The following is a 55,660-nucleotide window of genomic DNA, read 5'->3' as shown; positions in this document are numbered from 1 at the left end:
CGGTCACCTACGCCGGTGTCGGCGTGCGGCCCATGCTGCACCGCAACCGGGTCGAGCAGCGCAAGACGCTCGTCATCCTCGACGAGATCCACCACGCCGGTGACTCCAAGTCCTGGGGTGAGGCCTGCCTGGAGGCGTTCGAGCCCGCCACGCGCCGGCTCGCGCTGACCGGTACGCCGTTCCGCTCCGACACCAACCCCATCCCCTTCGTGACGTACGAGGAGGACAACGCCGGGATCCGGAGGTCCGCCGCCGACTACACGTACGGCTACGGCAACGCCCTCGCCGACCACGTGGTCCGGCCCGTCATCTTCCTCTCCTACAGCGGCAACATGCGCTGGCGCACCAAGGCCGGTGACGAGATCGCCGCCCGGCTCGGCGAGCCGATGACCAAGGACGCGGTCAGCCAGGCCTGGCGTACGGCGCTGGACCCGCGCGGCGAGTGGATGCCGAGCGTGCTGCGTGCCGCCGACCAGCGGCTGACCGAGGTCCGCAAGGCCATCCCGGACGCGGGGGCGCTGGTCATCGCCTCCGACCAGGACTCCGCCCGCGCCTACGCCAAGCTCATCCGTGAGATCACGGGGACGAAGGCGACGCTCGTGCTGTCCGACGACGCCGGCGCCTCGAAGAAGATCGACGAGTTCAGCGAGAGCAACGACCGGTGGATGGTCGCGGTCCGGATGGTGTCCGAGGGCGTGGACGTCCCCCGGCTCGCGGTGGGCGTGTACGCGACGACGATCTCGACCCCTCTCTTCTTCGCGCAGGCCGTCGGGCGTTTCGTGCGGTCCCGGCGGCGCGGCGAGACCGCGTCCGTGTTCCTGCCGACCGTGCCCGACCTGCTGACCTTCGCCAACGAAATGGAGAAGGAACGGGACCACGCCCTCGACAAGCCCAAGAAGGAGGGCGAGGAGGACCCGTACGCCGAATCCGAGAAGGAGATGGAGGAGGCGAACAAGCAGCAGGACGAGGACACCGGCGAGCAGGACATGCTGCCCTTCGAGGCGCTGGAGTCCGACGCCGTCTTCGACCGGGTGCTGTACGACGGCGCCGAGTTCGGCATGCAGGCGCACCCGGGGAGCGAGGAGGAGCAGGACTACCTCGGTATCCCGGGGCTGCTCGAACCCGAGCAGGTACAGCTGCTCCTGCAGAAGCGGCAGGCCCGCCAGATCGCGCACAGCCGTAAAAAACCGGACACCGAGGCCGACCTGCTGGAGCTGCCCGCCGAGCGGCGGCCGGTGGTCACGCACAAGGAGATGATGGAGCTGCGCAAGCAGCTGAACACCATGGTCAGCGCGTATGTGCACCAGAGTGGGAAGCCGCACGGCGTGATCCATACCGAGCTGCGCAGGGTGTGCGGGGGACCGCCCAGCGCGGAGGCCACGGCGGGGCAGCTGCGGCAGCGGATCGCCAAGATGCAGGAGTGGGCTACGCGCATGCGCTGACGCCCCGCTGGGACTGACGGCCGGCGTCGCCCCGGACCCCCCAGGGATTGGCGTGTGTCAGTTCCTGGGGCCCGTGCGTTTCCGGACGAATTGCGGCAGGCCGGAACTGGTCTTGCCCGGATTCTGGACTGAGACTTCCGCTGAGCGAACCTGCTTCGCTACTGTCCCGCTACGCACACGCCCCGTGGCAGCGCCGCCGCGGAGCGCAGCCGTGAAGCGACATGGCCCGGAGCCGCCGGGCCGTTCTGCCGATCGGCGGCCTCTGAGGCGCGTCGCCGACGGGACTCGGTGACGCATCCGCCGCTCAGGGGACCGCCGGCCTCACCACCAAAGGAGTGGGCGTCGTGACCGCGGAGACCTCTCAGACGCTCGACCGGGGACTGCGCGTCCTCAAACTGCTGGCCGACACCGACCACGGGCTGACCGTCACCGAGCTGTCCACGAAACTGGGCGTGAACCGTACCGTGGTGTACCGGTTGCTCGCCACGCTGGAACAACACGCGCTCGTACGGCGCGACTTGGGCGGTCGAGCCCGGGTGGGCCTCGGGGTGCTGCGGCTCGGCCGGCAGGTGCATCCGCTGGTGCGGGAGGCCGCGCTGCCCGCGCTGCGGGCGCTGGCGGAGGACATAGGCGCGACGGCGCACCTGACGCTGGTGGACGGGACCGAGGCGCTGGCCGTCGCCGTGGTCGAACCGACGTGGACCGACTATCACGTGGCGTACCGCGCCGGGTTCCGGCATCCGCTGGACCGGGGGGCGGCGGGCCGGGCGATCCTGGCGGCTCGGCAGTCGCCGTCCGTGGATCCCGGGTACACCCTCACCCATGGTGAGCTGGAGGCCGGGGCGAGCGGGGCCGCGGCGCCGCTGGTCGGGGTCACCGGGGTCGAGGGCAGTGTGGGCGTCGTGATGCTGGCGGACTCCGTGCCGGAGCGGGTGGGGCCGAGGGTGGTGGAAGCGGCGCGGGAGGTCGCCGAGGCGTTGCGCTGACGCGGGGGCCGGTGCCGGGTGCACCGCGCTGCAGGTGCCCGTGGGCCGGGTCGCTCGCCGAGCGCCGAAGGGGTGCGGGGAACTGCGCGAGCAGCCCCCACCCAGCCGCACAGGCAAACGACCCCGCCACCAGCCCCACCCAGCCGCACAGGCAAACGACCCGCCGGCCCTTTGCTCATCCGGCCAATCGCCACCCCCCCACCTTTGGCCGATCCGCCCACCCCACCGCCCCACCCCCTCCGCATCATCAAGGCTCATACAGCCCCGAGGCGGAGGGAACAGCGCGGTGGACACAGTGGACACCCGGCCGGAGGCCACAGCAGCAAGAACCAGGACACACAGCCTCACCCGGCGTCGGCCGGTGCAACGCCTCCTCGGCGATGCCGCCGGCAGCCGGCTCAAGCGGACGATGGGCGTGGCCCAGCTGACGCTGCTCAGCGTGGGTGCCACCCTCGGCACGGGGATCTTCGTGGTGCTGGGCCAGGCCGTCCCCGAGGCCGGGCCCGCCGTCGTCATCTCCTTCGTGCTGGCCGGCGTCACCGCCCTGTTCTCCGCGCTGTCGTACGCCGAGCTGGCCGGCATGATCCCCGGCTCGGGATCCTCCTACAGCTACGCCTACGCCACCCTCGGCGAGCTGGTCGCCTGGGTGTGCGGCTGGTGTCTGATCCTGGAGTACGGGGTCTCCGTGGCGGCCGTCGCCGTGGGGTGGGGGCAGTACGTCAACGAACTGCTGGAGCTCACCTTCGGCGTCTCGCTCCCCGACTCCCTCAGCGCGCCGCCCGGAGCCGGGGGCACCCTCAACGTCCCCGCCGCCCTCATCGTCGTACTCGCCATGGTCGTCCTGCTGCGCGGCGCCAAGGAGAGCGCCGTCGCCAACACCGTCATGGTCGGCGTCAAGATCGCGGCCCTCGTGCTGTTCTGCGCCGTCGCCTTCACCGCCTTCCGCGCCGGGAACTTCCACCCCCTCTTCCCGCTCGGCGCCGCCGGCATGAGCGCCGGAGCGGCCTCCCTCTTCTTCTCCTACATCGGCTTCGACGCCGCCTCCACCGCAGGTGAGGAGGCACGCAACCCGCAGAGGGACCTGCCGCGGGCCATCATCCTGTCCCTCGTCCTGGTCACCGTCCTGTACGTGCTCGTCGCGGTCGCCGCGCTCGGCGCCATGCCGTGGAAGCAGTTCGCCGGGACCGAGGCCACGCTCAGCGAGGTGCTCGTGCGAGCCGTCGGCGGCGGGAACCTGTGGCCGGTCCTGCTGTCCGTCGGCGCGGTCGTCGCCACCACCAGTGTGGTGCTCACCGTGCAGTACGGGCAGATCCGCATTCTGTTCGCCATGGCCCGGGACGGGCTGCTGCCGCCCCTGTTCGCCAAGGTGCACCCCCGTACCGGAGTGCCCCGCGCCAACACCGTCATCGTCTCGGGGTTCATCGCCGTCCTCGCCGCCCTCGTCCCGCTCGGCAGCCTCGCCGACGCCACCAGCATCGGCACGCTCTTCGCGTTCATGCTGGTCAACCTGGCGGTCGTGCTGCTGCGCCGGCGCAGCCCCGACATCCCGCGCTCCTTCCGGGTGCCCCTGTCGCCCCTCACGCCCCTGCTCGGCGTCGGCTTCTGCGTCTACATGCTGGGCAGCCTGGGCGCCGACACCTGGATCGCGTTCGGCGCCTGGATGGCGGCCGGACTCGTCGTCTACGGCCTCTACGGCATCCGCCACTCCCAGCTGAACCAGTCCCGGGACCTCGTATGAGCATGCTCGACCTCACCGCCGACGTCGTCACCCTCACCCGTGCCCTCGTCGACCTGCCCTCCGAGAGCGGACGGGAGAAGGCCATCGCCGACGCCGTCCACGCCGCCCTGCGCGGCCTGCCCCACCTCACCGTCGACCGGGTCGGCAACTCCGTCGTCGCCCGCACCGGCCTCGGCCGTCCCGAACGCGTCGTGATCGCCGGGCACCTGGACACCGTCCCGGCCGCGCGGAACCTGCCCTCCCGGCTCGCCGACGGCCGGGTGCACGGGCTCGGCGCCTGCGACATGAAGGGCGGGGTCGCGGTCGCGCTGCGGCTGGCCGCCACCCTGTCCGCGCCCGTCCGCGATCTCACCTTCGTCCTCTACGAGTGCGAGGAGGTCGAAGGCGAGCGCAACGGGCTCGCCCGCATCGGCGCCGAGCGGCCCGAGCTGCTCGCCGACGCCGGCCTGGCGATCCTCATGGAGCCCTCCGACGCGGGCGTCGAGGCCGGCTGTCAGGGAATCCTCACCGCCGACATCGTGGTCAAGGGCGCCCGCGCCCACACCGCCCGCGCCTGGCAGGGCGTCAACGCCGCGCACAAGGCCGGCGAGGTCCTCCGGCGCCTCGACGCGCACCGGCCGCAGCGGGTCGTGATCGACGGGCTGGAGTACCGGGAGGGGCTCGGCGCCGTCGCCGTACGGGCCGGGGTCGCCGGGAACGTCGTACCCGACGAGTGTGTCGTCACCGTCAACTGCCGTTTTGCGCCCAGCCGTTCGCCGCAGGACGCCGAGGCGTACGTGCGCTCGCTCTTCCCGGAGTACGAGGTGCGTGTCACCGAGGTCGTCGCGGGTGCCCTGCCGCATCTGGACCGGGTCGGCGCTCTCGTCGCCGCGCTCGGTGCCTCCCCGAGGCCCAAGCTCGGCTGGACGGACGTCGCCCGGTTCGCCGCGCTGGGCGTGCCCGCGCTCAACTACGGTCCCGGGGACCCGTCCCTCGCCCACACGGCGGGGGAGTACGTCCCCGTCGAGCACCTGCACAGCTGCGAGGACCGGCTCAGGGCGTGGCTGAGCGGAGCCCGGCCAGCGTCCGCAACTGGAGCCACAGCACCAGCCGTTCGTCGGGGTCGTCCAGATCGACCCCGGCGTGCTGCTGGAGCTGCCTGAGGCGGTAGCGGCAGGTGTTGGGGTGCACGGCGAGGCGCTTCGCCGCGCCCGCCATGTCACAGCCCGCGTCGAACCAGCACACCAGCGTGCGCGCGTACTCGGTGCCGTGCGCGGCGTCGTACGCCAGCACCCGCCGCCACGCGCCCGCGCTCAACTCCCGCCGCCCGGCCATCACTTCGGCCAGCCGCAGCAGCGTCACCCGGGCCCGTACCTCGTCCACCGTGGCCACCGGCAGCTGTGCGTCCAGCACCCGCAGCACCAGATCCGCGTCCGCCCGCGAGTGGGTGAGCCCCTCCGCGTCCGGTACCACCTCGCCGAGCGCCGCCCGCACCGGCACCCGCAGCGCCTGCCCGGCCCGCGCCACGATGTCCTCGGCGAGCCGCTTGTGCCGTTCTCCCGGACCGGGCAGCACCGCGTACACCACCCCGTCCACCAGCACACCCGCGTGCCGCCCGTAGCGCGCCTCGCACTGCAGCCGTACGACGTCCAGCAGGCGCGACGCCGTGCGCTCGGTGTCGGGGACGCTCCCGGCGAAGTCCAGCGCCAGGACGAAGGCCGCCACCCTGGCCGGGCCGGCGATGCCCAGCCGTTCGGCGGCCGTCGTCGCCTCCGCCGCCGTGCCGTCCAGCAACCGGCGCAGCAGCTCGCCGCCCCGGTGCCGGGCCAGCTCCCGGGCCGCGCGGGCCCGCAGCAGGAGCAGGGCGGCCGTCGAGGCGCCCTGGGCGAGGGTGTCCTCGGCATCCGGGGCGAGGGCGCCGTCGTCGACCACCCACACCGAGCCGAGCGTCTCCCCGCCGGCCCGCACCGGCATCGCCAGCCGGGGCAGGTCGCCGTCGGTCAGCGCGGGCAGCCGCAGCGGGCGGTCGGCGGCGAACAGCCGGCGGTACTGCTCGGTGTTCTCCGTGCTGGTCGTCGGCACCTGACGGCCGAGGATGCCCTGCCGGCGGTCCTCGTCGATCGGCTGGCCGGGGACGGTGGAGTAGGCGAGGATCCGCTGCCGGGGGTCCTCGACGGCGGTGGCCCCGCCGGTCGCCGTCGCGATCGCGTCGGCCAGCGCGAACAGGTCGCCGAGCCCGCTGTCCGGGGCGACGGCGGTGGGCCGGGCGGCGATGGCCGAGGCCAGCAGCAGATGCACGTGGTGCCAGGCGGCGTCCTCGGCGACGGACAGCAGCGCCACGCCGTGCGCGTCCGCCTCCGCGACCGGCCCGTCCGCGCCGCGCACCACCACGCCGGTCAGCCCGGCCTCCGCCGCCGCCCGCAGCAGCGGTCCCGCCCGGTCCGCCGGCACGCCGACCGCAAGCAGCAGCGCGCCGGGCAGCCGGGGGAGCGGGGTGCGGCCGTCGTGGAGCACCGCCTCCGTGACCGGCACGGCCCGGCCGGCGGGCGCGGTGTGCAGACGCAGGGCGGGGCCGCCGACGACGTCCAGGAGATCGCCGAGGGTGCAGACGTCCATGAGGGTCCCAGCAGGCTGTTGGCGGATGGTGAAACGAACGTACGCATCCCTTGGCCGCTCGCACAACACATACGCCGCACGCTCCTTCGAGACTCGTGCCATGACAGCAGGAGTCACCATCCGCACCGTCCACGACGTCGCGCGCCTGACGGCCGTGGCCGACTACTTCAGCGACGTCTGGCAGACACCCCGCACCGCCCCGCCCTACCCGGCCGAGGTCCTGCACAGCCTGGTGCACGCGGGCGGCGCGGTGCACGCCGCCTACGACGGGCAGCGGCTCGCCGGGGCGTCCGTCGCCGTCCTCGGCCCCGAGCACAGCACGTACTCGCTGGTGGCCGCCGCCGACCGGGGGCTCGGGCACGCCGTCAAGCTGGCCCAGCGCGACTGGGCGGCCGGGCTCGGCGCGCGCACCATGCGCTGGACCTTCGACCCGCTGGTCGGCCGCAACGCCCGCTTCAACCTGGTCAAGCTGGGCGCCGTCGGCACCGAGTACCTGGTCGACTTCTACGGCCCCATGAGCGACGGCGTGAACGACGGCGACGAGAGCGACCGGCTGACGGTGACCTGGGATCTGACGGCGTCCGGGGCCCCGCCCGAGGTCGAGGCCCGCGGGCAGGTCGTCCGAAGGGCCCCCGACGGCGACCCCCTCGCCCGCCGCGACCCCGCCGGCCGGTACGTCTGGTGCCGGGTGCCGGAGGACATCGTGAAACTGCGCGCCGCCGACCCGGCGCTGGCGCTGCGCTGGCGGCACGCGGTGCGTGACGTGTTCCTGGACGCCTTCACGGAGGGATTCCGGGCCACCGGCATGTCCCGCGACGGCTGGTACACCCTCACCCGGGAGGCGGCGGGCGCATGAAGCTGGAACGCATAGAGATCGTGCATGTGGCGATCCCGCTGGTCACGCCCTTCCGTACGTCCTTCGGGACGATGACGACGAAGGACACCTTCCTCCTGCGGGCCGTCACGGACACCGCCGAGGGCTGGTCCGAGTTCGCCGCCGACCCCGAACCGCTGTACTGCCCGGAGTTCGTCGCCGGCGCCGAGATCGTGCTGCGCGACTTCCTGATCCCGCGCGTGGCCGCCCTCCCACACCTCACCACGGCCGCGCTCGCCCCCGCCCTGGCGAGGATCAAGGGCCACGAGCTGGCGAAGGCCGCCCTGGAGACGGCGCTCCTGGACGCCGAGCTGCGGTCGTACGGCATGCCGCTCGCGACCTACCTCGGCGCGGTACGGGACCGGGTGCCCGCCGGGGTGTCCGTCGGCATCAAGAACTCGGTCCCCGAGCTGCTGGACGACGTCGAGCGCTACCTCGCCGAGGGGTACGTCCGCATCAAGCTGAAGATAGAGCCCGGCTGGGACGTGGAGCCGGTCCGTGCGGTCCGCGACCGCTTCGGCGCCGCTCTTCCCCTCCAGGTGGACGCCAACACGGCGTACACCCTCGCGGACGCCGAGCATCTGCGGCGGCTGGACGAGTTCGGGCTGCTGCTGATCGAGGAGCCGCTGGAGGAGAACAACCTGCACGCCCACGCCCGGCTGCAGCAGCGCCTGCGGACGCCGGTCTGCCTGGACGAGTCCCTGCACGGCGCCCGCGACACCGCCTCCGCGATCGCGCTGGACGCCTGCCGGGTGGTGAACGTCAAGCCCGCCCGGGTCGGCGGCTACCTGGAGGCCCGCCGGGTCCACGACGTGGCGCACGCGCACGGCGTCCCGGTGTGGTGCGGCGGCATGCTGGAGACGGGCATCGGCCGTGCCCCCAACCTGGCCCTGGCCGCCCTGCCGGGCTTCACCCTCCCCGGGGACACCTCCGCCTCCTCCCGCTACTTCGCCGAGGACATCACCGAGCCGTTCGTCCTGGAGGACGGCCACCTCCCGGTGCCGACCACGCCCGGCATCGGCACCGCGCCCCTCCCGGACGCCCTGCGCCGGTTCACCGTGCAGCGTCGGGACCTGTACGCGGCATAAGGCACAGGCGGTGGTCGCGTTAGATTGATCCCGTGCTCTCTCGTCTCACGCGTCCCCAGGCCGTAGCCGTCTGCGCGCTGCCCGTCGTGGCCCTGCTGGCCACGGCGGCGTTCGCGCCGCTGCCGTTCTCGGTGGCGCAGCCCGGGATGACGGCGAACGTGCTCGGCGAGAACAAGGGCACCCCGGTGATCACCGTCTCCGGCGTGCCGGTCCGCAGGACCGGCGGGCAGCTGCGGATGGTCACGATCGTGGCGACCGGCCCCGACACCACGGTGACCCTCGGTGACGTGGTCGGCAACTGGTTCCGCAGCGACCGGGCCGTCATGCCGCACGACGCCGTCTACCCGAGCGGTGACACGGTCAAGGAGATCGAGAAGCACAACGAGGCGCAGATGCGGCAGTCCCAGGACGCGGCGACCGCGGCGGCGCTGAAGTACCTGGGGCTGAGCGCCGACAAGGTCAAGGTCACGCTGAAGCTCGCCGACGTGGGCGGGCCGAGCGCGGGTCTGCTGTTCACCCTGGGGATCATCGACAAGCTGGACGGCGACGGCAGCGGCGGCGACCTCACCGGCGGCCGCACCATCGCCGGTACGGGCACGATCGATCCCGCCGGCAAGGTCGGCGCGGTCGGCGGGGTGGCCCTGAAGATGCAGGCCGCCCGGCGGGACGGGGCGAGTGTCTTCCTGGTGCCGGAGGACGAGTGCGCGGACGCCAAGGCGGAACTGCCCCGGGGCCTGCGGCTGGTCCCGGTCACCACGCTGAAGAGCGCGGTGAACTCCCTGGTGGCCCTGGAGAAGGGCAAGGACTCGGTCCCGAGCTGCTAGGGGGTGTCCCGCCCCTCCGCCGCCGCCTGTTCCACCAGCGGGATGATCCGCAGCGGAACGGGGTTCTCCATGACGATCGCCGTGGAGGCGCGGACGATGCCGTCGAAGCCGACGACCCGGTCGATCACCCGTTGCAGATCGGCGTTCGAGCGGGCCACCAGCCGGCACAGCATGTCCCCGCTGCCGGTGGTCGTGAGCAGCTCCAGCACCTCCGGCACGGTCGACAGGTGTGCCCGGACGTCGGTCCCCTGGCCCTGCCGGATCTGCAGCGTCGCGAACGCGGTGACCGGGTAGCCGAGGGCCGCCGGATCCACCTGGGGGCCGAATCCGCGGACGACTCCGTTCGACTGGAGCCGGTCCAGCCGTGCCTGCACCGTGCCCCGCGCGACCCCGAGCCGCCGGGACATCTCCAGCACACCGATGCGCGGCTCCTGGGCCAGCAGCACGATGATGCGCCCGTCCAGATGATCGATCGCCACAGCACCCCCAGGAATGGTCATCCTGCACAGAAAGTCCGCCGATGCGGCCGTACCGCTGAGCAGATTGCCCAGCGAATACGCCAACTATTGCGCACCTTGCAGAGCGGGGCCACCCTTCCCGCATGGCTGCGATTTCTGCGAACACACACCCCGCTCCCGACACCGCACGGCAGGCCGACCCCTTCCCGGTCAAGGGAATGGACGCGGTCGTCTTCGCCGTGGGCAACGCCAAGCAGGCGGCGCACTACTACTCCACCGCCTTCGGCATGAAGCTGGTCGCGTACTCCGGACCGGAGAACGGCAGCCGCGAGACCGCCAGTTACGTCCTGGAGAACGGCTCCGCCCGCTTCGTGCTGACCTCCGTGATCAAGCCGGACACCGACTGGGGGCGCTTCCTCGCCCGGCACGTGGCCGAGCACGGCGACGGCGTCGTCGACCTGGCCATCGAGGTCCCGGACGCCCGCGCCGCGTACGCCTACGCGATCGAGCACGGCGCGACGAGCGTCGCCGAGCCGTACGAGGTGAAGGACGAGCACGGCACCGTCGTCCTCGCCGCCATCGCCACCTACGGCGAGACCCGCCACACCCTGGTCGACCGCAGCGGCTACGACGGCCCCTACCTGCCCGGTTACGTCGCCGCCAAGCCGATGGTCGAACCGCCCGCCCAGCGCACCTTCCAGGCCATCGACCACTGCGTCGGCAACGTCGAACTCGGCCGGATGAACGAGTGGGTCGGGTTCTACAACAAGGTCATGGGCTTCACGAACATGAAGGAGTTCGTGGGCGACGACATCGCCACCGAGTACAGCGCGCTGATGTCGAAGGTCGTCGCGGACGGCACCCTCAAGGTCAAGTTCCCGATCAACGAGCCCGCGATCGCCAAGAAGAAGTCCCAGATCGACGAGTACCTGGAGTTCTACGGCGGCGCCGGCGTCCAGCACATCGCGCTGAACACCAACGACATCGTGCAGACGGTCCGCACCATGCGCGCGGCCGGCGTCGAGTTCCTCGACACCCCCGACTCCTACTACGACACCCTCGGCGAGTGGGTCGGCGACACCCGGGTGCCGATCGAGACCCTGCGCGAGCTGAAGATCCTCGCCGACCGCGACGAGGACGGGTACCTGCTGCAGATCTTCACCAAGCCGGTCCAGGACCGGCCGACCGTCTTCTTCGAGATCATCGAACGGCACGGCTCGATGGGCTTCGGCAAGGGCAACTTCAAGGCCCTGTTCGAGGCGATCGAACGCGAGCAGGCCAAGCGGGGCAACCTGTAACGGCGGTGCTAGGCGCTGGGCGCCGGCTCGTCCGGTACGTCGCCCAGCGCCCGCAGCGCCTCCTCGGCCACCGGAACCTGCAGCGGTGAGAAGTACGGGTTGAACCGCAGCGCCTGCTGCAGGTGCCGGCGCGCGGAAGCCTGCTCGTCCAGCTCCAGCTCGATCAGACCCCGGTGGAAGGCGTACAGCGCGCTGCGCACCCCGCCGCCCTTCGTCGTGTCCGTCGCGGTGGTGGCGTAGGTCAGCGCCTCCTCGTCGTCGCCGGCCCGGTGCAGCGCCCAGCCGAGCGCGTCGGCCACCTCGATCCCCGGCTGGCGCTCCCACTCCGCCTGCAACCGCTCCACGGCCTCCTCCGGATCCCCGTGGTCCGCCTCGAACTGCCCGATCAGCAGCTCCTCGTCGACCCCGGCCGCCATCCGGCGCCGTACCAGCTCCTTCACCCGGTCGTACTGCTCCCGGGCCTGCGCCGCCATACCGTGCGCCTCGTACAGCTCGCCCAGCTCACAGGCGTCCTGCGGACTCGGATGCCCGGCGAGCGCCGCCCGGTACGCCGCGTACGCCTCCGTGGTGCGGCCCAGCGCCGCCAGCACCCGGCCCCGCCCGGTCAGCGCCGCCCCCTGGTCGGCATCGAGGCGCGCGGCCGCCTCGAAGTGCCGCAGCGCGTCCTGCAGGTCCCCGCGCTCCCAGGCCAGCTGCCCGAGCCCGGTCAGATAGGCGGCCTGCTCGGCCGGGGTGCCGGCGGCGGACGCGGCGTCGGTCAGCTGGGCCACCGCGTCCTCGCGCCAGCCCCGGTCCCGGTACACCGCCGACGCCCGCGCCATCACCGCCGGCCGGGCCGCCGCGCCGGTGCGCAGCCCCAGCAGCTTGTCCAGCGTCGCGCGGGCGTTCTTGTAGTCGCCGAGCCCGGTGTAGGCGTCGATCAGCGGCGGATACGCCGTCCACCGCTTCGGCGCCGCCTTCAGCGCCTGCTCGCCGTACCGTTTCGCCGCCGGGAAGTCCCGGCGCGCCAGGGCCAGCGCCGTCAGCCCGTCCAGCGCCTCGGTGTTCTGCGCCGCCCGCACCCGCAGGGACGTCTGCAGCGCCTGCTCGGCCCGCGGGTAGTCCGCCGGGTCGGCCGTCCGGCGGGCCCGCGCCACATACGCGGCCCCCAGCACGGCCCACGCCCGTGCGTCCTTGGGCTGCGCCCGCACCCGCTGCTCCTGCTGCCCGATGAGCGCCCCCAGCTGCGGCAGCGCGGCCGGCAGGCCCCACGTCACCGCCTTCAGTGCCTGCGCCGCCTGCGCCTGCGCCTGGGCCGGCGGTCCGGCGGCGGGCGGCCGGCCCGCCCCGTGCGGCTGCTCCTCGGTGAGCAGCGTCAGCACGGCGCCCGCGGCGACCCCGCCCGCCAGCGCGGTGGCCAGCACCCGGCGCGGCCAGCGCCGGGAGCGGCGCGGCGGCGGCTCGACCGGCAGGGACGTACCCGGTACGCACACTCGGTTGTCCATGGCGCTCACTGTGCGTCAATACGACGATCACATCCGAGTGGACCAACCGGAGGGCGTCCGGGGTTCACACCGATGGCCGTGAGTGCGACCCTTTGATCATGAGCCGTATCGAAGCGCCCCGCTCCGAAGACGCTGCGGACACCGGCAACGCTGCGGGCAGCAGCGACCTCACCGACCGGCTCCTGGCCGGCCTGCCCGTCGAGGCCGTCCTGACCGACCCCGACGTCACCGCCTCCTACGCCAACGACATGGCGAGCTTCTGCCCGGCCGGCGCCCCGGCCGTCGTCGTTCTGCCGCGCACCGTCGAACAGGTCCAGCACGTCATGCGCACCGCCACCGAGCTGCGCGTCCCCGTCGTACCGCAGGGCGCCCGCTCCGGCCTGTCCGGCGCCGCCAACGCCACCGACGGCTGCATCGTGCTGTCCCTCACCCGGATGGACCGCATCCTGGAGATCAGCCCCGTCGACCGGATCGCCGTCGTCGAACCGGGCGTGATCAACGCGACCCTGTCCCGCGCCGTCGAGGAACTCGGCCTGTACTACCCGCCGGACCCCTCCAGCTGGGAGATGTGCACCATCGGCGGCAACATCGGCACGGGCTCGGGCGGCCTGTGCTGCGTCAAGTACGGCGTGACCGCCGAGTACGTCCTCGGTCTGGACGTCGTCCTCGCCGACGGCCGCCTGATGTCCACCGGCCGCCGTACGGCGAAGGGGGTGGCGGGCTACGACCTGACCCGTCTCTTCGTCGGCTCCGAGGGCTCGCTCGGCATCGTCGTCCGCGCCGTCCTCGCCCTGCGGCCCAAGCCGCCGCAGCAGCTGGTGCTGGCCGCCGAGTTCCCCTCGGCGGCCGCCGCCTGCGGTGCCGTCTGCCGGATCATGGAGGGCGGTCACGTGCCCTCCCTCCTCGAACTGATGGACCGTACGACCGTCAAGGCCGTCAACGACCTCGCCCACATGGGCCTCCCCGAGACCACCGAGGCGCTGCTGCTGGCCGCCTTCGACACCCCGCACCCCGCCGCCGACCTGGCCGCCCTCGGTGCGCTGTGCGAGGCCGCGGGAGCGACCCAGGTGGTGCCCGCCGAGGACGCGGCCGAGTCCGAGCTGCTGTTGCAGGCGCGGCGGCTCTCGCTGACCGCGCTGGAGGCGGTCAAGGGCACGACGATGATCGACGACGTGTGCGTGCCCCGCTCGCAGCTCGGCGCGATGCTGGAGGGCGTCGAGCGGATCGCCGCCAAGTACGACCTGACCATCGGCGTCTGCGCGCACGCCGGCGACGGCAACACCCATCCCACCGTCTGCTTCGACGCCCAGGACGCCGACGAGTCCCGGCGGGCCCGCGAGTCCTTCGACGAGATCATGGCCCTCGGCCTGGAGCTGGGCGGCACCATCACCGGCGAACACGGCGTCGGCGTGCTGAAGAAGGAGTGGCTGGCCCGGGAGATCGGCCCGGTCGGGGTCGAGATGCAGCGGGCCGTGAAGCAGGCCTTCGACCCGCTGGGCATCCTCAATCCGGGCAAGGTCTTCTGACCGTGCCTCACTGGGCGAGCAGCTGGTCGAGCGCGTCGTCGATGCCCAGCTGTCCGCCCTCCGTCCCCGGCGGTACCGCCCGCAGCGTCCGCTCCAGCCAGGCCGACACCTGCGGGACGGGCGCCTCCAGCAGCGCCTCCCCGTCCGGCGAGCTGAGCGCCATCAGGACGACCCTGCGTCCGTCGGCCTTCGTCGGCCACACCCGTACGTCGCCCTGCCCGCACGGCCGGAACACCCCCTCCACCAGGAGATCGCGGGCGAACGTCCAGCTGACGGGGGAGTCGGAGTTGATGTGGAAGGCGATGTGGACGGCGTACGGATCCGCGGAGCGGTAGCCCAGCCGGGCTGGCACCGGGATGCTGCGCTCCGGCGACAGGATCAGCCTCAGCTCCAGCTCCCGCTCCACCACGATGTGCCCCATGACCTGCGTTCCTTTCCTCGTCTGCGCTTTTCGGGACCGCTCGGAACGGGCCCGTACCAGGGGAGAGAGGAGTGGGGCCGGGCCATTACGCGGGTAGGGGGAAAATTTTTTCGCGGACCTGTGGGAGTCCGGTGCGGCGTTGCCCGGAAAGGAGTGGGTCCGGCGGGACTGGCGCTGCGGGCTGCCCCGGTCTGATAGATGTGGAGGCCCCCATCCCACCCCCGAGCAGATACGGGACGACGGACATGAGCGCCCCAACCCCGGCCCCAGGTGACGACAGGCCCCGCGAGGGCTACTACCCGGATCCGTCCATCCCCGGATACGTCCGGTACTGGAACGGCGCCTCCTGGGTGCCCGGCACCAGCCGGCCGGCGCCGAAGGACGGCGAACCGCTCGTCCCGCCGCCCGGCGTCCGCGCCGCCCCCGCGGCGGTGGAGGAAACGGGCCCGCACTTCTTCGACGAGGACCCCGAGCCGGCCGCCTCCGGGCAGGAGGGGGCCGGTGGGTGGGCGGCCGACGGCCGGAGCGGGGCCGGTGCCTGGGGCGCCGACGGCCCCGGCACCACGGGCCCTGCCGGGTACGGCGACCAGGGCCCGGCGGGGGAAGCCGCGGGCGGCTACGGCGTGGGCGGCCGGGCGGGGGACGGTGACGGGCGGGCCGCCTGGGGTGCCGACCCGCGGGTGCCCGCGGAGGGTCCGGCCCGGCCGGCCGGCCGCACCGACGGGACGGCCTCGGTCACGCCGGGGGAGGGTGAGGACCAGGACCCCGGCGGCACCTTCATCTTCCGGCGGCCGGTCCCGGGTCCCGCGGCCGTCAAGGACGACGGCACGATGACGTTCCGCCCCGTACCCGGCCAGGGCCGGCGGGGCGCGCAGCCCGGGTCCGGCCCGCAGGCCCCGGGCACGGAAGCCGGCGCGGGCTCCGGCTTCGGACCGCACGGCGCGGCCCAGGGCCCCGGCGCGCCCGGGTCCGGCTCGGCAGCGGCAGCCGCCGGCGGGTCCGGTACCGACGCGGGTGCCGCCGGTGCGTCCGCAGCGCCCGGTGGCTTCGGCCCGCACGTTCCCGCGCAGGGCGCGGGCTTCGGTACCTCCGCCGCGGCCCCCGCCTCCGGTGCCGAGGCCGGGCCTGGTTCCGGCTTCGGCGGGCAGGTCTCGGGCTCGGGCGCGGCACCGGGTGCCGTTCCGGCCGGACCCGGTGCGGCCGGACCCGGTGCGGCCGGGGCTTCGGGCGGCTTCGGCCCTCAGGGTCCCGTCGGCGCGCCCGCCCCGCCGTCCGCCGCGTCCGGCCCGGCCGCAGGCCCCGGCTTCGGGGCCGGCAAGGCCGCCGCCGCGCGCGCTGCCGCCGCGCAGCCCGCGCCCTCCTCCGTGGCGCCGTCGGTGCCGGCGCAGGGCGCTGCCCCGGCCACCCCGCTGACCAGCGGGCCCGGTGGCGGTCAGGCGTCCTGGGCGCAGCAGGTGCACCAGCTGGCCGGTGGCGGTGACGAGCAGCCGGTGGCGCCGTGGAAGCCGCCGGTGGAGGACCCCTTCCAGGCGGCCGCGCGCCGCCAGGCCGCCGCCCGCCCCGCCGGACTGGGCAAGCGGTTCGCCGCCCGCCTGATCGACAGTCTGGTGCTGGGCGCGGTGACGGCCGCCGCTGCCGTGCCGCTCGGCATCCGGGCCGCCGACCACGTCCAGGAGAAGATCGACGCGGCCAAGCTGTCCGGCCGCGAGGTCACCGTCTGGCTGCTCGACGGCACGACCGCCACCAGCCTCGGCATCGTCCTCGCCGTCCTGCTGCTCTCCGGTGTGGTGTACGAGGTGCTGCCGACCGCCAAGTGGGGCCGCACCCTCGGCAAGAAGCTGCTGGGCATCGAGGTGCGGGACATCGAGGCGCACGAGCCCCCGGCCTTCGGACCGGCCCTGCGCCGCTGGCTGGTCTACAGCGTGCCCGGGCTGCTCGGCATCGGGATCGTGGGCGTGCTGTGGTGCCTGTTCGACCGGCCCTGGCACCAGTGCTGGCACGACAAGGCGGCCCACACCTTCGTCGCCGGCTGACCGAACGGCGCCGGCAGCCGCTGCCCGCTCCCCCGTACGGCCGCCCACCGGATGCGGAACCGCCGCTTTCGCGGTCCACTCGGGCCATGAGCAGCGCACCGCCCCCCGGATCCGGAGAGCAGCCACCCGAGGACGACCCGTTCAGGAAGCGGCCCCCGTCGGACCAGGGGCAGGGGCCGGGCTCGCCGTACGACGCCCCGTACGGCGGTGCCCAGCCGCCCCCGCCACCGGGCGGTGGCGGGCAGCCCCCGGGTGGCGGCCAGCCACCCCCGTACGGAAGCGGCGAGCCCCCGCCGCCGTACGGCGACCAGCCGCCGCCTCCGTACGGGGGCAGCCGGCCCCCTCCCTACGGTGCCGGCCCCTACGACCCCCATGGCGCCGGCGCCGGCGGTTACCCCGCCGACCCGCTGGCCGGTATGCCCCCGCTCGCCGACAGCGGCAGGCGGACGCTCGCGCGGATCATCGACATGGTCCTCGTCGGCATCGTCGTCTGGCTGCTCACCTGGGCGTTCGGTGTGCGCGAGTACGAGATCAACGGTGACCAGGTCGAGGTCGGCCGGTCGGTGGCACAGTCGGTCATCGCGGCCGTCCTGTACATCGCCTACGACACCTTCATGACGGCCAAGTACGGCCAGACCCTCGGCAAACAGTGGCTGGGCATGCGGGTGGCGAACCTGGACGACGGCGCCACCCCCTCGGTGCAGACCAACCTGATCCGCGCCCTGGTGCTGTGGCTGCCGTTCGCCTTCTGCTGCGCCTGCATCTGGACGGCGATCTCCGGCGGCTGGAGCTTCTTCGACAAACCGTACAAACAAGGCCTGCACGACAAGGCGGCCAAGACGGTGGTGGTCAGCACCCGTTGAGCGACGTGCCGGGGTGGCCGGAGATGTTATGGGCGGCCATACGAGAGCGGCGGGCCCGTGGGGAACACGGGTCCGCCGCTGTCGTGTGCGCCGCCGTTCACAGGGCTGTGGACACCGGCTGCTCCTGGGGTGCGGGCTCGGCGGATCCGGCCGCCGCCTCGGTCGTGCGGACGGTCGGCAGCGGCACCGTCATCGCCACGAGCAGCCCGAGGGCCAGCGCCGCGAGGGCGATGACGGTGATCCCGAGGCCCGAACCCGTCTGGGACAGCAGCAGCATGGCGAGCGTCGAGAAGACCACGGTGCAGGAACCGTAAACGAGCTGTGCGGCAGTCGGACGAGGCATGGCAATCGTGTCCTAGGAAGACTTCGGGGGCTGAGACGTGCCGTTCGACTCTCTTCGCGTGCATGCCCGAACGGAGCGCCTGGTAAGCGTGACCTAACCCACGGTACGGGGTGCATGGGGGGCGCACGGAGTCATGGGGTGGAGGCATAGGCCGCCAGCAGGTTCGTAAAGCGGACACCGCATCCGCATAGTGCACTTGGCCTGCACAAGTCAAGGACTGTCTTTTCTTCTAAACCTCTAGTCAAATTACGGCACTTGATTACACGCGTTGATCTTGCGCGCACGGATTCCTCCATGACCCGGAACCCCCTGTCCGTGTGCGCGGCGCGGGGGAGGAACTCAAGTGACCAGCAGATCCTGGACGTTCAGAGCTGCCGCGATCGGGGTGACGCTCGCGGCGGCCTCCGCCACGTTCGCCACCTTCGCCGTCGCGGAGGCGGGCACCCAGCCCCGGTCCGCTGCCGCCAACCGGCACGACCCGGCCCCGGTGCAGCAGCGGGCGCACGACCTGGACGGTCCGCTGAGCAAGACCCAGAGGGCCCAGCGCCAGGAGGCGCTGAACCAGCTCGTATCGGGCAAGGCCAAGGCGCAGGAGCGCAACGGCTCCAAGGTCGTGGCGCTCAAGGGCCGCAAGGGCAAGAGCAAGTACGTCGAGCTCAGCCGCGAGAAGACCGACAAGATCTTCACGATCCTGGTGGAGTTCGGGGACAGGACCGACCCCAAGTTCGGCGGCACGCCCGGCCCGCTGCACAACACCATCGCCGCGCCGGACCGCAAGCAGGACAACTCGACGGCCTGGCAGAAGGACTACAACCGCAAGCACTACCAGGACCTCTACTTCGGCACCGGCAAGAAGACCGAGTCGCTGAAGAAGTACTACGAGAAGCAGTCCTCGGGCCGCTACTCGGTCAACGGCGAGGTCTCGGACTGGGTCAAGGTCCCCTACAACGAGGCCCGCTACGGCAACAACGCCTGCGGCCAGACCAACTGCCCGAGTGTGTGGAACGTCGTCAGCGACGGCCTGAACGCCTGGGTGGCCCAGCAGAAGGCGGCCGGCAAGTCCGACGCCGACATCAAGAAGGACCTCGCCCAGTACGACCAGTGGGACCGCTACGACTACGACCACGACGGCAACTTCAACGAGCCCGACGGTTACGTCGACCACTTCCAGATCGTGCACGCCGGTGAGGACGAGTCCGCGGGTGGCGGCGCCCAGGGCAAGGACGCGATCTGGGCCCACCGCTGGTACGCCTTCGGCACCGACAAGGGCGCCACCGGCCCCGAGTACAACAAGCTCGGCGGCGCGCAGGTCGGCACCACCGGTGTCTGGGTCGGCGACTACACCATCCAGCCGGAGAACGGCGGCCTCGGCGTCTTCGCCCACGAGTACGGCCACGACCTCGGCCTGCCGGACGAGTACGACACCGACGGCGGCGACAACTCCACCGGCTTCTGGACCCTGATGTCCTCCGGCTCCTGGCTCGGCACCGGCAAGGAGTCCATCGGCAACCTGCCGGGCGACATGAACGCCTGGGACAAGCTGCAGCTGGGCTGGCTGAACTACGACACCGCCAAGGCCGGCACGCAGTCCACCCACAAGCTGGGCGTCGCCGAGTACAACACCTGGAACAAGCAGGCCCTCGTGGTCAACCTGCCCGACAAGGCGGTCACCACCACGATCACCGAGCCCGCCGAGGGCAAGAACCAGTGGTGGAGCGGCAGCGGCAACGACCTGAACAACACGCTGACCCGGTCCGTGGACCTCACCGGCAAGTCGTCGGCGAAGCTGGACCTGGACGGCTGGTGGGCCACCGAGGACGGCTTCGACTACGTCTACACCGAGGTGTCGACCGACGGCGGCGCCAACTGGACCGCCCTGGACGGCACGGCGGACGGCCAGGCCATTCCGCGTGACGCCGGAGGCAAGCCGGCGCTGACCGGCTTCTCGCAGACGCACAAGAAGCTGTCGTTCCCGCTCGACGCCTACGCGGGCAAGAAGATCGACCTGCGCTTCCGCTACGCCACCGACGGCGGTGTCGCGGAGAACGGCTTCGCGGCCGACCTGATCAGCGTGACCGCCGACGGCACGGCGCTCTTCTCGGACAACGCCGAGACGCAGGACGCCGCTTGGACGTCGAACGGCTTCTCCCGCATCGGCGCGTCCTTCACCAAGGACTACAAGCAGTACTACATCGCCGAGAACCGGCAGTACGTCTCGTACGACAAGACCCTCAAGGTCGGCCCGTACAACTTCGGTTCGGCCAAGCGCCCCGGCTGGGTGGAGCACTACCCGTACCAGAACGGCCTGTTGATCTGGAAGTGGGACACCTCGCAGGCGGACAACAACACCAACGCCAAGGACCACCCGGGCACCGGTCTGATCCTGCCGATCGACTCGCACCCGACGGCGATGAAGTGGGCCGACGGCACGCTGATGCGCAACCGCATGCAGGCCTACGACTCCCCGTTCAGCCTGTACGGCACCGACGGCATCACGCTGCACAAGGCGGACGTCGCGACGGTGATCAAGGCGTCGAAGGGTGTTCCGGTCTTCAACGACCACACCAGCACGTACTACGACCCCACGAACCCGACCGGGGGCGTGAAGGTCACTGACACCAACACCAAGATCACGATCGTCAAGGAGGCCAAGGACGGCTCGACGATCTTCCTCAAGGTGGGTCCCGCGGTGAAGTAGTCCGCGTTCTTGCAGGTCAGACAGGTATCGGCGGCAACCCCTTGGCGGGTTGCCGCCGATCGTGTTTAGGTGCGTCCTGTGGACCGCTTATTGACACCGACCGAAACGGGGATGTGACCGCATGGCCGCTGGAGGCTTCTGCAAACTGCCGAACGGCACGGTCGTGGTGGCACTGAACCTGCCCTACGGCACTGCCGGGGTGCGGGTCCTGGTGCACGCCCAGAACCGGGCCAGGGCCCTGACCAGGCTCCGCAACCTGGGCCTGCGCGCGATCTATCTCCGGGGGAACGCCGCGCCTCCGACCCCGGACGAGATCACGGCAGTCCTGCACCACCCGGACGGCCTGATATGGCGCACGGCACCGGCGGACAACGGTGTCATGGTGAACGAGCTGTGGCATCCGATCCGGGCGCTCCTGCGCCGGTCGGCGGTGGTGCAGTGACCGTTCGGCGCGTGGTGCGACCGCGGGTCCGTGGTGGTTGCCCGCGCGGTTCCCCGCGCCCTTCGGGGCGCTGCCCTAACCGCTCACCGGCTTGCCGGTGAGTTCCACCCCTGCCTCCCGCAGCTCCTCCAGTGCCCTCTCCGTCGTCTCCGGGGCCACCCCCGCCGTCAGGTCCAGCAGGACCTGGGTGCGGAAGCCCTCGCGGGCCGCGTCCAGGGCGGTGGCCCGCACGCAGTGGTCCGTGGCTATGCCGACCACGTCGACCTCGTCGATGTGGCGGGCGCGGAGCCAGTCGGCGAGCGGGACGCCGTTCTCGTCGGTGCCCTCGAAGCCGCTGTAGGCCGCCGAGTAGGCGCCCTTGTCGAAGACCGCGTCGACCGCGCCCGAGGCGACGGCGGGAGCGAAGTTCGGGTGGAAGCCGACGCCCTCCGTGCCCGCGACACAGTGCGCGGGCCAGGACTGGACGAAGTCGGGGTTGTCGGCGAAGTGGCCGCCGGGCGCGATGTGGTGGTCGCGGGTGGCCACCACGTGCCGGTAGCCGGTGCCGGCCGCCTGGCCGATCAGTTCCGTGATGGCGGCGGCCACGTCCGCACCCCCGGCCACCGCGAGGCTGCCCCCCTCGCAGAAGTCGTTCTGCACATCTACGACGATCAATGCGCGGCGCATGGTGGGTGTCCTTCGACTGAGAGTGAAGTAACTGAGCCTAGAGACTTCGGGGCCCGTGCGGGAGAGGGCATCGAGCGGGGCGGACGACGGTCCCGCTTTAGCTACCCGAGCGTCCCTGGACGTACTCCGTCGGAATGACGGGTTCCCCTCGGGACAGCTGGGTTGCGGAGAGCGGGAGATTCGCCCGGGCGGCGATGTGACGGTCCCGGGGCACGTCCAGGGGTTCGCGGGCGATCACGTCCCCGCCCTTGATCAGCTGTGTCAGCAGCTGACGGTCGGCGAGGTCCGCCGGCACCGGACCGGTGCCCACGACCTCGGCCTCCGCCACCCCGTCCTCGTCCAGCCGGCGCGCCGCCCACTTGCGGCCCCCGACGGACGTCTTGCCGCCGCTGGACTTCTTCGCGACCGGCACCAGCGGCGCCTTCGGGTCGCTCGACTCGGCGCGGGCGACCAGTTTGTACACCATGGAGGAGGTCGGGTGCCCGGAGCCGGTGACCAGCTGGGTGCCGACGCCGTAGGCGTCCACGGGGGCGGCGGCCAGCGAGGCGATGGCGTACTCGTCCAGGTCCGAGGTCACGATGATCTTCGTGTCCGTCGCGCCCAGCTCGTCCAGCTGCTGCCGCACCCGGTGCGCCACGAGCAGCAGGTCGCCGGAGTCGATGCGGACCGCGCCCAGCTCGGGCCCGGCCACCTCCACCGCCGTACGCACGGCCTCGGCGACGTCGTAGGTGTCCACGAGCAGGGTGGTGCCCCGGCCAAGGGTGTCGACCTGGGCCTGGAAGGCGTCCCGCTCCCGGTCGTGGAGAAGGGTGAAGGCGTGGGCGGAGGTGCCGACGGTCGGGATGCCGTAGCGGAAGCCGGCCGCCAGGTCGGAGGTGGTCGCGAAGCCGCCGACGTAGGCCGCCCGGGCCGCGGCGACGGCCGCCAGCTCGTGGGTACGGCGCGCGCCCATCTCGATCAGCGGGCGCTCCCCGGCGGCGGAGGCCATGCGGGAGGCGGCGGCGGCTATCGCGGAGTCGTGGTTGAGGATGGAGAGGATGACCGTCTCCAGCAGCACGCACTCGGCGAAGGTGCCCTCGACGCGCATGACCGGCGAGCCGGGGAAGTAGACCTCGCCCTCGGGGTAGCCCCAGATGTCCCCGCTGAAGCGGTAGTCGGCCAGCCACTTCAGGGTGTCCTCGTCCACGATCTTCCGTTCGCCCAGGAAGCCGAGGACGCCCGCGTCGAAGCGGAAGTTCTCCACCGCGTCCAGGACGCGTCCCGTGCCCGCCACCACGCCGTAGCGGCGCCCGTCCGGCAGCCGCCGGGTGAAGACCTCGAAGACGCTCCGCCGTTCGGCCGTACCGGCCCTCAGGGCGGCCCGCAGCATCGTCAGCTCGTACTGGTCAGTGAAGAGCGCCGTCGACGGAACATCCACCGGCAGCCCAAGGTCCGCTGTGTTCATGACCATGGATCGTACTCCTATTTCGTCAGTGTGACGATTTCTGGAGCCCGTGGCAGCATGGGCACTGTGACGTCACCCGCGCCCGTAGAGATCGAACGCACCGAGTCGGCGGAGGAGGTCTTCGCCGTACCCGAGACCGACGTCCCCTGGGTCACCATCGTGCACAACGACCCGGTCAACCTCATGAGCTATGTGACCTACGTCTTCCAGACGTACTTCGGGTACACCAAGGACAAGGCGACCAAGCTCATGCTCGACGTCCACCACAAGGGCCGGGCGGTCGTCTCCAGCGGGAGCCGCGAGGAGATGGAGCGCGACGTGCAGGCGATGCACGGTTACGGTCTGTGGGCCACCCTGCAGCAGGACCGGAAGTAGCGAATCCACTTACATGCCCGGACATTTCGAACCGCTTCCCGGCGGCGGCGCGGCCGTCGCGCTCGACGACGTCGAGATCTCCATCATCCGGTCGCTGGCCGTCCAGCTCCTGGAGCTCATCGGCCCCGGCCCCGGCGCGGACGCCCCGAAGGACCCGCTCGCCGAGCTGTTCGCCGAAGGGCCGAGCGAGCCGCCCGCCGATCCGGTGCTCAGGAGGCTCTTCCCCGACGCGTACAGCGACCCCGAGGAGGCCCCCGGCTCGCCCGCCGAGGCCGAGGAGCGCCGGTCCCACTCCGCCGAGTTCCGCCGCTACACCGAGAACGACCTTCGCGCGGGCAAGCGCGAGAACGCACTCGCGGTGATCCGCGCCCTGGACGCGCTCGCCCCGGTGGACGAGGGCGGTGCGGTGCTGAAGCTGACGCCGGAGGAGTCCCGGCAGTGGCTCGGCGCCCTCAACGACCTGCGGCTCGCGATCGGCGCCCGGCTGGAGATCACCGACGAGGACGACACCGATCTGCTGTACGGACTCCCGGACGAGGACCCGCGCAAGCCGATGGTGATGGCCTATCTGTGGCTCGGCGGGCTCCAGGAGACCCTGGTCGCCACGCTTATGCCGTAATCCGGGCGATTCCCCCGGAGTGTGTTCGCTCAGCGGACGCTCAAATCCGGATAACGATCCTGTCACCCTTGCGGCCGGTTTTGCAGCGTTCGGTGTAATTTTGTCCGCTTTTACCTGTGTGGTGCATCACAGTCTGCCTCTGTGATCAATATTGCGGCCGTGATAAATCTTCACGACCGCCCGGCCGACACCACCCATGTCCGGCCGGGTGCGCCACCGAGCCGACGACCGTCGGCCAGGCAGGGGCGGATCGCGAATGCCGCCCAGCTCCAGCAATCCGGGGGGATCGAAACCCGATCCGTGGCCGACGAAAGGCCCGGGTCGGCATGGAGAAAGGCGCACCACACATGACCTCATCGCAGGTCGACCAGCTTCGCGACGGCAACGAGGCCGCGCGGGCCGAGGGCAGCGAGGGCGGCGAGGGGTATCAGCGCGGGCTCGGGTCCCGGCAGATCCAGATGATCGCCATCGGCGGTGCCATCGGCACCGGTCTGTTCCTCGGCGCGGGCAAGGGCATCTCCAAGGCCGGCCCGAGCCTCATCCTGGCGTACGCCGTCGCGGGCCTCGTGATCTTCCTGATCATGCGGGCGCTCGGCGAACTGCTGATGTACCGCCCGGTGTCGGGTTCGTTCTCGGAGTACGCGCGCGAGTTCATCGGCCCCTTCGCGGGCTTTGTGACCGGGTGGACGTACTGGCTGTTCTGGGTGGTCACCGGTATCACCGAGGTCACGGCCGCGGCCGCCTACATGACGTACTGGTTCGACATCCCGCAGTGGGTCTCGGCCCTGATCTTCACGATCGTGCTGTACGGCGCCAACCTGATCTCCGTGAAGCTCTTCGGTGAGCTGGAGTTCTGGTTCTCCATGGTCAAGGTCACCGCGATCATCGGCATGATCCTGATCTGCGCCGGCATCCTGACGATCGGCTTCTCCGACGCCGGCGACACCGCCTCCGTCAGCCACCTGTGGAACGACGGCGGCTTCTTCCCGCACGGTGTCGGCAACACGCTGATGACCCTGCAGATGGTCATGTTCGCCTTCCTCGCCGTCGAGCTGGTCGGTGTCACCGCGGGCGAGTCCAAGGACCCCAAGAAGGTGCTGCCGAAGGCGATCAACACCGTGCCGTGGCGCATCGCCGTCTTCTACGTCGGCGCGCTGATCATGATCCTCTCGGTCGTGCCGTGGACGAACTTCCACCCGGGTGTGAGCCCGTTCGTCGCCGCCTTCCAGAAGATGGGCCTGGCCGCCGGCGCCGGCATCGTCAACTTCGTCGTCCTCACGGCCGCGCTGTCCTCCTGCAACTCCGGCATGTACTCCACCGGCCGCATGCTGCGCGACCTGGCGCTCAACAGCCAGGGCCCGAAGGTGTTCACCAAGCTGACCCGCAGCGGCACCCCGCTCGTCGGCACCACGTTCTCCGCCGCGCTGATGCTGTTCGGCGTCTGGATCAACTACCAGTGGCCGGGCAAGGCGTTCGACTACGTCGTCTCCTTCGCGACCATCTCCGGCATGTGGGCCTGGATCGTCATCCTGCTCTGCCAGATCCGCTACCGGGCGAGGGCGAACCGCGGGCTGCTGCCGCAGAGCGAGTTCCGTGCGCCGGGCGCGCCGTACACGAGCTACTTCGCGCTCGCGTTCATCTTGATGGTGATCGTGCTCATGGGCATCGACAAGGACGCCCGGGTGTCGCTTTACTGTGCACCGCTGTGGGCCGCGATCCTCGGCGTCTCCTACTGGGTGCTCAAGCGCCGCAACCCGGAGGCCGCGGCCTTCCGCAAGCGCTGACCATCCCCTCCGGGACGTCCAGCCGCACGGGGCTCTCGTGGCGCTCCGCTGCGGCTGCCGCTCAGGACGTCCGGCATATGGGCCGTTCCGTACCATCCCTCGGTACGGAACGGCCCTTCTGCTTATCCTGACGGACATGCTGACCATCACGCAGGCCGTCGTCGACCAGATCGTCGCCCACGCCCGCAAGGACCACCCCGACGAGGCGTGCGGTGTCGTCGCGGGCCCGGCGGGCTCCGATCGCCCGGAGCGCTTCATTCCGATGCTGAACGCGGCCATGTCGCCGACGTTCTACGAGTTCGACTCGGGTGACCTGCTCAAGCTCTACCGCGAGCTGGACGACCGCGACGAGGACCCGGTGATCATCTACCACTCCCACACCGCGACCGAGGCCTACCCGTCCCGGACCGACATCTCCTACGCCAACGAGCCCGGTGCGCACTACGTCCTGGTGTCCACCGCCGACACCGACGGCATGGGCGAGTTCCAGTTCCGCTCCTTCCGGATCGTGGACGGTGCGGTCACGGAGGAGGAGGTCAAGGTCGTGGACTCCTACTGATCCCGCGATGCGGTCAGATTCCATCCAGTATGCGAGATCACACTCCGATGGCCGGACCGGGAATCGTTACGATGAGCGCATGGTTCTGAACGACGTGAGCGAGAAGACGCCGGGCATGCTGCTCGTGGCGCGGCTGCACGTCGACCTGTGCAGGCTGAACAGCGCCATCTGTTGACGTACCCCTGCCGCCGTACGGCCGTGAGCCGCGGCGTGCCGCCGTGTGCCCAGACCCACCCTTTCCGACAGGAGCCGCAATCATGGCCATCGAGGTCCGCATCCCCACCATCCTCCGCACGTACACCGACGGTCAGAAGGCGGTGGAGGGCAGCGGTGAGACCCTCGCCGAGCTGTTCGCCGACCTCGAAAGCCGGCACACGGGCATCCAGGCCCGCATCGTGGACGGCGACCAGCTGCGCCGGTTCGTGAACGTCTATCTGAACGACGAGGACGTCCGCTTCCTGGACGGCATCAACACCAAGCTGTCCGACGGCGACAACGTCACGATCCTGCCGGCCGTCGCCGGCGGCATGCGCTGATCGGCCGCTGAGCAGCGATGCGCTACGACTCCCCGCTGGCCGCGGTGGGCAACACCCCCCTGGTGCGCCTGCCGCGGCTGTCGCCGTCCCCCGACGTCCGTATCTGGGCCAAGCTGGAGGACCGCAACCCCACGGGCTCCGTCAAGGACCGCCCTGCCCTGCACATGATCGAGCAGGCGGAGAAGGACGGCCGGCTCACCCCGGGCTGCACGATCCTGGAGCCGACCAGCGGCAACACCGGCATCTCCCTCGCCATGGCGGCCAAGCTCAAGGGCTACCGCATGGTGTGCGTGATGCCGGAGAACACCTCGCAGGAGCGCCGGGACCTGCTCGGCATGTGGGGCGCCGAGATCATCTCCTCCCCGGCGGCGGGCGGCTCCAACACCGCTGTGCGCGTGGCCAAGGAGCTGGCCGCCGAGCACCCCGACTGGGTGATGCTCTACCAGTACGGCAACCCGGACAACGCCGGCGCCCACTACGCCACGACCGGCCCGGAGATCCTGGCGGACCTTCCCTCGATCACCCACTTCGTCGCGGGCCTCGGCACCACCGGCACCCTGATGGGCGTCGGCCGCTACCTGCGCGAGCACCGGCCGGGCATCCAGATCGTGGCCGCCGAACCGCGCTACGACGACCTGGTGTACGGCCTCAGGAACCTCGACGAGGGCTTCGTACCGGAGCTGTACGACGCCTCCGTGCTCACCAGCCGCTTCTCGGTCGGTTCGGCCGACGCGGTCACCCGCACCCGTGAACTCCTGCAGCAGGAGGGCATCTTCGCGGGCGTCTCGACGGGCGCCGCGCTGCACGCCGCGATCGGCGTGGGCAGGAAGGCGGTCAAGGCGGGGCAGAGCGCCGACATCGTCTTCATCGTGGCCGACGGCGGCTGGAAGTACCTGTCCACCGGCGTCTACACGGCGGCCACCACGGAGGAGGCCATCGAGACGCTGCAGGGCCAGCTCTGGGCCTAGCCTGCCTCAAACCCACGTCAGCCCCCTCTTATGAGGGGGCTAAGTCATTCCTACAGCCGAGCAAAGAATTCCTTTCGGTACTGCCGGTCGATCCCGGGCCGGGACTACGTTCCTCGCGCAGTGTCATGCTCATGGCTGCGCGCTTGCCGCCGCTCGCGCGTCACGGGCCTGCCCCATCCCGAAAACCCCACGTCAACGGAGGCAGTACCCCATGCGTGAGTCACGCCCGAGCCGGCAAAGACGCAGTCTGCGAAGACTCGTCGCCGTCGCCCTCCCCGCCCTCGCCCTCACCGTCGCCGGACTCGCCGCGGCACCGACGGCCGGGGCACAGCCCGCAGCGGCCCACCCCCACACCTCGAAGATCACGCAGAACAACAAGGCGCTGACCGCCCCCGAGCGGCAGACCTACCACTCCACCGGCAGGGCCGGCCAGAAGGTCCCCACGACCCACCTCTGCGCCACCGCCGAGCCCGGGCACGCATCCTGCTTCGCCCAGCGCCGCACCGACATCAAGCAGCGCCTCTCCTCGGCGCTCGCCGCCGCGGCACCCTCCGGCCTCTCCCCGGCCAACCTGCACAGCGCCTACAACCTGCCCACCACGGGCGGCTCCGGCATGACGGTCGCCATCGTCGACGCCTACAACGACCCCAACGCCGAGTCCGACCTGGCCACCTACCGCTCCACCTACGGCCTGTCCGCCTGCACCAAGGCCAACGGCTGCTTCAAGCAGGTCAGCCAGACGGGTTCGACCACCTCGCTGCCGACCGACGACACCGGCTGGGCCGGTGAGGAGGCGCTCGACCTCGACATGGTCAGCGCGGTCTGCCCGAACTGCAGCATCATCCTGGTCGAGGCCAACTCCGCGAACGACACCGACCTCGGCATCGCCGAGAACGAGGCCGTCGCGCTCGGCGCCAAGGTCGTCTCCAACAGCTGGGGCGGCTCCGAGTCCTCCTCCCAGACCACCGAGGACACCCAGTACTTCAAGCACCCCGGCGTCGCCATCACCGTCTCCTCCGGTGACTCCGCCTACGGCGCCGAGTACCCGGCGACCTCCCAGTACGTGACCGCCGTCGGTGGCACCGCGCTCACCACCTCCTCCAGCTCCCGCGGCTGGAGCGAGTCGGTGTGGCACACCAGCTCCACCGAGGGCACCGGCTCCGGCTGCTCCGCCTACGACCCGAAGCCCGGCTGGCAGACCGACTCCGGCTGCGCCAAGCGCATGGAGGCCGACGTCTCCGCGGTCGCCGACCCGGCCACCGGCGTGGCGGTCTACGACACCTACGGCGGCTCCGGCTGGGCGGTCTACGGCGGCACCAGCGCCTCCGCCCCGATCGTCGCCGGCGTCTACGCCCTCGCGGGCACCCCGGGCACGAGCGACTACCCGGCGAAGTACCCCTACCAGCACACGGGCAACCTGTACGACGTCACCAGCGGCAGCAACGGCTCCTGCACCACCTCGTACTTCTGCACCGCGACCACCGGCTACGACGGCCCGACCGGCTGGGGCACCCCGAACGGCACCGCCGCCTTCACCGCCGGCTCCAGCAGCGGCAACACGGTGACCGTCACCAACCCCGGCAGCCAGTCCACCGCCACCGGAAGCTCGGTCAGCCTCCAGATCCACGCCACCGACAGCGCGGGCGCGGCCCTCACCTACAGCGCCACCGGCCTGCCCACCGGCCTGTCCGTCAACAGCTCCACCGGCCTGATCTCCGGTACGGCGTCCACCGCGGGCACCTACCAGGTCACGGTCACCGCGAAGGACTCCACCGGCGCCTCCGGTTCCACCTCCTTCACCTGGACCGTCTCCTCCTCCGGCGGCGGCTGCACCGCGGCGCAGCTGCTCGGCAATCCGGGCTTCGAGTCGGGCAACACCACCTGGACCGCGTCCAGCGGGGTCATCACCAACGACTCCGGTGAGGCGGCCCACGGCGGCTCGTACTACGCCTGGCTCGACGGCTACGGCTCCAGCCACACCGACGCCCTCTCCCAGTCGGTGACGATCCCGGCCGGCTGCAAGGCCACGCTCACCTTCTTCCTGCACATCGACACCGCCGAGACCGGCAGCACCGCGTACGACAAGCTGACGGTCACCGCCGGGTCGACCACCCTGGCGACGTACTCGAACCTCAACGCCGCCTCCGGATACACGCAGAAGACCTTCGACCTGTCCTCGCTGGCGGGCCAGACGGTCACCCTGAAGTTCAACGGAGTGGAGGACTCCTCGCTGCAGACCGGCTTCGTCGTGGACGACACCGCCCTGACGACCAGCTGATCCCGCACCCGGACAGAGTGGTCCCGCACGCGGAAACCTTCCGTGTGCGGGATCCTTTCGTCGTGCCGGCACGTCACATCTGCACCAGGCGGCCGACCCCGTGCGGCCACGGCAGAAAGGCGAAACCCATGCGCCGTACGACGACATCCCTCGCCCTCGCGGCGACCGCACTGCTCCTCGCCGGATGCGGCTCCCAGAGCGGCACGGGCGGCGGAAGCGCCGACAAGGGGGCGCCGTCCGCGTCCCCGACCGGCGCTGCCTGCGCCCCCCTCGTCCAGCTCAAGGCCGCCGACAACGGCCGTACCGTCTGCGTGGCCAAGGGCGGCGAGGTCCGCCTGACCCTGGACGGCACCAAGTCCCGCCCCTGGAAGCCGGTCATGGCCGACGGCACCGCGCTGAAGGGCATCAACGCGGGCTTCGTCATCCAGCCGGGCCAGGCCACGGCCGCGTACCAGGCGGTGGCCGCCGGAACGGTGAAACTGACGTCCTCCCGCCCGCTGTGTGCCGAGCCGACGGCTCCCGGCCAGGTGTCCTGCAAGGGCATCCAGGAGTGGACGGTGACGGTGAACGTGCGGTGACCGCGGCACCGGGATGATCCAGACGGCACCCTCTAACGTGCCAGGTGCCGTACCTGGTCCCACAGAACCGGGTCGACCACACCGACCCGGCGCCGGAAGTCGCCGACAGGCACCTCGCGGAGTTCGTCGGTCTCCAGGAAGCTGGGCCGCCCCCCGGCATCCCCGACCGCGCCCGGGGGCAGCGGGATCACCCCGGCACGTTCGTCGTGGTACTTGCTGGTGATCTTCGCGACGGTGGCCCGGTTTCCGCGTACGGCCAGCACCAGACAGGGCCGGTCCTTGGTCTCGGTCCGGTCCTCGTAGGGGACGTCCGCCCACCAGATGTCCCCGGGGGCCGGCCGGGCGGCCCGCGCCGTGCGCGTACCCGGGCGGCCGGGCGGCCTCAGGCGGCGCCCGCCGGGCCGGCGGCTGCCTCCCCAGCCGTCGATGAGCGTGGCGACCAGGGCGAGCAGTACCACCGCCGCGAGCGCCAGCCACCAGGACGTGTCCATACGACGACGTTACCGGCGCGCGCCGAGGATCGCGCGCCCTCTGCGTATCCTTCTGCGCCCCGGGTCCAGCCGAACCGGTGACAGCACAGGTGAGTTCGCCCACAACGGCCCCTGGCGGAGGAGCGACCCGCGCTTTTGCGCCTTACGCTCGACGCACCGCACGACCCCCGTTTCCTGCCCTTTTGATCTTGCCGTCTGATCTCTCCGCCAACGGAGGTTTCTGCTTCATGAAGCTCACCGTCGTCGGCTGCTCGGGGTCGTTCCCGTCCGCGGAATCGGCCTGCTCGAGCTACCTCGTCGAGGCCGACGGCTTCCGGCTGCTTCTCGACATGGGCAACGGCGCCCTGGGCGAGCTGCAGCGCCACTGCGGTCTCTACGACCTCGACGCGATCTTCCTGAGCCATCTGCACGCCGATCACTGCATCGACATGCTCGCCTATTTCGTCGCGCGCTACTACCGCCACGACGGCGGCCGCTGCGCCCCGATCCCGGTCTACGGCCCCGAGGGCACCGAACACCGCCTGACCACGGCCTACGCCGACACCCCCTCCGCCTCCTCCATGAGCGAGGTCTTCGACTTCCACACCGTGAAGCCGTCCACGTTCGAGATCGGCCCGTTCACGGTGCACACCGAGCGGGTCCGCCATCCCGTGGAGGCGTACGCCATCCGCGTCGAGCACGGCGGACGGTCGCTGACGTACTCCGGCGACACGGGGGTCAGCGAGGCGCTGGACGAGCTGGCCCGGGACACCGACCTGTTCCTGTGCGAGGCGGCGTTCACGCATGGCAAGGAGAGCATCCCCGACCTGCACCTCAACGGCCGTGAGGCGGGCGAGTCGGCGGCCCGTGCGGGCGCCCGCCGCCTGGTCCTCACCCACATCCCGCCGTGGACCGACCCGCAGGTCAACCTGCGCGACGCGCGCGAGGTGTTCGGGGGGCCGGTGGAACTGGCGGCGCCGAGGCTGACGTACGAGATCTAGCCTTCCGCATGCGAAAGGGCCCCGGAACCATTCGGTTCCGGGGCCTTCGTCCTGCCGTGGTGCGGCCCGTCAGGCCTTGGTGAGGTCCTCGACCTCCTCCTCGGGCTCGCGGCCCGGGGTGGGGAGGTTGAACTTGGTGATCGCGAAGCGGAAGACCACGTAGTAGATCGCCGCGAAGACCAGGCCGATGGGGATGATCATCCAGGGCTTGGTCGCCAGACCCCAGTTGAGGGCGTAGTCGATCGCGCCGGCCGAGAAGCTGAAGCCGTGGTGCACGCCCAGCGACCAGGTCACCGCCATCGACACCGCGGTGAGCACCGCGTGGATCGCGTAGAGCAGCGGGGCGATGAACATGAACGCGAACTCGATCGGCTCGGTGATACCGGTGACGAACGAGGTCAGGGCGAGGGACAGCATCATGCCGCCGACGGCCTTGCGGCGCTCCGGGCGGGCGCAGTGGGTGATCGCCAGGGCGGCGGCCGGGAGGGCGAACATCATGATCGGGAAGAAGCCCGTCATGAACTGACCGGCGGTCGGGTCGCCGTGGAAGAAGCGGGGCAGGTCACCGTGCCACAGGGCACCGGCGGAGTCCTTGTAGCTGCCGATCTCCTGCCAGGCCACCGTGTTCACGAACTGGTGCATGCCGACGGGCAGCAGACCGCGGTTGATGAGGCCGAACAGGCCCGCGCCGAACGCGCCGAGGCCGGTCATCCACTTGCCGAAGTCGGTGATGACGTTGCCGATGGGCTCCCAGATCAGACCGAAGAGCACACCGATGCCGGTGCCGATGAAGGCCATCAGGATGGGGACCAGCCGGCGGCCGTTGAAGAAGCCCAGCCAGTCCGGCAGCTTGGTGCGGTGGAAGCGCTGCCAGACGACGGCGGCGATGAGACCCATGACGATGCCGCCGAGCACCTTGGGGTCGTTGTACGTGGCAGGGATGTCCGCACCCTTGGTTATCCTGGCCTCGGTGATCGGGAACGCGGTCAGCACGTTCTTGTACACCAGGAAGCCGACCAGCGCCGCCAGCGCCGTCGAGCCGTCGGCCTTCTTGGCGAAGCCGATGGCGATGCCCACGCAGAACAGCAGCGGCAGATTGCTGAAGACGGCGTCACCGGCGGTGGCGAACACGGCCGCGACCTTGTTCCAGCCGAGGCCGTCCTTACCGAACACGTCGTCCTGGCCGAGACGGAGCAGGATGCCCGCCGCCGGCAGCACGGCGATCGGGAGCTGCAGGCTGCGGCCGACCTTCTGCAGACCCTGGAACAGGCCGGATCCCCGCTTCTTCGCGGGAGCCGCCGTGGCGGTGGCGGTGCTCATGGTTGGTTTCCTCCATCGCTGGTGGTCTACACCACTCAGTGGTGTAGACCTGTTGTAGCACGATGAAGGCGGGATAAGGAACCACGAAATCCGCGACCGCAACGCTACGGGGCGTGCCGATGTGGTAAGAGGTCACGCCTTGGTGATGTCCTCGACCTCTTCCTCCGGCTCACGGCCCGGGGTCTTCAGGTCGAACCCGGTGATCGCGAACCGGAAGACGACGTAGTACACGACCGCGAAGCACAGGCCGATCGGGATGATCGCCCACGGTTTCGTCGCCAGGTTCCAGTTGATCACGTAGTCGATCAGGCCGGCCGAGAAGCTGAAGCCGTCGTGCACGCCGAGCGCCCACGTCACCGCCATCGAGACACCGGTGAGCACGGCGTGCACGGCGTAGAGGAACGGCGCGATGAACAGGAAGGAGTACTCGATCGGCTCGGTGATGCCGGTCACCAGCGACGTCAGCGCCACCGACAGCATCAGGCCGCCGACCTCCTTGCGGCGGTGCGGCTTGGCGCAGTGGGTGATGGCCAGCGCCGCCGCCGGCAGCGCGAACATCATGATCGGGAAGAAACCCGAGGTGAACTGGCCTGCGTGCGGATCGCCCGCGAGGAACATGTTGATGTCGCCGTGCACCGGCTTGCCGCCCGGCGGCGTGTACGTGCCGAACTGGAACCAGATGGGCACGTTCAGGAACTGGTGCAGGCCGATCACGAGCAGGGCGCGGTTGGCGACGCCGAAGATGCCGGCGCCCCAGGCGCCCGCGTCCCGCAGCCAGTGGCCGAAGCTCTCCAGGCCGGCGCCGATCGGCGGCCAGATCCACAGGCACAGCGCCGCGAAGACGATGGCGACGAACGCCATGATGATCGGCACCAGCCGGCGGCCGTTGAAGAAGCCCAGCCAGTCCACCAGCCTGGTGCGGTGGAAGCGGGCCCAGAAGAAGGCCGCCAGCAGACCCATGACGATGCCGCCGAAGACACCGGGGTTCTGGAAGGTGAACGGCGTCACCGAGCCGACGCCCGCCCCGACGCCGACCTGGCAGCCGATGTCCGGCAGTGCCTTCGAGCCGCCCGGACACTTCTCGGGGAACTGGTGCAGGACGCTGTAGTAGACGAGGAAGCCCACGACCGCGGCGAGCGCGGTGGAACCGTCCGCCTTCCTCGCCATGCCGATCGCGACGCCGACGCAGAACAGCAGGGGCAGACCCAGGGAGCCGTCGAGCAGCGCGCCGCCCGCGCCCTTCATCACCTTGGACACGTCCGTCCAGCCCAGGCCCTGGTCCCCGAACACGTCCGGCTGGCCCAGCCGGTTGAGGATGCCCGCGGCCGGCAGGACCGCGATCGGCAGCTGCAGGCTGCGGCCCATCTTCTGCAGGCCCTGGAACAGCCGGTTCCAGCGTTCGCGAACGGGACCGACCGTGTCCTGCGGGTTGCTGGCGCTCTGCGCGCTCATGGCGTCCTCCCGGTCACTCGACTCGGGCACGGTTTGGCGACCGTCCCCCGTGTGGTGTAGACCAGTTCGCGGACGGTTCCGCTGTCGTGATCGCCATCATTCGGCACGTACGGCATGACCGCTCGCGAAGATGGGCCAACTGTGGGTTACTGCGACAAAGCGGTTCGGATCAGGGAGAGGGAACATGGCCAGCAAGGCTGAGAAGATCGTCGCCGGCCTCGGCGGCATCGACAACATCGAGGAGATCGAAGGCTGCATCACCCGGCTGCGCACCGAGGTGACCGACCCCTCGCTGGTCGACGAGACCGCCCTGAAGGCCGCCGGAGCCCATGGCGTCGTCAAGATGGGCACCGCCATCCAGGTCGTCATCGGCACCGACGCCGACCCGATCGCCGCGGAGATCGAAGACATGATGTGAGCCGACGGGTTCACCTGAAAGGGGCTCTTCCCGACGCGGGAGGAGTCCCTTTCGCAGGTACGGCTAGGCTCATCGGCATGTCTCGCATCGACGGCCGTACCCCCGAACAGCTCCGCCCGGTCACCATCGAACGCGGCTGGAGCAAGCACGCCGAGGGCTCCGTCCTCGTCTCCTTCGGCGACACCAAGGTGTTCTGCACCGCCTCCGTGACCGAGGGCGTCCCGCGCTGGCGCAAGGGCAGCGGCGAGGGCTGGGTCACCGCGGAGTACGCCATGCTGCCCCGCGCCACCAACAGCCGCGGCGACCGCGAGTCCGTCAAGGGCAGGATCGGCGGCCGTACCCACGAGATCTCCCGGCTCATCGGCCGCTCCCTGCGCGCCGTCATCGACTACAAGGCGCTCGGCGAGAACACCATCGTCCTCGACTGCGACGTCCTCCAGGCCGACGGCGGCACGCGTACGGCGGCGATCACCGGCGCGTATGTCGCGTTGGCCGACGCCGTCGCCTGGGCCCAGGGCAAGAAGCTGATCAAGGCCGGCCGCCAGCCGCTCACCGGCACCGTGAGCGCGGTCTCCGTGGGCATCGTCGGCGGCGTCCCGCTGCTCGACCTCTGCTACGAGGAGGACGTGCGCGCCGACACCGACATGAACGTCGTCTGCACCGGCGACGGCCGCTTCGTCGAGGTCCAGGGCACCGCCGAGGCCGAGCCGTTCGCCCGCGAGGAACTCAACGCCCTGCTCGACCTCGCCGTCACCGGCTGCGCCGAACTCGCCGCCCACCAGCGCGCGGCCCTCGACGCCACGCTCGCGAAGTAGAGGCGGAGAGAAGAAGAAGTAAAGGGCGGACCAACGCAATGGGGGCGCGCGGGCAACCAGCGCGCCCTCCTCGGCGTCCTAGGGGTACGGCACAGCCTTACCAGGGAGGGAACCACCACCATGGCCGTCAGCCGACGCCGTCTCACCGCCGTCGCCACCGTGGCGCTCGCCGCGCTCACCACCGGCCTCACCACCGGCTGCGACGCCGTGAACAAGGCCCTGGACTGCGTGCAGACCGCCGATTCCATCGCCGACAGCGTCACCGACCTCCAGCAGGCCGTGGAGAACGCCGCGAACGATCCCACCCAGGCGGACAGCTCCCTGGACTCCATAGAGAAGAACCTCGACAAGATCGGCGACAAGACCGACAACGCCGACGTCAACAAGGCGGTCGACGACCTCAGGAAGGCCGTGGGGAACGTCCGTACGGCCATCAAGAACGGCGACCGGACCCCGGACGTCAGCCCGGTGACGGACGCCGCCGGCGAACTGACCAAGGTCTGCACGAAGTAGGGGACCGGACGCGCCTCAGTCCAGCTCTTTCCTGGACTTCCTTCGCTCCAGCCGCTCCTGACGGCGCTGCTCCTTGAGCCGCTGCTGCTCCGCACGGGTGATCTTGCGGGTCACGTCCACCCCGCCCCAGAACGCAAGTCCCCCGATGATCACCCGCGGAGCGCCCGGTTCGGGCGGCCCGTCGTCCCTGGGATGGTCGAAGCCGCCCATGATGCCGATGCCACGGACGACGACCTCGACCCCCGGCGGCACGATGACCTGGACGCCGCCCATGACCGCCACGCAGTTGATCTCGACCTCGCGGTCCGCGAAGTCCGCCTCCCGCAGGTCGATCTCGCCGCCGCCCCAGAACGCGAAGCAGTTGAACCGCTTCGGCACCGTCCAGCGGCCCTTGCGCTGGAAGCCCGACATGATGGCGACCGCGCCCGTCGAGGACCCCTCGCCCCCGACGATCCGGCCCGCCCAACTCCCGCCCCGCGCGGGTTCCTTGGTGAAGGAGACGGGGCCGGGCGCAGCCGCCGTGCCGGTCGCCGGCAGGTCACGGGTGATCGGCGCCAGCTCGCCGTACGTGCGCGCCGTGTACGCCGCCTCCAGCCGCTCCTCGAACTCCGCCATGTCGAGCCGGCCCTCGGCCAGGGCGTCCCGCAGGACCTCGGCGACCCGGTCACGGTCGCGGTCGGACGCCCGGAGGTCCGGACTTGGGTCGTCGGTCATGACCGAAGCCTACGAGACCGCCTTCTCCACGTACATCTTCGCGATGACCGCCTCGATGTCCGGCTCCCGCACCGACAGGTCCACCAGCGGATACTCCGCCGCCAGATGCGCGACGAGCGGTGCCGCCGACGACCCCGCCGGGAACGCCAGCCACTGCCGCGGCCCCTCCACCCGCACCACCCGCGCCGACGGCACCTGGACCGGCGGCAGTTCCCGCTCCAGGTCCACCACGAGCGTCCGCTCGCTCTCCCCGGCCTCGTGCAGCCCCGCGAGCGGACCGTCGTACATCAGCCGCCCGTGGTCGATCACCATCACCCGTGAGCACAACTGCTCGATGTCCTGGAGGTCGTGCGTGGTCAGCAGCACGGTCGTGCCCCGCTCGGCGTTCAACTCCCGCAGGAAGCCGCGGACCTTGGCCTTCGACACCACGTCCAGGCCGATCGTCGGCTCGTCCAGGTACAGCACCTCGGGATCGTGCAGCAGCGCCGCCGCGATGTCCCCGCGCATCCGCTGCCCGAGCGAGAGCTGCCGGACGGGCACGTCCAGCAGAGGGCCCAGCTCCAGGAGTTCCACCAGTCGGTCCAGGTTCTCCCGGTAACGGGCGTCCGGGATCCGGTACATGCGGTGCGCCAGCCGGTAGGAGTCGATCAGCGGCAGGTCCCACCACAGGGTCGTACGCTGCCCGAACACCACCCCGATCCGGTGTGCGAGGCGCCGCCGCTCCCGGGACGGGTCGATCCCGGCCACCCGCAGCCGCCCCGCACTCGGCGTCAGGATGCCCGTCAGCATCTTGATCGTCGTCGACTTCCCGGCGCCGTTCGGCCCGATGTACCCGACCATCTCCCCGCGCGCCACGGTGAACGAGATCGAGTCCACCGCCCGCACCTCGCGCCGCTCCCGCTTCAGGAACCCGGTCTTCTTGCGCACCTCGAAGACCTTCTCGACCTTCTCAAGGGCGATGAAATCGCTCACGCTAGCTCCCTGTGCTCCGGTACGAACGAAGTCCCGCCCGCCAGGCCAGCCCCGCCAGCACACAGCACCCCGCCGCCACCAGCGGCGGTGCGAACGCCGTCCACTGCGGCAGCCCCAGCGGATACGGCCGCCCCAGTACATAGGTCGCGGGCAGCCAGTTGACGAAGGCCAGCGGCAGTACGAACGTCACCCCGCGCACCAGCTCCTTCGCGAACACCGTCGGCGGATACTGCAACAGCGTCGTACCACCGTAGGTGAAGGCGTTCTGCACCTCGGAGGCGTCCTGCGCCAGGAACTGGAATGCCGCCCCCGCCACGAACACGGCGCAGAAGATCCCGCAGCCGCTCACCACCATCACCGGCATCAGCAGCAGCTTCAGCGGCGTCCAGTCGACCTCCAGCCGGACGACCGACCAGCCCAGCACCAGCAGCCCCTGCGTCACCCGGCCCAGCCGCCGCAGCGCGAACTGGTCGGCCGCCACCTGCGCCAGCACCGGCGCCGGGCGCACCAGCAGCGTGTCCAGCGTGCCGTCGCGCACCCGCCGCCCCAGCCGCTCCATCGACCCGATCACCAGATCGGCCAGCCCGAAGGCCGTACCCGACAGGCCGTAGAGGAACGCCACCTCGGGCAGCGACCAGCCGCCCAGGGCGTCCACCCGCGAGAACATCAGCAGGATCGCGACGAAGTCGAAGAAGGTCGCCGAGAAGTTGCCGAACGTGGTCATCGCGAACGAGGCGCGGTAGGCCATGGTGGACCTGATCCACATCCCGGCGATCATCAGATAGGCCCGCAGCCCCTCCCGCACCCGGCCGGTACCCGTCTCACCCACCCTGCACCACCACCCGCCGCGTCGCCGCCGACTGCACCAGCCGCCCGGCACCCAGCAGCACCACCGCCCACGCCCCCTGGAACACATACGTGCCCAGCGGGTCCCCGTGCCCCAGCAGGATCTGCGCCGGAGCCTGGAGCAGCGAGGACCACGGCAGCACCCGTACGACCTCGCCGAGCGCCCCCGGGAAGACGTTCAGCGGCAGCAGCATGCCCGAGCAGAAGAATCCGGCGAGCCAGGACATCTGCGTCACACCCTGGCCGTCCAGCAGCCAGAACGCGCTGAGCGCCACCAGATACCGGATCCCGAAGCCCACGAGCATCGCCAGCAGCACGGCGACCAGGAAGGCGGCCCAGGTGCCCACGTCCGTCGGCAGGTACACCGGGAAGCACAGGGCCCCGAAGGCGAAGGGGACCAGCCCCCTGCCCAGCAGCTGGAAGAACGCCCGGCCCAGATCCGTCGCCAGCCACCACAGCTGCAGGTCGGCGGGCCGGTACAGGTCGATCGCCACGTCCCCCGTACGGATGCGTTCCATCAACTCGTTCTCGACGCCGCCGCCCCCGAGCGCGAGCGCCGCGAGAAACGCCTGACCCAGCCACACATAGGTCACGACCTGCGTCTGATCCCAGCCGCCCAGGTGCGGCCGCTCGTCCCACAGCGCGCGATAGGTATAGACAAGGATCAGTCCGAAGACGGTATTGGTGAACACCCCTGCCGCAGTGGCGGCCCGATACGTCGCGTACCGTCTGAATCCCCCCGCCGCGACGGCCACGTACAACCGTCCCGCGCCCACGCCAGTCCACCTCCTGGGACCGCTCGACACCGAAGCGCAGGAGCCTAGTCCAGGGGTCCGGCTGCCGGCCACGCAATATTCGTGCCCGAAGCGTGCCGGGATCCGGGAACGGAACGCCAGGTGCGAGAGTCTTCCAACCGGGGGCGCAGAAGCGTACGAGGCGTACGGGAACGTACGACGCGAAACAGGAGTCCGTGCACGACATGAGCGACGAGCCGCAGCCGCAGCAGCCGAACGAAGGCGTGCAGCCGAAAAAGCCGCTGCCGGCTGAAGGGCCCGGTGACCCCGGGGGCCGCGACGCGCCGGCCCCCGGCAAGGTCGGCGGGACCGGCAAGCCGACACCACCTCACCGGACCACCGCCCCGGCACACGCCGAGGGCGCCACCGGCGAGCGGGCACAGGCCGGACCGACGCCGGCTGAGGGCGCCGCAGGCAGGGGGACACGGGCGGGGGCCACGCCGGCTGAGCGTGCAGAGGGGGCCGAGCCCGCCGAGCAGCGCGGCCGGGCCCGCCGGCCCGGACTCGGCCGAACGGGTGACGGTACGACGCCGACCCACGACGGCCCGGCTCAGGACGCCCCGGCACAGGCGCCGCCGGCGGCCCCGTCGGCTCCGGCGGACCGCTCGGCCCAGGAGCGGACCGCCTCCATGGCCCGGGCCCGCCAGGCGGCCCGAGGCAGCCGCCCGGACCGGGCGACGCCCGCGCAGGGCGCCGACACGACCTCCGGCGGGGCTGCTGGTGGTGTGCCGACGGCTCGCGACGGCTCGGGCCCGGCTTCCGGCACGGAACCGGCCGCTCACGAGGGTTCGGCTTCGGACAGGCGTCCGGCTGCTCGCGGGGGCTCGGGCTCCGAGGGTGGTTCGACGGCTCGCGGTGCTTCCGCGTCCGGTGGTGCTGCCGGCGGTGCGTCGGCGGCCCCTCCGGGTTCCGGCTCGGGTTCGGGTCCGGCTGCTCGCGGGGGCTCGGGGGCGGGGTCCGGGGGGTCCGCGGGGGCACAGGGCTCCCGGGCGTCCGACGCGTCCGCCCGGCGGCGTGGTGATTCCGCGAAGTCGCAGGCCTCGGGGGCCGGGGTCGCTTCCGAGCCGACCCCGTCGGCCGAGAGCACCCAGGTGCTCCGCAGGGTCACGGCGCCCCGGGGCTCCCAGGAAGGCCCCTCCGGCAAGGAGACCGGCGCGGCTCAGGGGGCCGGTGAGACGCGCGCGCCCGAGACCACCCAGGTCCTCCGGCGCGTCGGCCCGCCCCGACCGGCCGAGCCCGGCGACCCCACCAGGTCGTCGGCCGCCTCCCGGGCCGACGAGCCGAACCCTGCCGGACCCACGACCCGGGCCACCGGCCCCGGCGCCGCCGGCCGCAACCCTCGTACGAACCGTGCTGCCCAGGCGGCCGGTGCCGCCGGAGCCGCAGCCACCGGTGCCGCGGGCGCCGCCGACCAGGCCTCCCAGGCCGGCCCCGCAGGTGCCGCCGGTGCCGCAGGCGCGCTCGGCGCAGCCGGAGCAGCCGCCCGGGGCCGCCGCACCGGCACCCGTACGGCCACCCATGCCACTGGCACCACCGGCAACAACTCCACCGGCACCACCGACCACGACACCACCGTCCTCGCCGCGACACCGGCATCCGGTGACGCCCAGCCCACCCCCGGCGACGGCAAGGGCAAGGGGAAGAAGCCCAAGCGGCCCAAGCGGACCGGGTGGCGGCGGATCATTCCCACCTGGCGCATGGTGCTCAGCACCGTCGTCATCGGCATCCTTCTGCTCGTCGGGCTCTTCTTCCTCGGCTACTCCCTCGTCAAGATCCCGCCCGCCAACGCCCTCGCCACCAAGCAGGCCAACGTCTACTTCTACGCCGACGGCTCCCAGATCGCCCGCGACACACGCGACAGCCAGGTCAACCGCGAGAACGTCAGCCTCGCCGAGGTCTCCAAGGACGCCCAGCACGCCGTACTGGCCGCCGAGGACCGCGACTTCTACACCGAGTCCGCGGTCGACCCCAAGGCCATGCTCCGCGCCGCCTGGAACACCGCCACCGGCAAGGGCAAGCAGTCCGGCTCCACGATCACCCAGCAGTACGTGAAGAACTACTACCTGGCCCAGGAGCAGACGCTCACCCGCAAGGCCAGGGAGTTCTTCATCTCGATCAAGCTGGACCGCACCAAGTCCAAGGACCAGATCCTGGAGGGCTACCTCAACACCAGCTACTTCGGCCGTGGTGCCTACGGCATCCAGGCCGCCGCCCAGGCCTACTTCGGCGCCGACGCCAGGGACCTCGACCCGGCCCGCGCCGCCTACCTCGCCGCGCTCGTCAACGCGCCCAGCGAGTACGACGTCGTCGCCCACCCCGAGAACAAGGCCGCGGCCGTCGCCCGCTGGAACTACGTCCTGGACGGCATGGTCAAGAAGGGCTGGCTCAGCGAGTCCAAGCGCGCCGGCATGAAGTTCCCCATGCCGAAGGAGCAGACGGTCTCCACCGGCCTGTCCGGCCAGCGCGGCTACCTCGTGGACGCGATCAAGCACTACCTGGCCGCGAACAACATCCTCGACGCCGACCAGCTCGCCGCCGGCGGCTACCGCATCACCACCACCATCCAGAAGAACAAGCAGGACGCCTTCGTCAAGGCGGTGGACGACCAGCTGATGTCCAAGCTGGACAAGAAGAACAACCCGAAGGACAAGTACGTCCGCGCGGGCGGTGCCTCCATCGACCCGAAGACCGGCAAGGTCGTCGCCATGTACGGCGGCATCGACTACGTGAAGCAGTACACCAACGGCGCGACCCGCGGTGACTTCCAGGTCGGCTCGACCTTCAAGCCCCTCGTGTTCACCTCGGCGGTGCAGAACGGCTCGACCACCCAGGACGGCCGCACCATCACCCCGAACACCATGTACGACGGCACCAACAAGCGGCTCGTCGAGGGCTGGAGCGGCACGCCGTACAACCCGGAGAACGAGGACCAGAAGTCGTACGGCCCGATCACCGTCACCAAGGCGACGGACCTGTCCGTGAACTCCGTCTACGCGCAGATGGCCGCCGACGTCGGCCCGTCCAAGGTCAAGCAGACCGCGATCGACCTCGGCATCCCGGCCGACACCCCGGACCTGTACCCGTCCCCGTCGATGGCGCTCGGCACCGCCACCGCCAGCGTCCTGGACATGGCCCAGGCATACGCGACGATCGCCAACCACGGCAAGCACGGCACGTACACCCTGATCGAGAAGATCACCAAGGACGGCACCAAGGACGTGTCGCTGCCCGACCAGCCGGTCAAGCAGGCCGTCAGCCGGGAGGCCGCCGACACCACCACGTCGATCCTGCAGAGCGTCGTCGACCACGGCACCGCCCTCGCCGCGCAGAACGCGGGCCGCCCGGCGGCCGGCAAGACCGGCACCGCCGAGAACGACACCGCCGCCTGGTTCGCGGGCTACACCCCCGACCTGGCCACAGTGGTCTCCGTCATGGGCCAGGACCCGGTGACCGCCAAGCACATGCCGCTGTACGGCGCCCTCGGCCAGCCCCGCATGAACGGCGGCGGCCCGCCCACCGAGATCTGGGCCCAGTACACGCGCACCGCTCTCCAGGGCACCCCGGCGAGCGACTTCGATCTGCAACTGCAGCAGGGCGCCGACCAGCCCCAGCCGCCCAGCACGGGCTCCGCCACCCCGCCGGGCACCACCGGCGACCAGAACAACGGCGGTACGACCACCGGCGGCGGCCGGCACGACGGCGGTGCCACCACGAGCCCGACCGGCGGCGGCACCACCACCGGCACCACCACCGACGGCGGTACGACCACCGGCGGTGACACCACCGGCGGAACCACCACCGGCGGCACCCCCACCACCGACGGCGGTGGCACCACCACCGGCGGCGACACCACGGGCGGTGACACCACCGGCGGCGACACGGCCGGCGGCGACGCCACCGGCGGCGGTACGGACCCGGGCGGCGCCACCGACGGGGGCGCCACGACAGGCACGACCGCCGGCCCCGGAGGCGGCCCCGTCACCTGACGCCCGACCGCTCGCTAGTGACCGCTGGTCGCCTTCAGCCCCACCACGGCGACCAGCAGCAGACACACGAAGAAGATCCGGGCGGCGGTGACCGGCTCACCCAGCACCACCATGCCGAGCACCGCCGCGCCGGCCGCCCCGATGCCCACCCACACGCCGTACGCGGTACCGATGGGCAGGGACTTCGCGGCGTACGACAACAGGACCATGCTCGCGACGATCCCGGCACCCGTGCACACACTGGGCACCGGCCGGGTGAAGCCGTCGGTGTACTTCATCCCGATCGACCAGCCGACTTCCAGCAGTCCGGCGACGATCAACAGAACCCAGGCCACGACAGGCACCTCCGAGACGAACGAGGACTCTCTTCCGCGGTGCGTCGTCTTTGCCTGCATCCCGGTACGGCGCGTCTCGTCGGGCTCACATCCGAACGTAGCAAAAGCAGCACGAAGGGGCCGGTGACGATGGTCACCGGCCCCTTCGTGCGCTGCTCCTACAGGTACAGACCCGTGGAGTCCTCCGACCCCTCGAAGCGGTCCGCGGCCACGGCGTGCAGATCCCGCTCGCGCATGAGCACGTATGCCACACCCCGCACCTCGACCTCGGCCCGGTCCTCCGGATCGAACAGAACCCGGTCACCCGGCTCCACGGTCCGTACGTTCTGCCCGACCGCGACGACCTCGGCCCAGGCCAGCCGCCGTCCGACCGCCGCAGTGGCGGGGATCAGAATGCCGCCCCCCGACCGCCGCTCGCCCTCACCGGTCTCCTGCTTGACCAGAACCCGGTCGTGCAGCATCCGGATCGGGAGCTTGTCGTGATGGGGGGTGCTGTGCTGGTTTCTGTTGGCGCTCACGCCTCGAACCTACCTGTCCTCGCCCTGCCCGTACGCGCCCGGGTCAGCCCTTGCGCCGCCGCGAGCCCACGGTGAGCAGCCCGACGACGCCGACGGCGAGCAGCGCGACCGGCACGACCCGCTCCAGCCGCAGCCCGCCCTTTTCATCGACGAACTGCATCCGGACCTCACTCACCACGCGGTTGACCTGGACGTACGCCCGACCGACCGTGTGATCGACATGCGCGACCACCTTGGCCCTGGCGTCTGCCGCGATCGTCTTCGGATGCACCCGCACCCCGATCTCGTCCAGTGTCTCGGCCAGCACTTCACGGCGGCGCTTGATGTCCGCCTCGATCTGCGCCGGGGTTCTGGTGTCCGACGTGTCCGCCACCGTACGGCCTCCGAAGTCTCCTGATGCTGTCCCGAACAGTCTGTCAGCTTCTGCTCCCGGCGCACCGCAAGGCCCCCCGGTTACCCTGGCCCGATGAGCGAGCGACTCCAGCCGGGGGACGTGGCCCCCGCCTTCACCCTCCCGGATGCCGACGGCAACGACGTCTCCCTGTCCTCCCACAAGGGCCGCAAGGTCATCGTCTACTTCTACCCGGCCGCCCTTACTCCAGGCTGCACCAAGCAGGCCTGCGACTTCACGGACAACCTGGAACTCCTGGCCGGCGCCGGCTACGACGTCATCGGCATCTCGCCCGACGACCCGGAGAAGCTTTCCAAGTTCCGCGAGAAGGAGTCCCTCAAGGTCACGCTGCTGGCCGACCCGGAGAAGAAGGTCACCGAGGCCTACGGCGCGTACGGCGAGAAGAAGAACTACGGCAAGACCTACATGGGCGTCATCCGCTCCACGATCGTCGTGGACGAGGAGGGCAAGGTCGAAAAGGCCCTCTACAACGTCCGCGCCACCGGCCACGTGGCAAAGATCATCAAGGATCTGGGCATCTGACCGACGGGTCCCACTGCCCGGCCGCTAGCATGGCCGGGCAGTACCACGCGGCCGTGGTGGAATTGGCAGTCACGCTGGGTTTAGGTCCCAGTGGGGTAACTCCCGTGAGGGTTCGAGTCCCTCCGGCCGCACCAGAGTTCAGCCGAGCAGCTCCCGGACGACCGGCACCAACGCCCGGAACGCCTTGCCCCGGTGGCTGATCGCATTCTTCTCCTCGGGGCTCAGCTCGGCGCACGTGCGCGTCTCGCCCTCCGGCTGGAGGATCGGGTCGTAGCCGAAGCCGTTCGTGCCGGCGGGCGTGTGCCGAAGGACGCCCAGGAGGCGGCCCTCGACCACCCGCTGCGTGCCGTCCGGCAGGGCGAGCGCCGCCGCGCAGGCGAAGTGGGCGCCCCGGTGTTCGTCCGCGATGTCGGCGAGCTGGGCCAGGAGCAGGTCCAGGTTGGCCTTGTCGTCGCCGTGGCGGCCGGCCCAGCGGGCGGAGAAGATGCCCGGGGCGCCGTTCAGGACGTCGACGCAGAGGCCGGAGTCGTCGGCGACCGCGGGGAGGCCGGTGGCCCGGGCGAGTGCGTGGGCCTTGAGGAGGGCGTTCTCGGCGAAGGTGACGCCCGTTTCCTTGACGTCGGGGACGTCCGGGTAGGCATCCGCACCCACGAGTTCATGCGGCAGGCCTGCCTCGGCGAGGATGGCCCTCAGCTCGGTGATCTTTCCGGTGTTGCGGGTGGCGAGGATCAAGCGGGTCATGCCCGCCAGTATTCCTCGCCGCAGCTACGGCTCTGCGCAGCTACGGCTCTGCGCAGCTACAGCTCTGCCTGGCCCGCGCCCTTGAGCGCGTTCAGGTCGAAGACCTCGGCCATCCTGCTGAAGCCCGGATCGCTGGGATGCAGGTGGTCGCCGGAGTCGTAGTCGGGGCGGAGGCGGTGGGGGGCGTAGGGGTCGCGGAGCGCCCGGTCGAAGTCGACGACCGCGTCGTACACCCCGCCGGCCCGGATCTGCGCGTTGATCTGCCGGCGTACCGCCTCACGGGCCGGGGTCCAGCCGCGGTGGCCCTCGAAGGGCATCAGTGTGGCGCCGACGACCTTCAGGCCGCGGGCGTGGCCCTGGCGGACCAGGGTGCGCAGGCCGGTGAGGATGCGGTTCGGGTCGGCGAGTCCCGGGTTGCGCAGGATGTCGTTGATGCCCAGGTCGATGACGACGACCTTGACGCCCGGGTGGGAGAGCGCGTCGCGGCCGAAGCGGCCGAGGCCGCTCTCGTTCTCGGCCGGCCGGCCGAGGCCGTCGGCCAGGACCTGGTTGCCGCTGATGCCTTCGTTGATCACGCTGTAGCGCGGCAGCCGGTGCCCGCCCGCGAGCGCGGTGCGCAGCCGGTCCGCGAGGACGTCCGGCCAGCGGTGGTTGGCGTTGGGGGTGGAGGTGATGCCGTCGGTGATGGAGTCGCCGAAGACGACGACGGTGCCGTCGGCCTCGTTGCTGAGGACGTCCAGGCCGGTCACGTAGCGCCAGTAGGGCGTCTGTTCGGTGTAGGGGGTGCCGGTCGAGTCCTCGGTGCGGTCGCCGTCGGCGACGTAGGAGATCTGCTGTGCGTGCGGGTGGTAGGTGACCGGGCCGGAGGGGGTGGGGGAGTAGGTGGTGACGAGGACGTCGCTGTTGTGCGGGATGGTGAGGCGTACGGCGTCGCTGGCGATCTGTCCGCCGGCGGGTATGACGACGCTGGTGGCGCCGTCGAAGGTGAGGCGGCGCATCGAGTCCGGGTCCGCGGCGGCGGTGCCGTCGCCCGCGGACAGGGCGATCGAGGCGTGTGTGAGGGTCAGCGGGGCGTGGCCGTAGAGGTTGGAGAGGGTGATCCGGGCGCCTGCGCCGCCGGTGCCGGCGTGGATGACGTTGCGCACCGAGTGACCTGCGAGGCCGAGGGTCTCGGTGCGGGGTTCGCCGCCGACCGGGGCGGTGGACCAGGCGCCGACCCAGGTGCCGGTGGAGGCGGGGGCGACGGAGGAGCCGTGGTGGGGGCGGTTGTCGGCGGCAGTGCCGCGGGAGGTGCCGTTGTCGGCTGCCACGGTGAGGTAGATGGCGGCGGATACGGCGAGGACCAGGGCGACGAGGGCGCTCAGGACCGCATAACCATGACGCTTGGTCATGCTTGTGGTGTTCTCCTTGGGATGGGAGCGCGGGGCTCCGATCGTGATGAGCCCATGATGCGGCATGGGCCGGCGAGACCTGTCAGGGCCCTGCCCAAACCCCCGTTCAGAAAGACGCCGGGAACTCCTGTTCCGTTCCGGGAGTCGGTCAGGAAGGGACAATTGTGTGCGGGATCACCGACCGGGTGGAGCTGAACGGGTGGAGCTGATGGAACCGACCGAGACGGAAGCAGCGCCGGCGCCGGGTGTGTCGTACAAGACCATGACGGCCTTCACCCCGGCCGACGAGGAGCGCCGGCGCGGGGTGCGGCGGATGAAGCTCACGGCGACGGCGATGCTGCTGTTCGTGGCGGTGGTCTATGTCCTGGCCAGACTCGCCACGCATGAGGGCGCGGGCCCCTGGGCGGGGTATGTGGCCGCGGCTGCCGAGGCCGGCATGGTGGGCGCGCTGGCCGACTGGTTCGCGGTCACCGCTCTGTTCCGCCATCCGCTGGGGCTGCCCATCCCGCACACCGCGATCATCCCTACCAAGAAGGATCAGCTGGGTGTCTCGCTGGGCGAGTTCGTCGGCGAGAACTTCCTCTCCGAGGACGTCGTACGGCAGCGGTTGCGCGCGGTCGGCATCGGCAGCCGGCTGGGGGCGTGGCTGGCCGAGCCGGAGCACGCGGACCGGGTGACGGCGGAGCTGGCCACGGCGCTGCGGGGGGCGCTGACGGTCCTGCGGGATTCGGATGTGCAGGCGGTCGTCGGTGAGGCCATCACCCGGCGGGCGAACGCCCAGGAGATCGCGCCGGGGATCGGAAAGACGCTGGAGCGGATCGTCGCCGACGGCGGGCACCGGCGGGTGGTGGACCTGGTGGTGGCCCGTGCGCACGACTGGCTGGTGCTGCACCGGGACGATGTGATGGTGGCCGTGGAGGGCGGTGCGCCGGGCTGGACGCCGCGGTTCGTGGACCGCAGGGTCGGCGAGCGGGTCTACAAGGAGCTGCTGCGGTTCGTGACCGAGATGCGGGACATGCCCTCGCATCCGGCGCGCGGCGCGCTCGATCGTTTCCTCGCCGACTTCGCCTCCGACCTGCAGTCGGACACGGACACCCGGGTGCGGGTGGAGCGGCTCAAGGGGGAGGTGCTGGGCCGGGGCGAGGTGCAGGATCTGATCGCGTCCGTCTGGACGGCCGTACGGTCGATGATCGTGGCGGCGGCCGAGGACGAGCACAGTGAGCTGCGGCTGCGGGTGCGGGCGGCGCTGCTGTCGCTCGGTGAGCGGATGGCGACGGAGCCGAAGGTGCAGGAGAAGGTGGACAGCTGGGTCGAGGGTGCGGCGGTGCACGTGGTGACGACGTACCGCGCGGAGATCACTTCGCTGATCACGGACACCGTGGCGGGCTGGGACGCCGAGCACACCACTCGGAAGATCGAGGCGCACATCGGCCGTGACCTGCAGTTCATCCGGATCAATGGCACGGTGGTGGGGTCGCTGGCCGGGCTGCTGATCTATGCGGTGACGCGGACGCTGGGTGCCTGAGGCCGGGGCCCGTACCGACTGATTCCCCGGGGTGCGGGCACCCGTCCTGCTGTGTCCCCCGGTGGTCGGGGGGCTTCGGCGAGGAGGGAGCCCATGAGCGCAGCCGAGGTGGCATCGCCGGGGAGCGGCCGGACCATCACCACCGACATCCCCGCCCGGCTGGACCGCCTGCCCTGGTCCCGCTGGCACTGGACGATCGTGATCGGCCTGGGCACGGTGTGGATCCTGGACGGCCTGGAGGTCACGGTCGTCGGCAACATCGCCGGCCGGCTGGCCGAGCCCGGCAGCGGGGTGTCGATCACCTCGGGCCAGATCACGGGCGTGGCCGCCGCACTGTATGTGGCGGGCGCCTGTTCGGGGGCGCTCTTCTGGGGCCGGCTGACCGACCGCTTCGGCCGCAAGAAGCTCTTCATGATCACGCTGGCGGTGTACCTGGCAGCGACGGCTCTGACGGCGGTCTCCTGGGAGGCCTGGTGGTTCTTCCTCTTTCGCTTTCTGACCGGTTTCGGTATCGGCGGTGAGTACGCGGCGATCAACTCCGCGATCGACGAGCTGATCCCGGCGCAGTACCGCGGCCGGGTCGACCTGGTCATCAACGGCAGTTTCTGGCTGGGCGCGGTCGGCGGCTCGCTGCTGTCGATCGTCGCGCTCGACACGGACCTGCTGGCCCGGAACGTCGGCTGGCGGCTGACGTTCGCGCTCGGCGCCGTACTCGCCCTGGTCATCCTCCTCGTCCGGCGGCACGTCCCGGAGAGCCCGCGCTGGCTGCTGATCCACGGCAGGGACGGGGAGGCCGAGGAGATCGTCTCGGGCATCGAGCGCCGGGTGGAGCGGGACAGGGGCGTGCGGCTGCCCGAGCCGCAGGGGGAGCTGGAGATCCGCCAGCGCAGGAGCGTGACGTTCCTGGAGATCGCCCGCACGGTCTTCGGGCAGTACCGCAGGCGGGCGGTGCTCGGCTTCTCCCTCTTCATCGGCCAGGCGTTCCTGTACAACGCGATCACCTTCGGCTTCGGCGCCATCCTGACCAGGTTCTTCGACGTGCCCTCCGATCACACCGGCTACTACTTCGCGGTGATCGCGGTCGGCAACTTCTGCGGCCCGCTGCTGCTGGGCAAGCTGTTCGACACGGTGGGCCGGCGGGTGATGATCTCCTCGACGTACCTGCTCTCGGGTCTGCTGCTGTTCGGCACGGCGTGGCTGTTCGACCGGGGTGCGCTGAGCGCGGGCACGTTGACGGCCTGCTGGTGCGCGGTGCTGTTCTTCGCCTCGGCCGGTGCGTCCAGCGCGTACCTCACCGTCTCGGAGATCTTCCCGATGGAGACGCGGGCGATGTCCATCGCCTTCTTCTACGCCCTCGGTACGGCGGCCGGCGGCGTCAGCGGCCCGCTGCTCTTCGCCGACCTCACCGGCACCGGCAGGGCCGGCGACACCGTCCTGGCGTTCTCCGTCGGCGCGGCCCTGATGTGCGCGGCGGGCCTGGTCGCCGCCTTCCTGGCCGTACGGGCCGAACGCCGCTCCCTGGAGGACATCGCCCGTCCGCTGACGGCGGTGGCGGGGCGGGCCAGGGCGGTGACGCGGGGTGCGGAGGGTACGCAGGGGCCCTCGGCGCCGCCCGCGCCGAGCACGCCCTGAGACGTGACGGGGACGTGACGGGGCCGGGCGGACCGGGTCAGGCGCCGGTGCTGGAGCCGGGGCGCACGATCATCAGGACGGTCACGGTGGCCCACAGCAGATTGAAGACGCCGGTGAACGCGGCGAGCCGGGCGGGGTTCGCGACCCGGCCCTCCACCAGGGCGCTCTGAGCGGGCAGCACCAGCGCGCCGAGGACGACCGCGGCGACGGCGGTCAGCGCGATCGACGCGATCAGCCAGGCGCTGCCGAGCACGCCCATCTCGTCGGCGGTGGCGAACCCGAAGACCGGGACGACGACGCCGACGAGGGCGTACACGCGGCAGATCCGGTGCAGCAGGCGCAGGGTCCCGGTGCCGCTCCCGTCCGGCGGAGCGGCGAGCACGCGGCGCGCGACGGGCGGAAACATACTGGCGGCGACGGTCACGGGGCCTACCGCGACGATGGCGGCGAGGACGTGCACGGCGAGGAGGAACTTGGTCACGCGGTGACGGTAGGTGGCCCGGGGGGCGTGGAGAAGTGGCGAGAGTGCCAGGGTTCAACGGATTGTCGCCAGGTTCTGCGGATGGTCGCCACAGCCGGTTCGACGGTTGACCACCGCAGAGGCCGCAGGTGCACACGTTGGCGAGAACCGGTCGTAGGCCTACGATCCCGCCATGCACACCGTGGCCGTACTGGCGCTGGACGGCGTCATCCCCTTCGACCTCTCCGCCCCCATCGACACCTTCGGCTGGGCGCGGCTGCCCGACGGCCGCGAGCCGTACCGGGTGCGGGTGTGCTCGGTGCAGGAGGAGGTGAGCGCGGGTGCCTTCACGGTGCGGGCGCCGTACGGCCTGGAGGCGCTGGCGGAAGCGGACACGATCATCCTGCCGGGCGTGGCGGAACCACCGGAACAGTTGCCGCCGGGGGTGGCCGATGCTCTGCGCGCCGCGGCAGGGGCCGGCACCCGCATCGCCTCGGTCTGCGTGGGCGCGTTCCTGTTCGCGGCGACAGGTCTGCTGGACGGCCTGCGCGCGACGACGCACTGGGCCGCGGCCGGCCGGCTGGCGGAGCTGTATCCGAAGGTGACCGTCGATCCGAACGTCCTGTACGTCGACGACGGCCAGTTCCTGACGTCGGCGGGCGCGGCGGCGGCGCTGGACATGTGCCTGCACATGATCCGCAAGGACTTCGGCTCGGCCGTCGCCGCGCACGCGGCCCGGATGTCCGTGATGCCGCTGGAACGGGAGGGCGGGCAGGCCCAGTTCATCGTCCACGACCTGCCCCCGGCCCCGGCGGGCACGACCCTGGAACCGCTGCTGCACTGGCTGGAGGACCACAGCGACCGCGACCTCACCCTGGACGAGATCGCGGCCCGGGCGGGCATGAGCACCCGCACTCTCAACCGCCGATTCCGCGAGCAGACCGGTACGACGCCGCTGCAGTGGCTGCATCGGGCGCGGGTACGACGAGCCCAGCACCTGCTGGAGACCACGGCGCACCCGGTCGAACGGATCGCCGCCCAGACGGGCTTCGGTTCACCGACGGCCTTCCGGGAACGGTTCCGCAGGGTCGTGGGGACGAGTCCGCAGGCGTACCGCAGGGCGTTCCGGGCGGGGGCGTCGTAGCAGGGCGGTGCCGACGGTCTCCGCCTCCCCGGGCCGCTATGCCCTGCCGGGGCTCTGGGTCTTGCGGTCGGCGACGGCCCAGGAGGCGAGGGCGACGGCGCCGGCGACACCGAGGACGGACGGCCAGGCGCCGACCTTCTTCGCCAGCGGGTGGGACCCGGCGAACGCGGCGACATAGGCGGCGGTCAGCGCACCGGCGGCCTTCCCGCCTGCCTGCCTGCGCCACTGCTGAGCGGCGGCAGCCCCCGCGACGGCCAGTACGGCCCCGCCGAGCTGCCGCTTCTTGGTCCACCGGGCAACGCCGTACCCGCCGACGAGCCCGGCACCGGCGACGACCGCACTGGGAACCCTGGCCATGACTGTCTCCTCATGCTCGGTTTTTGTGCTGATGTCCGGGGCCGAGGCTAACGCGCATGCACGTGGACTCCCTTAACTTGAGTCAGAGCTTGTCAAGTTTGGGGCGGAGGGTTATATAAGAAGCCGTAGGGCATCGCACCCAATCCCTGAGGAGAGGAGTGACCTGTGATGCTCATGCGCACGGACCCCTTCCGTGATTTCGACCGCCTCACGCGACAGTTCCTCGGAGAGGCGACGCGCCCGGCCGCGATGCCGATGGACGCCTACCGAGCAGGGGACGAGTTCCTCGTCCACTTCGACCTGCCCGGCATCGACCCCGAGACGATCGAGCTGGACGTCGAGCGCAACGTCCTCAACGTCCGCGCCGAGCGCAGCAGCCCGGCCCCCGAGGACGCGGAACTGCTCGTGGCGGAGCGCCCCACGGGCACGTTCACCCGGCAGCTGTTCCTCGGCGACACCCTCGACACCGACCGCATCGACGCGTCGTACGAGGCCGGCGTCCTGACCCTGCGCATCCCGGTGGCCGAACAGGCCAAGCCACGCCGCATCCAGATCACGGGCGGCAGCACCGGCGACCGGAAGCAGCTCAGCGGCTGACCGCCGCACATTGGCCGAACTGCGGCTCATGCAGCCCGCATTACGGGGTACCGGGGGACTGCCCCCGGTACCCGACCAGCCGAAGTGACCAACTGCCGAAGCATCGAAGCACCGATGTACCAGAGGGCCGATGTACCGATGCGCCGATGCACCGATGCCCCCGGTGCGCGGACGCGCCGAAGCTTCACAGTGTCCCGGAGAAGGAGCCAGCACGATGACCGTGACGACGCCCCCACCGCCGAGAACGACCATCCCCGCCGCGTCCCCCCTGCCCCGCGAGCGTGACACCGACGCCGCACGCTGGGAGGAACTGACGGAGGCGGTACGGGAGGCGGGCCAGTACACGACCAGGGCAGAGGCGGAACGCGTGACCCGCATAGTCCTCTCAGCCCTGGGCGGCCACGTGACCGGCGACGAACGCGTAGCCCTCGCCCAGGCTCTCCCCCGAGAAGCAGCCCGAGTGATCGCCTCACAGATCCCCGCGACACACCCCCTCACTGCCCGGGAGTTCGTCGACTCGGTGGCCGCCCGCATCGAGGGGGCGACCCCGGCAACGGCCCGCTGGGACGTCAGCTCGGTCCTGAGCGTCCTGGCGAACTGGGTGGGCACCCCCCTGACCACCCGCCTCCTCGCCCAGCTCCCCCCGGGCTACGCCCTCCTCTTCGGCCGGGCGGACCTGGCCGCGACGGCATGAAACGAGGGCATGAACGACGACACGAAGCGACGCCACAAGGCGACTGACGCGACGACATAAAGCAACGACGTAAAGCAACGACATAAAGCAACGACGTAGAGCGACGGCATAAGAACGGCACACGGCACCGGGCGCCGCACACCCACTGCGCGGCGCCCGTCGCCGTACGCCCGCGTCGTGCGAGGGGAGCGCGACACAAAAGATCCGCACAACTGTGCGCGACGCAAAGATCCGCACAACCGTTCCCGCCCGTCGGGGGTCTTGGGGGTGCAACCAGTCGAGTTCTTGCAGATCGAGTTCATCCATGGGGGGAACGGACGTGCGCAGCCGCATCCGTCACACAGTCGTGATCGCCGCAGCGGTCACGACGACCACGGCTCTCACCGGGGCCCTGCTGGTCTCCACCGGTACCCAGGCCCGGGCCGCCACCACGACGGGTCCCGCGCCCACCCGGTACGCGGACGATTTCAACGGTGACGGGTACCACGACCTCGCGATCGGCGCCCCGGACGGCGCAGTGAACGTCCCCGGTCCGGACGGGAACCCCGTCCAGGCCCCGAACGCGGGCTACGTCACCGTCTCGTACGGCTCGAAGTACGGTGCCCAGCAGACCGGCCTGAAGGCCGTCACCCGGAACAGCCCCGGCGTGCCGGGCGACGCGGGGCAGGACCAGCGGTTCGGCCGGACGCTCGCCAACGGCGACTTCAACGCCGACGGCTACGCGGACCTCGCGGTCGCCTCGCACGAGGGGGTCCGCGACGAGGTCACCCTGCTCTGGGGCGGCCCCGCCGGCCTCAAGGGCGGCACCCCGATGCCCGGCAGCGACACGGCCCCCGGTTTCGGCGCGGTGCTGAAGACCGGCGACTTCACCGGAGACGGGAAGACCGACCTGATCGTCGGCTACTCCACGTCGCTCCGCCTGTACCGGGGTCCCTTCAAGACGGACGGCTCGCCTGCCTCGATCCAGCCGGTGGACGTGGGCTCCGCGTTCATCTACAGCGACGCCCAGAAGCGGCTGGCCGTGGGCCGGATCAACAAGGGCGCCATCGACGACCTCGTGGTGCTCGGCGAGAACCGCAGGCGGGGACGGGTGCTGCTCGGCGGCGCGTCC

General features: G+C 71.1%; 55 protein-coding genes, 1 tRNA gene and 1 riboswitch (2 of these 57 running past the window's edge). Of the genes, 35 read left to right on the top strand and 21 right to left on the bottom strand.

Annotation, left to right across the window (positions count from 1 at the left end; translation table 11 throughout):
• The 4 genes from ACZ41I_RS37700 to dapE all read left to right on the top strand — a co-directional run.
• A protein-coding gene (locus ACZ41I_RS37700; protein WP_363213897.1) for a DEAD/DEAH box helicase crosses the window boundary here: on the top strand, positions 1-1,442 show its 3' portion. Its footprint begins 349 nt before the window's first position; 1,442 of the gene's 1,791 nt are visible here — the last part of the coding sequence; its start codon lies off the left edge, out of view; the stop codon is at positions 1,440-1,442.
• A gap of 344 nt (positions 1,443-1,786) precedes the next feature.
• On the top strand, positions 1,787-2,428 hold the full coding sequence (locus ACZ41I_RS37695; RefSeq protein ID WP_363213898.1) for an IclR family transcriptional regulator: 642 nt from the start codon (positions 1,787-1,789) through the stop codon (positions 2,426-2,428).
• A gap of 286 nt (positions 2,429-2,714) precedes the next feature.
• A complete protein-coding gene (locus ACZ41I_RS37690; protein ID WP_399768558.1) occupies positions 2,715-4,166 on the top strand; it encodes an amino acid permease in 1,452 nt (483 codons plus the stop codon).
• On the top strand, positions 4,163-5,308 hold the full coding sequence (gene dapE / locus ACZ41I_RS37685; protein WP_468516273.1) for a succinyl-diaminopimelate desuccinylase: 1,146 nt from the start codon (positions 4,163-4,165) through the stop codon (positions 5,306-5,308). The genes ACZ41I_RS37690 and dapE overlap by 4 nt, the downstream gene beginning before the upstream one ends.
• Here the strand turns inward: dapE and ACZ41I_RS37680 are convergent.
• Positions 5,199-6,761: a PucR family transcriptional regulator gene (locus tag ACZ41I_RS37680; protein ID WP_468319827.1), complete on the bottom strand. Its 1,563-nt coding sequence runs from the start codon at positions 6,759-6,761 to the stop codon at positions 5,199-5,201. The genes dapE and ACZ41I_RS37680 overlap by 110 nt on opposite strands.
• A 100-nt stretch (positions 6,762-6,861) precedes the next feature.
• Here ACZ41I_RS37680 and ACZ41I_RS37675 point away from each other — a divergent pair, with 100 nt between their 5' ends.
• Genes ACZ41I_RS37675 through ACZ41I_RS37665 form a run of 3 tightly spaced genes read left to right on the top strand, consistent with a single transcriptional unit; the run spans position 6,862 to position 9,547 of the window.
• Entirely contained in the window at positions 6,862-7,617 is a 756-nt protein-coding gene (locus tag ACZ41I_RS37675; RefSeq protein WP_399768564.1) for a chorismate synthase, read from the top strand.
• Entirely contained in the window at positions 7,614-8,723 is a 1,110-nt protein-coding gene (menC, locus tag ACZ41I_RS37670; protein WP_468516272.1) for an o-succinylbenzoate synthase, read from the top strand. Before ACZ41I_RS37675 ends, menC begins: the two co-directional genes overlap by 4 nt.
• A gap of 32 nt (positions 8,724-8,755) precedes the next feature.
• The gene (locus ACZ41I_RS37665) at positions 8,756-9,547 is read left to right on the top strand and encodes a S16 family serine protease (RefSeq protein ID WP_468319825.1); all 792 of its coding nucleotides are present in this window, start codon (positions 8,756-8,758) and stop codon (positions 9,545-9,547) included.
• Here the strand turns inward: ACZ41I_RS37665 and ACZ41I_RS37660 are convergent.
• The gene (locus ACZ41I_RS37660) at positions 9,544-10,026 is read right to left on the bottom strand and encodes an Lrp/AsnC family transcriptional regulator (RefSeq protein ID WP_363213938.1); all 483 of its coding nucleotides are present in this window, start codon (positions 10,024-10,026) and stop codon (positions 9,544-9,546) included. The genes ACZ41I_RS37665 and ACZ41I_RS37660 overlap by 4 nt on opposite strands.
• A gap of 122 nt (positions 10,027-10,148) precedes the next feature.
• Here ACZ41I_RS37660 and hppD point away from each other — a divergent pair, with 122 nt between their 5' ends.
• Complete coding sequence (gene hppD / locus ACZ41I_RS37655) at positions 10,149-11,303, top strand: 4-hydroxyphenylpyruvate dioxygenase (RefSeq protein WP_363213905.1); 1,155 nt, start codon at positions 10,149-10,151, stop codon at positions 11,301-11,303.
• 8 nt (positions 11,304-11,311) lie between these two features.
• On the opposite strand, the gene ACZ41I_RS37650 is transcribed toward hppD, so the two are convergent.
• A complete protein-coding gene (locus tag ACZ41I_RS37650) occupies positions 11,312-12,787 on the bottom strand; it encodes a tetratricopeptide repeat protein (protein WP_468516271.1) in 1,476 nt (491 codons plus the stop codon).
• A 92-nt stretch (positions 12,788-12,879) separates the two neighbouring features.
• Between ACZ41I_RS37650 and ACZ41I_RS37645 the strand changes: the two genes are divergently transcribed.
• Positions 12,880-14,313, top strand: a complete 1,434-nt coding sequence (locus ACZ41I_RS37645) for an FAD-binding oxidoreductase (RefSeq protein WP_399768575.1) — start codon at positions 12,880-12,882, stop codon at positions 14,311-14,313.
• A gap of 7 nt (positions 14,314-14,320) precedes the next feature.
• Here the strand turns inward: ACZ41I_RS37645 and ACZ41I_RS37640 are convergent, their stop codons facing one another.
• Entirely contained in the window at positions 14,321-14,734 is a 414-nt protein-coding gene (locus ACZ41I_RS37640) for an SsgA family sporulation/cell division regulator (RefSeq protein WP_399768577.1), read from the bottom strand.
• Positions 14,735-14,979: 245 nt separating this feature from the next.
• Here ACZ41I_RS37640 and ACZ41I_RS37635 point away from each other — a divergent pair, with 245 nt between their 5' ends.
• The gene (locus ACZ41I_RS37635; RefSeq protein WP_468516270.1) at positions 14,980-16,767 is read left to right on the top strand and encodes an RDD family protein; all 1,788 of its coding nucleotides are present in this window, start codon (positions 14,980-14,982) and stop codon (positions 16,765-16,767) included.
• 86 nt (positions 16,768-16,853) lie between these two features.
• Entirely contained in the window at positions 16,854-17,630 is a 777-nt protein-coding gene (locus ACZ41I_RS37630) for an RDD family protein (RefSeq protein ID WP_468516269.1), read from the top strand.
• Between the two features lie 97 nt (positions 17,631-17,727).
• Here the strand turns inward: ACZ41I_RS37630 and ACZ41I_RS37625 are convergent, their stop codons facing one another.
• Positions 17,728-17,973, bottom strand: coding sequence for a hypothetical protein (locus ACZ41I_RS37625; protein ID WP_363213911.1), 246 nt, complete (start codon positions 17,971-17,973; stop codon positions 17,728-17,730).
• Between the two features lie 343 nt (positions 17,974-18,316).
• On the opposite strand from ACZ41I_RS37625, the gene ACZ41I_RS37620 reads away from it, so the two are divergent.
• Together ACZ41I_RS37620 and ACZ41I_RS37615 are read left to right on the top strand one after the other, a co-directional pair.
• Positions 18,317-20,671 (top strand): immune inhibitor A domain-containing protein, encoded by a 2,355-nt coding sequence (locus tag ACZ41I_RS37620; protein WP_399768583.1) that lies wholly within the window; start codon positions 18,317-18,319, stop codon positions 20,669-20,671.
• A gap of 121 nt (positions 20,672-20,792) precedes the next feature.
• Positions 20,793-21,113 carry a hypothetical protein gene (locus ACZ41I_RS37615; protein WP_363213913.1) on the top strand — a complete coding sequence of 107 codons (321 nt, stop codon included), beginning with the start codon at positions 20,793-20,795 and terminating at the stop codon, positions 21,111-21,113.
• A gap of 75 nt (positions 21,114-21,188) precedes the next feature.
• Here the strand turns inward: ACZ41I_RS37615 and ACZ41I_RS37610 are convergent, their stop codons facing one another.
• Positions 21,189-21,779, bottom strand: coding sequence for a nicotinamidase (locus ACZ41I_RS37610; protein ID WP_363213914.1), 591 nt, complete (start codon positions 21,777-21,779; stop codon positions 21,189-21,191).
• 97 nt (positions 21,780-21,876) lie between these two features.
• Positions 21,877-23,223 carry a nicotinate phosphoribosyltransferase gene (locus ACZ41I_RS37605; protein ID WP_399768586.1) on the bottom strand — a complete coding sequence of 449 codons (1,347 nt, stop codon included), beginning with the start codon at positions 23,221-23,223 and terminating at the stop codon, positions 21,877-21,879.
• Between the two features lie 57 nt (positions 23,224-23,280).
• Between ACZ41I_RS37605 and clpS the strand changes: the two genes are divergently transcribed.
• From clpS to ACZ41I_RS37560, 9 genes are all read left to right on the top strand, one after another.
• Positions 23,281-23,598 (top strand): ATP-dependent Clp protease adapter ClpS, encoded by a 318-nt coding sequence (clpS, locus tag ACZ41I_RS37600; RefSeq protein WP_468516268.1) that lies wholly within the window; start codon positions 23,281-23,283, stop codon positions 23,596-23,598.
• Positions 23,599-23,611: 13 nt separating this feature from the next.
• Positions 23,612-24,217, top strand: a complete 606-nt coding sequence (locus ACZ41I_RS37595; protein ID WP_399768589.1) for a DUF2017 domain-containing protein — start codon at positions 23,612-23,614, stop codon at positions 24,215-24,217.
• 347 nt (positions 24,218-24,564) lie between these two features.
• A complete protein-coding gene (locus ACZ41I_RS37590; protein ID WP_399768591.1) occupies positions 24,565-26,001 on the top strand; it encodes an amino acid permease in 1,437 nt (478 codons plus the stop codon).
• A gap of 136 nt (positions 26,002-26,137) precedes the next feature.
• Positions 26,138-26,560, top strand: a complete 423-nt coding sequence (locus ACZ41I_RS37585; protein WP_360086125.1) for a M67 family metallopeptidase — start codon at positions 26,138-26,140, stop codon at positions 26,558-26,560.
• A 79-nt stretch (positions 26,561-26,639) separates the two neighbouring features.
• Positions 26,640-26,735: a putative leader peptide gene (locus ACZ41I_RS37580; RefSeq protein WP_363213918.1), complete on the top strand. Its 96-nt coding sequence runs from the start codon at positions 26,640-26,642 to the stop codon at positions 26,733-26,735.
• Positions 26,736-26,817: 82 nt separating this feature from the next.
• Positions 26,818-27,096, top strand: coding sequence for a MoaD/ThiS family protein (locus ACZ41I_RS37575; RefSeq protein ID WP_351249975.1), 279 nt, complete (start codon positions 26,818-26,820; stop codon positions 27,094-27,096).
• A gap of 17 nt (positions 27,097-27,113) precedes the next feature.
• Positions 27,114-28,064 carry a PLP-dependent cysteine synthase family protein gene (locus ACZ41I_RS37570; protein WP_363213919.1) on the top strand — a complete coding sequence of 317 codons (951 nt, stop codon included), beginning with the start codon at positions 27,114-27,116 and terminating at the stop codon, positions 28,062-28,064.
• Between the two features lie 211 nt (positions 28,065-28,275).
• Positions 28,276-30,342 (top strand): putative Ig domain-containing protein, encoded by a 2,067-nt coding sequence (locus ACZ41I_RS37565; protein ID WP_468516267.1) that lies wholly within the window; start codon positions 28,276-28,278, stop codon positions 30,340-30,342.
• A gap of 128 nt (positions 30,343-30,470) precedes the next feature.
• Positions 30,471-30,920 carry a hypothetical protein gene (locus tag ACZ41I_RS37560; RefSeq protein WP_468516266.1) on the top strand — a complete coding sequence of 150 codons (450 nt, stop codon included), beginning with the start codon at positions 30,471-30,473 and terminating at the stop codon, positions 30,918-30,920.
• A gap of 32 nt (positions 30,921-30,952) precedes the next feature.
• Here the strand turns inward: ACZ41I_RS37560 and ACZ41I_RS37555 are convergent, their stop codons facing one another.
• The gene (locus ACZ41I_RS37555; RefSeq protein ID WP_363213923.1) at positions 30,953-31,411 is read right to left on the bottom strand and encodes a type II toxin-antitoxin system PemK/MazF family toxin; all 459 of its coding nucleotides are present in this window, start codon (positions 31,409-31,411) and stop codon (positions 30,953-30,955) included.
• Positions 31,412-31,638: 227 nt separating this feature from the next.
• Between ACZ41I_RS37555 and ACZ41I_RS37550 the strand changes: the two genes are divergently transcribed.
• Positions 31,639-32,391, top strand: a complete 753-nt coding sequence (locus ACZ41I_RS37550; RefSeq protein WP_363213924.1) for an MBL fold metallo-hydrolase — start codon at positions 31,639-31,641, stop codon at positions 32,389-32,391.
• A gap of 69 nt (positions 32,392-32,460) precedes the next feature.
• On the opposite strand, the gene ACZ41I_RS37545 is transcribed toward ACZ41I_RS37550, so the two are convergent.
• The gene (locus tag ACZ41I_RS37545; RefSeq protein WP_399768599.1) at positions 32,461-33,711 is read right to left on the bottom strand and encodes a PTS transporter subunit EIIC; all 1,251 of its coding nucleotides are present in this window, start codon (positions 33,709-33,711) and stop codon (positions 32,461-32,463) included.
• A gap of 132 nt (positions 33,712-33,843) precedes the next feature.
• Complete coding sequence (locus tag ACZ41I_RS37540) at positions 33,844-35,163, bottom strand: PTS transporter subunit EIIC (protein ID WP_468516265.1); 1,320 nt, start codon at positions 35,161-35,163, stop codon at positions 33,844-33,846.
• 184 nt (positions 35,164-35,347) lie between these two features.
• Between ACZ41I_RS37540 and ACZ41I_RS37535 the strand changes: the two genes are divergently transcribed.
• From ACZ41I_RS37535 to ACZ41I_RS37525, 3 genes are all read left to right on the top strand, one after another.
• Entirely contained in the window at positions 35,348-35,581 is a 234-nt protein-coding gene (locus ACZ41I_RS37535) for a PTS sugar transporter subunit IIB (protein ID WP_363213927.1), read from the top strand.
• Between the two features lie 77 nt (positions 35,582-35,658).
• Positions 35,659-36,396 (top strand): ribonuclease PH, encoded by a 738-nt coding sequence (gene rph, locus ACZ41I_RS37530; RefSeq protein ID WP_363213928.1) that lies wholly within the window; start codon positions 35,659-35,661, stop codon positions 36,394-36,396.
• A 120-nt stretch (positions 36,397-36,516) separates the two neighbouring features.
• Positions 36,517-36,909, top strand: coding sequence for a hypothetical protein (locus ACZ41I_RS37525; protein ID WP_363213929.1), 393 nt, complete (start codon positions 36,517-36,519; stop codon positions 36,907-36,909).
• Positions 36,910-36,924: 15 nt separating this feature from the next.
• On the opposite strand, the gene ACZ41I_RS37520 is transcribed toward ACZ41I_RS37525, so the two are convergent.
• From ACZ41I_RS37520 to ACZ41I_RS37505, 4 genes are read right to left on the bottom strand one after another with little or no spacing between them, the layout of a single operon-like run.
• Complete coding sequence (locus ACZ41I_RS37520) at positions 36,925-37,623, bottom strand: DUF1707 SHOCT-like domain-containing protein (protein ID WP_468516264.1); 699 nt, start codon at positions 37,621-37,623, stop codon at positions 36,925-36,927.
• Between the two features lie 9 nt (positions 37,624-37,632).
• Complete coding sequence (locus tag ACZ41I_RS37515) at positions 37,633-38,595, bottom strand: ABC transporter ATP-binding protein (RefSeq protein WP_363213931.1); 963 nt, start codon at positions 38,593-38,595, stop codon at positions 37,633-37,635.
• Position 38,596: 1 nt separating this feature from the next.
• Positions 38,597-39,373, bottom strand: coding sequence for an ABC transporter permease (locus ACZ41I_RS37510; RefSeq protein ID WP_399769085.1), 777 nt, complete (start codon positions 39,371-39,373; stop codon positions 38,597-38,599).
• A 43-nt stretch (positions 39,374-39,416) separates the two neighbouring features.
• Positions 39,417-40,217, bottom strand: a complete 801-nt coding sequence (locus ACZ41I_RS37505; RefSeq protein ID WP_399768608.1) for an ABC transporter permease — start codon at positions 40,215-40,217, stop codon at positions 39,417-39,419.
• 1,109 nt (positions 40,218-41,326) lie between these two features.
• On the opposite strand from ACZ41I_RS37505, the gene ACZ41I_RS37500 reads away from it, so the two are divergent.
• Positions 41,327-44,221, top strand: a complete 2,895-nt coding sequence (locus ACZ41I_RS37500) for a transglycosylase domain-containing protein (protein ID WP_468516263.1) — start codon at positions 41,327-41,329, stop codon at positions 44,219-44,221.
• A gap of 14 nt (positions 44,222-44,235) precedes the next feature.
• On the opposite strand, the gene ACZ41I_RS37495 is transcribed toward ACZ41I_RS37500, so the two are convergent.
• The 3 genes from ACZ41I_RS37495 to ACZ41I_RS37485 all read right to left on the bottom strand — a co-directional run bounded on the left by ACZ41I_RS37495 (position 44,236) and on the right by ACZ41I_RS37485 (position 45,447).
• The gene (locus ACZ41I_RS37495) at positions 44,236-44,556 is read right to left on the bottom strand and encodes a DMT family transporter (RefSeq protein WP_363213934.1); all 321 of its coding nucleotides are present in this window, start codon (positions 44,554-44,556) and stop codon (positions 44,236-44,238) included.
• A gap of 38 nt (positions 44,557-44,594) precedes the next feature.
• Positions 44,595-44,661, bottom strand: a riboswitch (guanidine-III (ykkC-III) riboswitch).
• 53 nt (positions 44,662-44,714) lie between these two features.
• On the bottom strand, positions 44,715-45,074 hold the full coding sequence (locus tag ACZ41I_RS37490; RefSeq protein WP_031159553.1) for a GroES family chaperonin: 360 nt from the start codon (positions 45,072-45,074) through the stop codon (positions 44,715-44,717).
• Between the two features lie 43 nt (positions 45,075-45,117).
• The gene (locus tag ACZ41I_RS37485) at positions 45,118-45,447 is read right to left on the bottom strand and encodes a DUF3618 domain-containing protein (RefSeq protein ID WP_363216231.1); all 330 of its coding nucleotides are present in this window, start codon (positions 45,445-45,447) and stop codon (positions 45,118-45,120) included.
• A gap of 93 nt (positions 45,448-45,540) precedes the next feature.
• Between ACZ41I_RS37485 and bcp the strand changes: the two genes are divergently transcribed.
• Entirely contained in the window at positions 45,541-46,008 is a 468-nt protein-coding gene (bcp, locus tag ACZ41I_RS37480) for a thioredoxin-dependent thiol peroxidase (protein ID WP_363216230.1), read from the top strand.
• Between the two features lie 47 nt (positions 46,009-46,055).
• Positions 46,056-46,142: transfer RNA gene (locus ACZ41I_RS37475), tRNA-Leu, on the top strand.
• 4 nt (positions 46,143-46,146) lie between these two features.
• Here ACZ41I_RS37475 and rdgB read toward each other — a convergent pair.
• A complete protein-coding gene (gene rdgB / locus ACZ41I_RS37470; RefSeq protein ID WP_363216228.1) occupies positions 46,147-46,749 on the bottom strand; it encodes an RdgB/HAM1 family non-canonical purine NTP pyrophosphatase in 603 nt (200 codons plus the stop codon).
• Between the two features lie 56 nt (positions 46,750-46,805).
• Positions 46,806-48,140, bottom strand: a complete 1,335-nt coding sequence (locus ACZ41I_RS37465) for an SGNH/GDSL hydrolase family protein (protein ID WP_468516262.1) — start codon at positions 48,138-48,140, stop codon at positions 46,806-46,808.
• 208 nt (positions 48,141-48,348) lie between these two features.
• Between ACZ41I_RS37465 and ACZ41I_RS37460 the strand changes: the two genes are divergently transcribed.
• Together ACZ41I_RS37460 and ACZ41I_RS37455 are read left to right on the top strand one after the other, a co-directional pair.
• The gene (locus ACZ41I_RS37460) at positions 48,349-49,665 is read left to right on the top strand and encodes a DUF445 domain-containing protein (RefSeq protein WP_468516261.1); all 1,317 of its coding nucleotides are present in this window, start codon (positions 48,349-48,351) and stop codon (positions 49,663-49,665) included.
• Positions 49,666-49,758: 93 nt separating this feature from the next.
• Positions 49,759-51,297: an MFS transporter gene (locus tag ACZ41I_RS37455; RefSeq protein WP_468516260.1), complete on the top strand. Its 1,539-nt coding sequence runs from the start codon at positions 49,759-49,761 to the stop codon at positions 51,295-51,297.
• Positions 51,298-51,334: 37 nt separating this feature from the next.
• Here ACZ41I_RS37455 and ACZ41I_RS37450 read toward each other — a convergent pair whose 3' ends face one another.
• Entirely contained in the window at positions 51,335-51,778 is a 444-nt protein-coding gene (locus ACZ41I_RS37450; RefSeq protein WP_468516259.1) for a hypothetical protein, read from the bottom strand.
• 172 nt (positions 51,779-51,950) lie between these two features.
• On the opposite strand from ACZ41I_RS37450, the gene ACZ41I_RS37445 reads away from it, so the two are divergent.
• Complete coding sequence (locus ACZ41I_RS37445) at positions 51,951-52,901, top strand: GlxA family transcriptional regulator (RefSeq protein WP_468516258.1); 951 nt, start codon at positions 51,951-51,953, stop codon at positions 52,899-52,901.
• Between the two features lie 36 nt (positions 52,902-52,937).
• Here the strand turns inward: ACZ41I_RS37445 and ACZ41I_RS37440 are convergent, their stop codons facing one another.
• Positions 52,938-53,258, bottom strand: coding sequence for a hypothetical protein (locus ACZ41I_RS37440; protein ID WP_363216222.1), 321 nt, complete (start codon positions 53,256-53,258; stop codon positions 52,938-52,940).
• Positions 53,259-53,426: 168 nt separating this feature from the next.
• Here ACZ41I_RS37440 and ACZ41I_RS37435 point away from each other — a divergent pair, with 168 nt between their 5' ends.
• The 3 genes from ACZ41I_RS37435 to ACZ41I_RS37425 all read left to right on the top strand — a co-directional run.
• Entirely contained in the window at positions 53,427-53,855 is a 429-nt protein-coding gene (locus tag ACZ41I_RS37435; RefSeq protein ID WP_399768624.1) for an Hsp20/alpha crystallin family protein, read from the top strand.
• Between the two features lie 214 nt (positions 53,856-54,069).
• The gene (locus tag ACZ41I_RS37430; RefSeq protein WP_363216220.1) at positions 54,070-54,549 is read left to right on the top strand and encodes a DUF2267 domain-containing protein; all 480 of its coding nucleotides are present in this window, start codon (positions 54,070-54,072) and stop codon (positions 54,547-54,549) included.
• A gap of 304 nt (positions 54,550-54,853) precedes the next feature.
• Positions 54,854-55,660, top strand: the 5' portion of a protein-coding gene (locus ACZ41I_RS37425; protein ID WP_468516257.1) for an FG-GAP-like repeat-containing protein. The gene runs 669 nt beyond the window's last position; the window shows 807 of its 1,476 coding nt (coding positions 1-807); it begins with the start codon at positions 54,854-54,856; its stop codon lies off the right edge, out of view.

The organism is Streptomyces sp. NPDC030799, assembly GCF_055572255.1.
The sequence above is the reverse complement of the archived record's forward strand: the minus strand, read 5'-3'. Positions and strand labels throughout refer to the sequence as shown.

Excerpts from the sequence above, each read along its gene's own strand:
- ACZ41I_RS37610 (WP_363213914.1), bottom strand. The coding sequence starts at position 21,779 with ATGCGCCGCGCATTGATCGTCGTAGATGTGCAGAACGACTTCTGCGAG.
- ACZ41I_RS37595 (WP_399768589.1), top strand. The coding sequence starts at position 23,612 with ATGCCCGGACATTTCGAACCGCTTCCCGGCGGCGGCGCGGCCGTCGCG.
- dapE (WP_468516273.1), top strand. The coding sequence starts at position 4,163 with ATGAGCATGCTCGACCTCACCGCCGACGTCGTCACCCTCACCCGTGCC.
- ACZ41I_RS37585 (WP_360086125.1), top strand. The coding sequence starts at position 26,138 with ATGCTGACCATCACGCAGGCCGTCGTCGACCAGATCGTCGCCCACGCC.
- ACZ41I_RS37630 (WP_468516269.1), top strand. The coding sequence starts at position 16,854 with ATGAGCAGCGCACCGCCCCCCGGATCCGGAGAGCAGCCACCCGAGGAC.
- ACZ41I_RS37435 (WP_399768624.1), top strand. The coding sequence starts at position 53,427 with ATGCTCATGCGCACGGACCCCTTCCGTGATTTCGACCGCCTCACGCGA.
- ACZ41I_RS37575 (WP_351249975.1), top strand. The coding sequence starts at position 26,818 with ATGGCCATCGAGGTCCGCATCCCCACCATCCTCCGCACGTACACCGAC.
- rph (WP_363213928.1), top strand. The coding sequence starts at position 35,659 with ATGTCTCGCATCGACGGCCGTACCCCCGAACAGCTCCGCCCGGTCACC.
- bcp (WP_363216230.1), top strand. The coding sequence starts at position 45,541 with ATGAGCGAGCGACTCCAGCCGGGGGACGTGGCCCCCGCCTTCACCCTC.
- ACZ41I_RS37535 (WP_363213927.1), top strand. The coding sequence starts at position 35,348 with ATGGCCAGCAAGGCTGAGAAGATCGTCGCCGGCCTCGGCGGCATCGAC.
- ACZ41I_RS37445 (WP_468516258.1), top strand. The coding sequence starts at position 51,951 with ATGCACACCGTGGCCGTACTGGCGCTGGACGGCGTCATCCCCTTCGAC.
- rdgB (WP_363216228.1), bottom strand. The coding sequence starts at position 46,749 with ATGACCCGCTTGATCCTCGCCACCCGCAACACCGGAAAGATCACCGAG.
- clpS (WP_468516268.1), top strand. The coding sequence starts at position 23,281 with ATGGGCACTGTGACGTCACCCGCGCCCGTAGAGATCGAACGCACCGAG.
- ACZ41I_RS37605 (WP_399768586.1), bottom strand. The coding sequence starts at position 23,223 with ATGAACACAGCGGACCTTGGGCTGCCGGTGGATGTTCCGTCGACGGCG.
- ACZ41I_RS37460 (WP_468516261.1), top strand. The coding sequence starts at position 48,349 with ATGGAACCGACCGAGACGGAAGCAGCGCCGGCGCCGGGTGTGTCGTAC.
- ACZ41I_RS37510 (WP_399769085.1), bottom strand. The coding sequence starts at position 39,373 with ATGATCGCCGGGATGTGGATCAGGTCCACCATGGCCTACCGCGCCTCG.
- ACZ41I_RS37615 (WP_363213913.1), top strand. The coding sequence starts at position 20,793 with ATGGCCGCTGGAGGCTTCTGCAAACTGCCGAACGGCACGGTCGTGGTG.
- ACZ41I_RS37640 (WP_399768577.1), bottom strand. The coding sequence starts at position 14,734 with ATGGGGCACATCGTGGTGGAGCGGGAGCTGGAGCTGAGGCTGATCCTG.
- ACZ41I_RS37590 (WP_399768591.1), top strand. The coding sequence starts at position 24,565 with ATGACCTCATCGCAGGTCGACCAGCTTCGCGACGGCAACGAGGCCGCG.
- ACZ41I_RS37540 (WP_468516265.1), bottom strand. The coding sequence starts at position 35,163 with ATGAGCGCGCAGAGCGCCAGCAACCCGCAGGACACGGTCGGTCCCGTT.
- ACZ41I_RS37680 (WP_468319827.1), bottom strand. The coding sequence starts at position 6,761 with ATGGACGTCTGCACCCTCGGCGATCTCCTGGACGTCGTCGGCGGCCCC.
- ACZ41I_RS37545 (WP_399768599.1), bottom strand. The coding sequence starts at position 33,711 with ATGAGCACCGCCACCGCCACGGCGGCTCCCGCGAAGAAGCGGGGATCC.
- ACZ41I_RS37550 (WP_363213924.1), top strand. The coding sequence starts at position 31,639 with ATGAAGCTCACCGTCGTCGGCTGCTCGGGGTCGTTCCCGTCCGCGGAA.
- ACZ41I_RS37570 (WP_363213919.1), top strand. The coding sequence starts at position 27,114 with ATGCGCTACGACTCCCCGCTGGCCGCGGTGGGCAACACCCCCCTGGTG.
- menC (WP_468516272.1), top strand. The coding sequence starts at position 7,614 with ATGAAGCTGGAACGCATAGAGATCGTGCATGTGGCGATCCCGCTGGTC.
- ACZ41I_RS37465 (WP_468516262.1), bottom strand. The coding sequence starts at position 48,140 with ATGACCAAGCGTCATGGTTATGCGGTCCTGAGCGCCCTCGTCGCCCTG.
- ACZ41I_RS37560 (WP_468516266.1), top strand. The coding sequence starts at position 30,471 with ATGCGCCGTACGACGACATCCCTCGCCCTCGCGGCGACCGCACTGCTC.
- ACZ41I_RS37675 (WP_399768564.1), top strand. The coding sequence starts at position 6,862 with ATGACAGCAGGAGTCACCATCCGCACCGTCCACGACGTCGCGCGCCTG.
- ACZ41I_RS37520 (WP_468516264.1), bottom strand. The coding sequence starts at position 37,623 with ATGACCGACGACCCAAGTCCGGACCTCCGGGCGTCCGACCGCGACCGT.
- ACZ41I_RS37525 (WP_363213929.1), top strand. The coding sequence starts at position 36,517 with ATGGCCGTCAGCCGACGCCGTCTCACCGCCGTCGCCACCGTGGCGCTC.
- hppD (WP_363213905.1), top strand. The coding sequence starts at position 10,149 with ATGGCTGCGATTTCTGCGAACACACACCCCGCTCCCGACACCGCACGG.
- ACZ41I_RS37430 (WP_363216220.1), top strand. The coding sequence starts at position 54,070 with ATGACCGTGACGACGCCCCCACCGCCGAGAACGACCATCCCCGCCGCG.
- ACZ41I_RS37580 (WP_363213918.1), top strand. The coding sequence starts at position 26,640 with ATGGTTCTGAACGACGTGAGCGAGAAGACGCCGGGCATGCTGCTCGTG.
- ACZ41I_RS37455 (WP_468516260.1), top strand. The coding sequence starts at position 49,759 with ATGAGCGCAGCCGAGGTGGCATCGCCGGGGAGCGGCCGGACCATCACC.
- ACZ41I_RS37555 (WP_363213923.1), bottom strand. The coding sequence starts at position 31,411 with ATGGACACGTCCTGGTGGCTGGCGCTCGCGGCGGTGGTACTGCTCGCC.
- ACZ41I_RS37625 (WP_363213911.1), bottom strand. The coding sequence starts at position 17,973 with ATGCCTCGTCCGACTGCCGCACAGCTCGTTTACGGTTCCTGCACCGTG.
- ACZ41I_RS37650 (WP_468516271.1), bottom strand. The coding sequence starts at position 12,787 with ATGGACAACCGAGTGTGCGTACCGGGTACGTCCCTGCCGGTCGAGCCG.
- ACZ41I_RS37635 (WP_468516270.1), top strand. The coding sequence starts at position 14,980 with ATGAGCGCCCCAACCCCGGCCCCAGGTGACGACAGGCCCCGCGAGGGC.
- ACZ41I_RS37440 (WP_363216222.1), bottom strand. The coding sequence starts at position 53,258 with ATGGCCAGGGTTCCCAGTGCGGTCGTCGCCGGTGCCGGGCTCGTCGGC.
- ACZ41I_RS37565 (WP_468516267.1), top strand. The coding sequence starts at position 28,276 with ATGCGTGAGTCACGCCCGAGCCGGCAAAGACGCAGTCTGCGAAGACTC.